This window comes from Myxococcus llanfairpwllgwyngyllgogerychwyrndrobwllllantysiliogogogochensis (assembly GCF_006636215.1).
GTDB lineage: Bacteria > Myxococcota > Myxococcia > Myxococcales > Myxococcaceae > Myxococcus > Myxococcus llanfairpwllgwyngyllgogerychwyrndrobwllllantysiliogogogochensis.
This window is the reverse complement of record NZ_VIFM01000057.1, coordinates 1-50323: the sequence shown is the minus strand read 5'-3', so window position 1 is coordinate 50323 and position 50323 is coordinate 1. Positions and strand designations below refer to the sequence as shown.

General features: G+C 70.0%; 40 protein-coding genes. 21 read left to right on the top strand and 19 right to left on the bottom strand.

What is annotated here, in order from left to right; all coding sequences use genetic code 11:
• On the bottom strand, positions 1-456 hold a 456-nt coding region (gene sbcD, locus FJV41_RS16700), incomplete at its 3' end, for an exonuclease subunit SbcD (protein ID WP_246137243.1).
• Positions 457-692: 236 nt separating this feature from the next.
• On the opposite strand from sbcD, the gene FJV41_RS16695 reads away from it, so the two are divergent.
• On the top strand, positions 693-1328 hold the full coding sequence (locus tag FJV41_RS16695; RefSeq protein WP_141643489.1) for a hypothetical protein: 636 nt from the start codon (positions 693-695) through the stop codon (positions 1326-1328).
• Here the strand turns inward: FJV41_RS16695 and FJV41_RS16690 are convergent.
• The 3 genes from FJV41_RS16690 to FJV41_RS16680 all read right to left on the bottom strand — a co-directional run bounded on the left by FJV41_RS16690 (position 1319) and on the right by FJV41_RS16680 (position 6855).
• Entirely contained in the window at positions 1319-4084 is a 2766-nt protein-coding gene (locus FJV41_RS16690; protein WP_141643488.1) for a PQQ-dependent sugar dehydrogenase, read from the bottom strand. The two genes, FJV41_RS16695 and FJV41_RS16690, sit on opposite strands and share 10 nt — an antisense overlap.
• Positions 4085-4236: 152 nt before the next feature.
• Positions 4237-6120: a hypothetical protein gene (locus tag FJV41_RS16685; RefSeq protein WP_141643487.1), complete on the bottom strand. Its 1884-nt coding sequence runs from the start codon at positions 6118-6120 to the stop codon at positions 4237-4239.
• Positions 6121-6129: 9 nt separating this feature from the next.
• A complete protein-coding gene (locus FJV41_RS16680) occupies positions 6130-6855 on the bottom strand; it encodes a lysophospholipid acyltransferase family protein (RefSeq protein ID WP_141643486.1) in 726 nt (241 codons plus the stop codon).
• Between the two features lie 160 nt (positions 6856-7015).
• Between FJV41_RS16680 and FJV41_RS16675 the strand changes: the two genes are divergently transcribed.
• From FJV41_RS16675 to gnd, 5 genes are all read left to right on the top strand, one after another.
• Positions 7016-8884, top strand: a complete 1869-nt coding sequence (locus FJV41_RS16675; RefSeq protein ID WP_141643485.1) for a hypothetical protein — start codon at positions 7016-7018, stop codon at positions 8882-8884.
• Between the two features lie 134 nt (positions 8885-9018).
• Entirely contained in the window at positions 9019-10014 is a 996-nt protein-coding gene (locus FJV41_RS16670) for a collagen-like domain-containing protein (protein WP_141643484.1), read from the top strand.
• 205 nt (positions 10015-10219) lie between these two features.
• Positions 10220-11761, top strand: a complete 1542-nt coding sequence (zwf, locus tag FJV41_RS16665; RefSeq protein ID WP_141643483.1) for a glucose-6-phosphate dehydrogenase — start codon at positions 10220-10222, stop codon at positions 11759-11761.
• Positions 11758-12429: a 6-phosphogluconolactonase gene (gene pgl, locus FJV41_RS16660; protein ID WP_141643482.1), complete on the top strand. Its 672-nt coding sequence runs from the start codon at positions 11758-11760 to the stop codon at positions 12427-12429. Before zwf ends, pgl begins: the two co-directional genes overlap by 4 nt.
• A gap of 21 nt (positions 12430-12450) precedes the next feature.
• Positions 12451-13887 (top strand): NADP-dependent phosphogluconate dehydrogenase, encoded by a 1437-nt coding sequence (gnd, locus tag FJV41_RS16655; RefSeq protein ID WP_141643481.1) that lies wholly within the window; start codon positions 12451-12453, stop codon positions 13885-13887.
• A 27-nt stretch (positions 13888-13914) separates the two neighbouring features.
• On the opposite strand, the gene FJV41_RS16650 is transcribed toward gnd, so the two are convergent.
• The 4 genes from FJV41_RS16650 to FJV41_RS52265 form a co-directional block, all read right to left on the bottom strand.
• Complete coding sequence (locus FJV41_RS16650) at positions 13915-15561, bottom strand: acetate--CoA ligase (RefSeq protein ID WP_174477341.1); 1647 nt, start codon at positions 15559-15561, stop codon at positions 13915-13917.
• 152 nt (positions 15562-15713) lie between these two features.
• Complete coding sequence (locus tag FJV41_RS16645) at positions 15714-17147, bottom strand: tetratricopeptide repeat protein (protein WP_141643479.1); 1434 nt, start codon at positions 17145-17147, stop codon at positions 15714-15716.
• Positions 17144-17701, bottom strand: coding sequence for an RNA polymerase sigma factor (locus tag FJV41_RS16640; RefSeq protein WP_141643478.1), 558 nt, complete (start codon positions 17699-17701; stop codon positions 17144-17146). The genes FJV41_RS16645 and FJV41_RS16640 overlap by 4 nt, the downstream gene beginning before the upstream one ends.
• A 171-nt stretch (positions 17702-17872) precedes the next feature.
• Positions 17873-18049: a hypothetical protein gene (locus FJV41_RS52265; protein WP_174454481.1), complete on the bottom strand. Its 177-nt coding sequence runs from the start codon at positions 18047-18049 to the stop codon at positions 17873-17875.
• Between the two features lie 147 nt (positions 18050-18196).
• On the opposite strand from FJV41_RS52265, the gene FJV41_RS16635 reads away from it, so the two are divergent.
• Positions 18197-19207 (top strand): cupin-like domain-containing protein, encoded by a 1011-nt coding sequence (locus FJV41_RS16635; protein WP_141643477.1) that lies wholly within the window; start codon positions 18197-18199, stop codon positions 19205-19207.
• A 10-nt stretch (positions 19208-19217) separates the two neighbouring features.
• On the opposite strand, the gene FJV41_RS16630 is transcribed toward FJV41_RS16635, so the two are convergent.
• Positions 19218-21965, bottom strand: a complete 2748-nt coding sequence (locus FJV41_RS16630) for a CHAT domain-containing protein (RefSeq protein WP_141643476.1) — start codon at positions 21963-21965, stop codon at positions 19218-19220.
• A 489-nt stretch (positions 21966-22454) separates the two neighbouring features.
• Here FJV41_RS16630 and FJV41_RS16625 point away from each other — a divergent pair, with 489 nt between their 5' ends.
• Complete coding sequence (locus tag FJV41_RS16625; RefSeq protein ID WP_141643475.1) at positions 22455-23513, top strand: polysaccharide lyase family 20 protein; 1059 nt, start codon at positions 22455-22457, stop codon at positions 23511-23513.
• A 114-nt stretch (positions 23514-23627) separates the two neighbouring features.
• On the opposite strand, the gene FJV41_RS16620 is transcribed toward FJV41_RS16625, so the two are convergent.
• The 3 genes from FJV41_RS16620 to FJV41_RS16610 all read right to left on the bottom strand — a co-directional run bounded on the left by FJV41_RS16620 (position 23628) and on the right by FJV41_RS16610 (position 27051).
• The gene (locus tag FJV41_RS16620) at positions 23628-25169 is read right to left on the bottom strand and encodes a DHA2 family efflux MFS transporter permease subunit (RefSeq protein WP_141643474.1); all 1542 of its coding nucleotides are present in this window, start codon (positions 25167-25169) and stop codon (positions 23628-23630) included.
• A 2-nt stretch (positions 25170-25171) separates the two neighbouring features.
• Positions 25172-26419, bottom strand: coding sequence for an HlyD family secretion protein (locus FJV41_RS16615; RefSeq protein WP_141643473.1), 1248 nt, complete (start codon positions 26417-26419; stop codon positions 25172-25174).
• A 107-nt stretch (positions 26420-26526) separates the two neighbouring features.
• The gene (locus tag FJV41_RS16610) at positions 26527-27051 is read right to left on the bottom strand and encodes a MarR family winged helix-turn-helix transcriptional regulator (protein WP_141643472.1); all 525 of its coding nucleotides are present in this window, start codon (positions 27049-27051) and stop codon (positions 26527-26529) included.
• Between the two features lie 165 nt (positions 27052-27216).
• Between FJV41_RS16610 and FJV41_RS16605 the strand changes: the two genes are divergently transcribed.
• Positions 27217-27450, top strand: coding sequence for a hypothetical protein (locus FJV41_RS16605; protein WP_141643471.1), 234 nt, complete (start codon positions 27217-27219; stop codon positions 27448-27450).
• Positions 27451-27488: 38 nt separating this feature from the next.
• Positions 27489-28055, top strand: coding sequence for a metal-dependent hydrolase (locus FJV41_RS16600; protein ID WP_141643470.1), 567 nt, complete (start codon positions 27489-27491; stop codon positions 28053-28055).
• Here the strand turns inward: FJV41_RS16600 and FJV41_RS16595 are convergent.
• Together FJV41_RS16595 and FJV41_RS16590 are read right to left on the bottom strand one after the other, a co-directional pair.
• Positions 28046-29140, bottom strand: a complete 1095-nt coding sequence (locus tag FJV41_RS16595; RefSeq protein WP_141643469.1) for a tetratricopeptide repeat protein — start codon at positions 29138-29140, stop codon at positions 28046-28048. The genes FJV41_RS16600 and FJV41_RS16595 overlap by 10 nt on opposite strands.
• Positions 29141-29152: 12 nt before the next feature.
• Entirely contained in the window at positions 29153-30346 is a 1194-nt protein-coding gene (locus FJV41_RS16590) for a D-Ala-D-Ala carboxypeptidase family metallohydrolase (RefSeq protein WP_141643468.1), read from the bottom strand.
• A 347-nt stretch (positions 30347-30693) separates the two neighbouring features.
• Here FJV41_RS16590 and cobT point away from each other — a divergent pair, with 347 nt between their 5' ends.
• The 4 genes from cobT to FJV41_RS16570 all read left to right on the top strand — a co-directional run bounded on the left by cobT (position 30694) and on the right by FJV41_RS16570 (position 34589).
• Positions 30694-31755 carry a nicotinate-nucleotide--dimethylbenzimidazole phosphoribosyltransferase gene (gene cobT / locus FJV41_RS16585; RefSeq protein WP_141643467.1) on the top strand — a complete coding sequence of 354 codons (1062 nt, stop codon included), beginning with the start codon at positions 30694-30696 and terminating at the stop codon, positions 31753-31755.
• Between the two features lie 51 nt (positions 31756-31806).
• Positions 31807-32547 (top strand): adenosylcobinamide-GDP ribazoletransferase, encoded by a 741-nt coding sequence (gene cobS, locus FJV41_RS16580; protein WP_141643466.1) that lies wholly within the window; start codon positions 31807-31809, stop codon positions 32545-32547.
• A gap of 30 nt (positions 32548-32577) precedes the next feature.
• The gene (locus FJV41_RS16575) at positions 32578-33198 is read left to right on the top strand and encodes a histidine phosphatase family protein (protein ID WP_141643465.1); all 621 of its coding nucleotides are present in this window, start codon (positions 32578-32580) and stop codon (positions 33196-33198) included.
• Positions 33199-33329: 131 nt separating this feature from the next.
• Complete coding sequence (locus tag FJV41_RS16570) at positions 33330-34589, top strand: cytochrome P450 (protein WP_141643464.1); 1260 nt, start codon at positions 33330-33332, stop codon at positions 34587-34589.
• Positions 34590-34594: 5 nt separating this feature from the next.
• Here the strand turns inward: FJV41_RS16570 and FJV41_RS16565 are convergent, their stop codons facing one another.
• Genes FJV41_RS16565 through FJV41_RS16555 form a run of 3 tightly spaced genes read right to left on the bottom strand, consistent with a single transcriptional unit; the run spans position 34595 to position 37190 of the window.
• Positions 34595-35536, bottom strand: coding sequence for a FecCD family ABC transporter permease (locus FJV41_RS16565; RefSeq protein WP_141643463.1), 942 nt, complete (start codon positions 35534-35536; stop codon positions 34595-34597).
• Positions 35533-36327, bottom strand: coding sequence for an ABC transporter ATP-binding protein (locus FJV41_RS16560; RefSeq protein WP_141643462.1), 795 nt, complete (start codon positions 36325-36327; stop codon positions 35533-35535). Before FJV41_RS16560 ends, FJV41_RS16565 begins: the two co-directional genes overlap by 4 nt.
• The gene (locus tag FJV41_RS16555) at positions 36324-37190 is read right to left on the bottom strand and encodes an ABC transporter substrate-binding protein (RefSeq protein ID WP_141643461.1); all 867 of its coding nucleotides are present in this window, start codon (positions 37188-37190) and stop codon (positions 36324-36326) included. Before FJV41_RS16555 ends, FJV41_RS16560 begins: the two co-directional genes overlap by 4 nt.
• Before the next feature lie 62 nt (positions 37191-37252).
• On the opposite strand from FJV41_RS16555, the gene FJV41_RS16550 reads away from it, so the two are divergent.
• The 7 genes from FJV41_RS16550 (at position 37253) to FJV41_RS16520 (ending at position 48901) form a co-directional block, all read left to right on the top strand.
• Positions 37253-38725: a cobyric acid synthase gene (locus FJV41_RS16550; RefSeq protein ID WP_141643460.1), complete on the top strand. Its 1473-nt coding sequence runs from the start codon at positions 37253-37255 to the stop codon at positions 38723-38725.
• Positions 38726-38790: 65 nt separating this feature from the next.
• A complete protein-coding gene (locus FJV41_RS16545) occupies positions 38791-40059 on the top strand; it encodes a hypothetical protein (RefSeq protein ID WP_141643459.1) in 1269 nt (422 codons plus the stop codon).
• A 9-nt stretch (positions 40060-40068) separates the two neighbouring features.
• On the top strand, positions 40069-42189 hold the full coding sequence (locus FJV41_RS16540; protein WP_141643458.1) for a carbamoyltransferase family protein: 2121 nt from the start codon (positions 40069-40071) through the stop codon (positions 42187-42189).
• Positions 42186-44159, top strand: coding sequence for a TonB-dependent receptor plug domain-containing protein (locus FJV41_RS16535; RefSeq protein ID WP_141643457.1), 1974 nt, complete (start codon positions 42186-42188; stop codon positions 44157-44159). The genes FJV41_RS16540 and FJV41_RS16535 overlap by 4 nt, the downstream gene beginning before the upstream one ends.
• Positions 44156-45775 carry an MXAN_6577-like cysteine-rich protein gene (locus tag FJV41_RS16530; protein ID WP_141643456.1) on the top strand — a complete coding sequence of 540 codons (1620 nt, stop codon included), beginning with the start codon at positions 44156-44158 and terminating at the stop codon, positions 45773-45775. Before FJV41_RS16535 ends, FJV41_RS16530 begins: the two co-directional genes overlap by 4 nt.
• 289 nt (positions 45776-46064) lie before the next feature.
• Entirely contained in the window at positions 46065-47552 is a 1488-nt protein-coding gene (locus FJV41_RS16525) for a sensor histidine kinase (protein WP_141643455.1), read from the top strand.
• The gene (locus FJV41_RS16520) at positions 47534-48901 is read left to right on the top strand and encodes a sigma-54-dependent transcriptional regulator (protein WP_141643454.1); all 1368 of its coding nucleotides are present in this window, start codon (positions 47534-47536) and stop codon (positions 48899-48901) included. The genes FJV41_RS16525 and FJV41_RS16520 overlap by 19 nt, the downstream gene beginning before the upstream one ends.
• Positions 48902-48904: 3 nt before the next feature.
• Here the strand turns inward: FJV41_RS16520 and FJV41_RS16515 are convergent, their stop codons facing one another.
• Together FJV41_RS16515 and FJV41_RS16510 are read right to left on the bottom strand one after the other, a co-directional pair.
• The gene (locus FJV41_RS16515) at positions 48905-49789 is read right to left on the bottom strand and encodes a glutaminyl-peptide cyclotransferase (protein WP_246137242.1); all 885 of its coding nucleotides are present in this window, start codon (positions 49787-49789) and stop codon (positions 48905-48907) included.
• Position 49790: 1 nt separating this feature from the next.
• A partial coding sequence (locus FJV41_RS16510; protein ID WP_141643453.1) for a lysylphosphatidylglycerol synthase domain-containing protein occupies positions 49791-50323 on the bottom strand: 533 nt, incomplete at its 5' end.

The following is a 50323-nucleotide window of genomic DNA, read 5'->3' as shown; positions in this document are numbered from 1 at the left end:
CACGTGAACGGCTTCTGCGTTCCACGTGGAACACGAACCGCTCGCGACAGCGTCATGCAGGACGGCACCGCTGAGCCTCGCTGGGCCAAGGTCCAACACCACGTTGATGAGGTGAACGGCACGCGGCAGCCCGCCCACCACTTTCACGCCCAGCGCCGCGAACAACGGGTCCGGCGCATCCAGCCGCGCGGCGGAGTCGTGGTTGCCACCGATGACGACCACGTCCAGCCGGGGCAGCCGCCGCCGGGCCTTGGCGACGAACTGGTACCAGGCCGCCTGCGCCTCCGCGCTGGGGTTGGAGGTGTCGAAGATGTCGCCGGCCACCAGCAGCGCGTCCACCGCCTGGGCCTCCAGCGTGTCCAGCAGCCACTCCAGGAACGCGCCGTGCTCCGCCTCCCGCGAGACGTCGTACAGCGTGTGTCCCAGGTGCCAGTCCGACGTGTGCAGCAAGCGCATCCCGCGTTCACCCTCCCTCACCCCACGGCACTCAGGCCGCCCGGCAGCCTCCTCCGGGGAAGCCGCCTGCTCCAAGCGCCGGGCGCCTGCTCCCTTACACGCTCCCTCTGACATGCGGGCAAGCCCCTGGAATTTCGCGCCTTTGCGACCCCACCCGGCCCCACGCGTCCTGGGGGCGCGGTGAACCCGACAGGGAGACTGGCCGAGCCCGTCCTCTCGGGGGGATGCTTTCCCGCATGGAATCCACGCTCGTCCCATGGCTCGCGCTCCTGGGCATGGTGCTCTTCGTCGTGCTCGTGCTCGCCCTCGCCGCCAGGGACAAGCGTCGGCAGCGCAAGGCGTGGCTCGTCTTCGCGACGCGGAGAGGCTGGAGCTTCACCCAGTCCAAGGACTTCATGGAAGTGCAGGGGCTCCACCAGGACCGGCAGCTCTCCCTGCTCACCGAGGTCCGCGGCCAGAACCAGGGCTCGTACCACGTGATGGTGCTGCGCCTGGACGTGAGCGACGTGGTGCCCCAGGAGCTGCACCTGGAAACCGAGGGGCTGGGCGACAAGTTCCTGAAGCTGTTCAGCGTGCGCGACGAGGAACTGGGTGACGTGGCGCTGGATTCGGCGCTCAACCTGAAGGGCCTGTCGCCGGAATCGCACGCCCTGCTCACCACGCCCCAGGTGGGCGAGCAGTTGCTGCGCGCCCACCGTCACTACCAGCGCTTCTCCATCGTCGCGGGACTGCTGGAGGCGGAGCACCGGGGCGTCCCCGCATCCACCTCGGCGCTGGAGACCCACATCGCTCCGGCGCTCGCCCTGGCCGACACCCTGATTCAGGCCGCCAGGCGAGCACCGGTGCTCAAGGCACGCAGCCGTCAGGCCTGACGGCGACGTCGGCGCGACATCGCCAGCGCGGCCAGGGCCACCCACGCGAGCGAGCCCACCGGGGCGGCGCCACAGCCGCAGCCGTCATCCTCCCCCGGCGACTGAGGGCTGGGGCCAGCGTCGGGCTGTGAACCCGCATCGGGCTGCGAACCCGCGTCAGGTGACACGCCAGCGTCCGGCTCCGAGCCGGCATCCGGAGGCCCCTGCGGCACCAGCGTGCAGTCACCGTCACCGGCGCACACCTTCACCTCGACCTCGTGCCGCTTCCCCGAGGTGTCCACCACCGCGAACTTCACCAGGTGGCCACCGGGCGCCAGGTCCGTCGTGTCCCAGCGGTTGTGCTCGCCGCCGAAGTGGAAGTGATTGTCCGTGCGCTCGTCGGCGTAGCGCCGCACTCCGTCGACGAAGAACTCCGCGCGCGTGCAGCCGTAGTCGTCGATGCAGTCGCCGTAGAACTCCGAGAACGCACCGGACACGCGCTCCTCCGCCGTGGGACGCGTGAGGACCGCGCGGGGCGCCTCGTCCTCCTTCACGGTGATGGAGAAGGTCTGCGTCGCATCTGGGGACACGGTGTTGGCCACCCGCACCTCGACGGGCACCGTCATGGCCGTGGTGGGCGTCCAGGAGATGAGGCCCGTGGCCGCGTCGATGGACATCCCCGGCGGCGAGGTGGTGAGCGTGTACGTGGGCACCGGCCTCGCGCGCGCCTCCACATCGTAGCGATACGGGTTGCCCACCACCGCGGTGAGGGGAGCCGTGGAGGTGATGACGGGCGCCAGCGGCTCGTCATCCACCTCGGTCACCGTCACGGCGCGCGAATCCAGGCCCGTCGCCGACACGGTGAAGGTGGCGACGCCATCCGCGTTGTCGGCGTCCGAGGCGGCGCTCAGCGTGACAGTCTGCGGCGTGCTCCAGTTGGTCGTCGTGAAGGTGAGCGCGGCCCCGGACTGCACGGTGAGGTCCGTGTCGCCCGCGGTGCGCGCCACCGTGACGCTCACGTTGCTCGCGGGCGCGCGGTTCATCGACACGTCGAACGTCGCCGTCCCGCCCTCGTTGATGCTCACGTTGCTGGACGAGAGCACGAACTGCGCGGAGTTGTCCTCGATGGTGGTCGCGAGCACGGACTCGGAGGTCAGCCCGCTGGACGCCACGGTGAAGGTGGCCGTGTCCACGACCGCGTCCGCGTCCTCCAGCGCCTCAATCGTCACGACGCGCGGAACGCTCCAGTTCCCCGGCGTGAAGGTGAAGGTGGAGACACCTGACAGGCGCAGGTCGGTGCTGCCGCCCGCCGCCCTGAAGGCATCCACCACGACAGGGGCCGTGGGAGCCTCCGCCAGCCGCACGGTGAAGGTGGCCCGGCCGCCCTCCACGACGCGCGGGTAGAGTCCGGTCACCACCAGGCGCTGTCCGGGAGCGTTGGGCACGATGCGGCGCAGACGCCCGTTGGTGACGCCGATGGTGTACAGCGCGCCGTCGGGTCCCACCGTCGCGTCGACATACGAGCTGAACTCCGTCCCCCACAGGTCCACCGTCGCCACGGTGTTGTCCTGCGCCAGCGTGGCGCGCGCGAACTTGCCGGAGACATAGTCACCGAAGAAGTAGTTGCCGCGGTACTCGGCCGGGAAGAGCGTGGAGTCGTAGAAGACGCCGCCGTTCAGGCAGGCCCCCAGGGCCTGGGTCTTCGCGGTGCCACCGCCGCTGCCGACATCGGGCAAGCCCGTCTGCGTCAGCGTGAAGGTCGTCGCGCTGGGGACGCTGGCGACGTAGAAGTCCCCGTTGAACGAGGCATCCGACACGCCCTCGATGGTGAGCTTCTCGCCCTTGCGGAAGCCGTGGTTGCCGGTGGTGGTGAAGGTGGCGATACCGCCCGCGCGCGCGGCGCCCGTCGCGGTGAGGGTGCGCGTGTCGATGTTGTTGGTGCGGTACTTGATGACGGGGGTGATGTAGTCGTTGCCGGCCGGCTGGTTGTTCTCATAGTCGTTGTAGCCCGCGTGGTTGCGCCGGTTCACCACGAAGGTCTGCTCGTAGCCGTCGCCCACCACGTTGACCCAGAGCAGGCCGGTGCTCGGCTGGAAGGTCAGCGTGAACGGATTGCGGACGCCTCGGGCCCAGATGTACTCGTTGTTCGGCCCCACGCCGTCGTTGAACGGGTTGTCGTTGGCGGGCGTGCCGTCGCGGTTGGCCCGGCTCACCTTCGCCGCCATCGACGTCAGGTCCGCATCCACACCCGTGCCGTTGCCCAGGTCGCCCACGGCGAAGTACAGCTTGCCGTCCGGCCCGAAGCCGATGCCACCGCCGTCGTGATTCTCTCCGCGAGTGGGCAGCCGCGAGACAATCACCGTGCGCGCCGTGCCCGTGCCGTTGGAGTCCGTGTAGCGGACAATCTGCTGCTCCGACGCGGAGATGGTGACGAAGATGTAGACGTAGCGGTTGACCGTGAAGTTCGGGTCGAACGCGATGCCGATGACGCCGCACTCGCTGTTGGTGTGGACGACCGGCTCCGTCGCGAACAGGCTCGTCACCAGCGCGGTGCCGCCTGGCGTCGTCGTCTGCGGCAGGCCGTTCTCCGTCGAGACCACCCGGATGGCCCCCGACTTGATGGTGATGAACAGGCGCCCCGAGCCATCAGGGGCCCACGCCATGCCCGTGGCCTGATTCAGGGTGCTCGACTGGAAGACGGTCTCGGTGAAGCCGGTGGGTACGGCGGCCCAGACTGGCGCTGCGAGCAATAGAAGCAGAATCAAGAGTTGGCGCATGGCCCGGAAGATACAGCACGGGGCCCGTGCGCCCCGTCCGTCAACTGAACCGAATGCGTCGTGCGAGTTCGCACGCTCACCGATTTCTTTCAGCGAGGCTGTGGCCTTCACTCCCAGGTGGCGCCACGACACGGAGCTTTCCGCCGAGACACCTACCAGTCCGCGCGGGTGACTCGATACATGACGGCGGAGCTGAGGGGACAATCGAAGAGCCGCTCGAAGGCATGACTCCGTGCGCGCAGCAGATGCTCCGCCGGACTCTCTCGACGCACGCTCACCCAGCGCGGCCGGAGGGCGCGGAGCTTGTCGAGGTACACGCCGTCATTGCCCTCGTGGTTGACGTACTCGACGCGATTGCGCAGGTCGTCCGTCCAGTACTCGCCAAGGAAGGACGTCGCGCTGTCGTACGCCACCACGTCACCGGGGCGCAGCTCCTGCTCGCGCTGACGCATCGCCTCCAGTGGCCACAGCCAGCCAATCTGCAACCGGAGGCGGTCCTCGTCTCGCACGTCCGGGGTGGCGCGCGGCCCCAGCGTGGGCAACACCCGATAACCCACGGAGGCCTTCGCGAAGGACGCCACGCAGAGAAAGGCCGCGAGGGCGGACAGCGGCGCCTGGAGATAGCGCGTGCCCACCTGTCGGTGCAGCACGGCGAACGCGACCAGCCCCGCGGCGGGGAGCCCCAGCGTGAAGCGGCCCCACCACGCCGCGGGCACCAGCACCGCCAGGCCCGCGAGCAGCGGCAGCGACAACCGGAACCAGCGCTCACGACTGAAGAGGGCCGACGCGCTCACCCACAACAGCACGGGCAGGAGCAGGTACGGAAAGAGCCACCCAAAGGCGCGCTCGCGCACGTCGGGCCAGTACATCCCCTCGCGCGCGCTCCAGTTGTCCACCATGCGCGCGAAGGCCCCGGGCGCACCGAAGAACGCCGGCGGTCCGGCGATTTCCTCCGCGCCGATGGGGCCCGCCAGCTCACGCCCCAGCACCCGCATGCGCGCGGGCCAGAACGGGTTGCCGGTGCGCGCCGCGTTCTCCACGTACGTGGGTGCGCCCAGCCAGAGCAGCAGCAGGACCGCGAGCCCCGCCTGTCCCAGCGTCCGCCACCGCGCGCCCTTCGCGCGTCGCAGGACAAGCACTCCTCGCACCAGCAGCAACGGCGACAGGAGCGCGAGGTGGAAGAGGCCCGTCACCTTGGTGCCCGCATACAGGCCCAGCGCCAGCAGCGTCAGCGTGCGCGCGACGGGGCTCCAGTCCCGCTCGGTGAGGAAGTAGAAGGCGGTGATGAACAGCGCGCCGGCCACCACGTCGGCGTGCGAGGTGTGCAGTTGGAGGAACACCGCCGGCAGGGTGAGCCACATCGCGCCCAGCGAGGCGGCCAGCGCGGGGCTCGCGCTCGCCCGGCGACAGAGCGCGGCCACCGCGAGCGCTCCGAGCAGGCCGAAGGGAATCTGCGACAGGTCATCCAGCCGCGTGTGCCGGGGCAGCAGCACGTTCCAGACGGAGAGCAGCTCGGTGAGCTCGGGGTAGCCGTTGACGTACCAGACGGAGGTGTCCACCCAGGTGATGCTGCCCGTCTGCACCGCGTAGTTCGTCTTGGGGACGTGGTACCAGACGACGTCCCAGGCCCAGTTCGGGTAGTACCAGGCGACGACGCAGGAGAGCACGAGCGCGCACGCCGCTGGCAGCAGCGCCCAGGCGGCCAGCTCCTGGCGCCGATGGATGTCGCGCAAGAGGCGCACCGGAGCGCCCAGGTCCGCGCGCAGTCGGGCGAGCAGCTCCGCGCCGCCGACGCGGAGCACGGCCACCGCGAGCATGGCCCCGTGGAGCACGAGCCCCGCGACGGCGAGCTGCACTCGGCCCAACTGCCCCGAGAGGCCCAGCCCCTGGACACAGGTGAGGATGCTCGCGGCGCCGAACAGGAGCGCGGCCATCCAGCGCTCCAGCGTGGACCGCTCACGCAGGAGCGCGGCGGACAGCGCCCACGCACCGGCCACCGCCAGCAAGGTCTCCAAGGTCCAGAGTAGCCAGCCCATGCGCGTGACTCAGCCGCCGACGGCGAGGGTGCGCTCGTACAACGCACGCACCCGCTCCGCCAGCTCCACCGCGTCCTCGCCGAGTGACTCCGGCGGCAGGGCCGGCAGGACTCGCACGCGCATGGACGCCCGCGCGTTCATCCAGGGCCCGTCTCCGTCGAGCAGTTGCGTCGTGCCCTCCACGACGATGGGCACCACCGGAACGTGCTCCTCCAACGCGAGCTGGAAGGCGCCGCGCTTGAAGGGCAGCCGCTGTCCGCCCGTCGCATAGGTGCCCTCCGGAAAGATGAGGACGGGCATGCCCCGACGCAGCCACTTGCGACACGGGTCCAGCAACTGGTGCATGGCGCTGGACGAACCCCGGACGATGGGCACGTAGGCCAGGAGCGTCATCATCCAACCCACCAGCGGCAGGTTGAACAGCGAGGCCTTCGCGACGAACTTGTACGGGTGGTTCAGCCCCATGACGGCGAGGATGTCCATGGCGGACTGGTGGTTGACCACGATGACACACGGGCCCTGGGGCAGGTGCTCACGGCCCTCGAAGCGCGTGCGCCAGCCTGGGGACAGGTGCAGCCACAGCCAGTGGCACCAGCCACATACCAGCCAGTGCAACATCCGGCGGTCCCGGTCGACGGGGAACGTGACGAGCAGCAGCAGCGCCCCCAGCGTGAAGAGCACGGGCGCCGTGAGCAGGAAGACGAGCCAGAACCAGACGGTGACGAGGTACTTCATCGCGGTGCACGGCGCAGCGGAAGGGGACTCTCGCGACAAGCCGGGGAGAGGTCGAGACGGACGCCCGGGCATATCACCTTTTGGCCCCCGCGACGTGCTCGGGACGCCCGCCCGCCTGGCGCTGCTATCATCCCGGCGCCCTGCCCCAAGTCCGGAGTACATGAGCCTCCCCACGCCCAGCAACCCACCGCTCCCTCGCTTCAAGACCGACTGGGAGCTGGCGTTGACCGCCGGCCTTGTCCTGGCCGCGGTGGCGGCGGGGGCGTACCACTGCGGCTACCTCGCCACGCCCGTCGTGGACGACGCCGCCATCTCCATCGCCTACGGCCACAGCTTCTTCGAGGGGGCGGGGCTGCGTGTCACGCCTCACTCGCAGCCCGTGGAGGGCTTCTCGAATCCCCTGTGGACGCTGCTGCTGGGGCTGAGCCAGCCCCTGGGCCTGGCGCCCGACACGTACGCGCACTCGCTGGGCATCATCCTGGGTCTGCTGGCGCTGCCCCTCTTCGCGCTCTGGGGGCCTGTCTCGGCGCGCCGCCGTCCGCGACTGGAGGACGTCGCGGCGCCCTGGGTGGCCGCGACCAGCCCCATCTACATGACGTGGATTTCCAGCGGCATGGAGACCGGACTCCAGGCCCTCCTCCTGGCCACGGCCGGCGTCCTGCTCCTGCGCGAGCTGCGCACGGGCCGGGGCGCGAGCGCGGGCCTGGCGCTGGCGCTGCTGTGCCTCACCCGCCCCGAGGGACTCCTCTACCTGCTGGGCGCCGGCCTCTTGTGGTTGACGCACCGGACCCTGGAGCGGCGCTGGACCGGACGACAGGCGTTGGGCATCGCCTGCTGGCTGCTGGTGCTGGTGGGCGGATGGTACGCGGTGAGGTGGGCCTACTTCGCGGACCTGTTCCCCAACACCTACTACGCCAAGCGCTTCTGGAAGCTCGACGGAAGCAAATACCTGAAGGACTACCTCCACCTCTCCCTCCCGCTGGTTCAGCTCGCCCTGGCAGGCGCCGCGCTGGGGTTGATGGGAGGCGTGGCCTCCGCGAGGAGCGCGGCGCTCGGCGCCCTCTTCCTGGCTGCGGGTGGGTTCTTCGCATGGCGCTCGGGTGACTGGATGCGCGAGTGGCGCTTCATCGCGCCGCTGGTGCCCCTGCTGGGCGTGTGCATGGCGTCAGGTCTGTCGGGCGTGCGTGCGCGCGCGGCGGCGCTGACCACGCGCGGTGAGCGCTGGCGCTGGCCCGCGCGCATCGGCGTGGGCGCCGTGGGAGTGGCGGCCCTCTGGCTGGGTCTTCCCGCCCTGAGAGAAGCGACGCTGCGCGCGCCTCGCATCAAGGCATCCCCGGAGCTGCCCTTCCAATACGTCGCCAGTCACTACGTGGGCGTGAAGCGGCTCGCCGCCGAGCTGGGTCAACTCCGGCCGCTGGTGGCGGCACCGGACCTGGGCGGGCAGGCCATGGTGCTCCGCGAGGCGGAGCTCGTCGACGTGGCGGGACTCGGCGACTATGCCATCGCGCATCACTCGGGCAATCCCCAGGCCCTCTCGGACTACCTCCTGTCGGAAGGGCCCCCCTTCCTTCTCGACTCACACGGCCCGAGCCACTACCTGGCGAGACTGCCCGGACTGATGCCGAACTTCCGGCATATCGGCGGGACGGAGTGGCAGCTCATCGGCCTGTCGGCCACGGAGGACCCTCGCTGTCCGGGAGGAAAAAGCGCGGCGCTGGCGCCGGACCGAGAAGCACTGACACGCCTTCTCGAGCAGGACATCCGGGACGGCGAAGCGGAACGGGGCCTGAAGCGCTGGCGCTGCGTGCTCACGTACAAGCCGTCGAGCGAGTTGCCTTCGCCCGTGGAGCGCGAGCGACTCGCGGACCTGGCCACGGAGCGTGGAGAAGCCCTGGAGGCGGACGAGCAGCGCATGCCCGCGCTTCGGCTCTATTCGCTGGCCACCTTGCTGGACGAGGGCAATGCCCACCGACGCCGGAGAACGGAGTTGCTGCGCGCCCAGGTGTTTCCACCGCCCCCGGGCATCTGAACCCGGGTCGCTTCACCCGGGGTTCCAGAAGGCAGACGCCGTGGATGAGAGGGATTCGGGGGCACGTACTCGCCGTGTCTCGGCCCATGCGATGTATTGCCCCCGGCAGGGCAAGCTGATACCGGGCGCGCCCTATGACGAAGACCCCCTGGCGCGCACTCGCGCCATTGCTGCTGTGCTGCCTGTTCACCACCGCCGCCTGCACCACCGAGGGCCCCACCGGAACCCAGGGTCCGCAAGGTCCCCAGGGCCCCCGAGGTCCCGAGGGCGGTCCGCCGGGTCCTCAGGGAGAGCAGGGGCTCCAGGGCGCCCAGGGGCCCAAGGGCGACACCGGTGAGCGCGGGCCGCAGGGCGTTCAGGGCGCGCAAGGCGTTCGCGGCGAGACAGGCTCCACGGGGGCACAGGGTCCGCAGGGAATGGAAGGGCCTCGCGGCGTGGTGGGTCCCCAGGGAGTCCAGGGCCCCAAGGGCGACACAGGGGCGCAGGGACCGATGGGGCCCATGGGCCAGGCGCCCCAGCTCTGCACGCCGGGCGAGTCCTTCTGCGAAGGGACCTCGCTGTGGTCCTGCACGCGCACCGGCACGGATGCGGTGCTGGGCATGAAGTGCGAGGGAGATGGCACGGCCACCAATCCCATGGGCTGCTTCACGACCGGCTGCAACGGGAACGCCGCCGCATGCTGTCGCACGGTGAAGCCCACCTGCCACTGGAACCTGACCAGCCCCAGCTCCACGGGCGTGTTCTACGAAGCCAGCACCTACTCCACGACGCCCACCACCGGTGAGTGGTTCTGCTCGCCGCCGACGTACTGCGCCACGGACGACGGCTTCGACGTGAGCCTCACCCACTTCACCTCCCGGGCTCCGACGTGCGGAGTCGCCTTCACCGGGGTGAGCTTCCGCATCAAGCGTCCCCTGCCGGCGCCGGGAACCGTCTACACGCTGCCGGACTCCCGGGTGACCAGCATAAGACTCAACAGCCAGCTGCCCACCTCCGCGTGCGGCTCCTGGACGGGGCGCCTCACCTGGAACTCCGAGGTCCCCACCTGGAGCGTGAGCCTCGACCTCACGTGCTCGGAGACGGGCAAGAGCCACATCCGGCTCGTGGGCACCTTCGGCGGCGACCGCTGAGTCCGCGCCAGGGTCGCCACGCACGGTCCTCCCTCGACTGAGCGTGGCGACTCCGGAGGCCCGCCGTTAGAGCAGGCCCCGCGAGGCGCTCTTTCGGACGCTCCAGACGTCACGCGCACATCACTGCGCGCACTCTGGCTTGCCGCGAGGCAACGAGAGCGGCGTAAGGTGGCCCCGCACGAAGGCACTCGGAGGAGGCAGCGGAATGGACGCGCAGGGCCTGCACATCGAGACGCATCCCCGAGAGGGAGACCCGCTGCTGCGCGCCACGCGCCCGGACCCATGCACGGTGGTGCTCTTCGGCGCGACGGGAGACCTGGCGCAGCGCAAGCTGTTCCCCGCCCTCTTCGAGCTGGCGCGCGCCAACCTCCTGCCGGACCACTTCTCCGTCGTCGCCTTCAGTCGCTCGCAGCTCGACGACGAAGCCTTCCGCGACCACGTGAAGGAAGGGCTGCGGAAGTTCGCGCGCACGCAGCCGCTCGACGAGGCGACGTGGCAGAAGTTCGCCCCGCGCCTGGAGGGCATCTCCGGCGGCTATGACGACGCGGAGTCCTTCAAGCGCCTGCGCGAGCGGCTGGAGCAGGTCGCCAAGCGCCAGGGTACCGAGGGCAACCAGCTCTACTATCTGGCCACGCCCGCCTCCACCTTCCCCCAGATTCTGCACAGCCTGGCCGGCGCCGGGCTGCTCAAGCGCGAGGAGCATCCGCAGGCGAAGCCCTGGCGGCGGCTCGTCATCGAGAAGCCCTTCGGTCACGACCTGGAGAGCGCCCGCGAGCTGAACCGCGAGCTGGCGGCGGTGCTGGACGAGAAGCAGATCTTCCGCATCGACCACTACCTGGGCAAGGAGACCGTCCAGAACATCCTGGTCTTCCGCTTCGCCAACGCCATCTTCGAGCCGCTGTGGAACCGCAACCACATCGACCATGTGGAAATCACGGCGGCGGAGGCGATTGGCGTGGAGGGCCGCGGCGGCTTCTACGACGAGACGGGCGTCATCCGGGACATGGTGCAGAACCACCTGCTCCAGGTGCTCGCGCTGTGCGCCATGGAGCCGCCGGTGTCCTTCGGCGCGGAGGACATCCGCGACGAGAAGAACAAGGTGTTCCGCGCGCTGCGCCCCGTGGAGGGCAAGGAGGTGGCGCGCGCCGTGGTGGCCGGTCAGTACGAGGGCTACCTCAAGGAGAAGGGCGTCAAGCCCGACTCGCGCACGCCCACGTACGTGGCCATGAAGCTCAGCGTGGACTCGTGGCGCTGGGAGGGCGTGCCCTTCTACCTGCGCGCGGGCAAGGGCCTGAAGAAGCGGATGACGGAGGTGTCCATCCACTTCAAGTCGGTGCCCATCGGCCTGTTCTCCGGCGAGGGCGCCACCTGCCAGCGGCTGCAGCCCAACGTGCTCACGCTGCGGATTCAGCCCCAGGAGGGCATCGCCCTCTCCTTCGAGTCCAAGGTGCCCGGCGAGGACGTCAACATCGCGGGCGTCACCATGGACTTCAACTACGAGGAGAGCTTCCAGAAGCCCGTGCCGGAGGCGTACGAGCGGCTGCTCCTGGACTGCATGCGCGGCAACGCCACCCTCTTCGCGCGGCAGGACAGCGTGGAGCAGGCGTGGGCCTACGTGACGCCCATCCTCCAGGCCCTGGAGTCCGGAGAGGGAGGCACGGTGCACTCCTACGCGGTCGGCAGCACCGGTCCCCAGGCCGCCTCCGCGCTGCTGGCCCGCGACGGGCGGCGGTGGACGCAGCTATGAGCGCGCTGCCTCCACGCATCGTCCCGCCGGAGAACCTGGCGCGCGCGGCCGCCGAGTGGATGGCGCGGTCGCTCCAGACGTCGCTCGCGATGAACCGGCGGGTGAGCCTGGCCCTGTCGGGTGGAGGCACGCCGGGCCCCGCGTACCGGGAGCTGTCCCGGCTGACGCTGCCGTGGGAGCGGGTGGACCTCTACTTCGTGGACGAGCGCTTCGTTCCGCCGGACCACCCGGACAGCAACTACCGCATGGTGGAGGAGACGCTGGTGGCTCCGCTGCGGCTGTCGCCGTCGCAGGTGTTCCGCATGGAGGGCGAGCGCGGGGACCGCGAAGTCGCCGCGCGCGAGTACGAGGCGAAGCTGCCGCCGGTGCTGAACGTGGTGTTGCTGGGGATGGGAGAGGACGGGCATACGGCCAGCCTCTTCCCTGGCCACCCGGCGCTGGAGGAGCAGAGCCGGCGCGTGCTGTCCGTGGTGGGCCCCAAGCCGCCGCCCTGGCGGATGACGCTCACGATGCCGACGCTGCTGTCAGCGAGCGCGGTGCTAATGCTGGTGGCGGGCGCGGGCAAGCGGGAGACGGTGCACCGGGCGCTCGCGGGCGACCCGGCGCTTCCGGCGGCCCGGGTGACGAATGCGCAGTGGATGTTGGACTCCGCCGCCGCGGGACGGTGAGCGGGCCTTCTCGGAGGATGCATGAGTGCGGCAGCGAGCGCCCAGGCGGGCGCGCAGTTCGGCGTGGCGGGAATGGGCGTCATGGGCGCGGCCCTGGCCCTGAACATCGCGGACCACGGCTTCCGGGTGACGGCGTGGGACCGGCATCCGGAGCGCATCGACGAGATGCACCAGAAGCACGGGCATCCGGAGCTGAAGGGCACCGCGTCGATGGAGGAGTTCGTCTCGCGGCTGGAGCGCCCCCGGCGCATCCTGCTGATGGTGACGGCGGGCGCGGCGGTGGACCAGATGCTGGAGCGGCTCTTCCCGCTTCTGTCGCCGGGCGACGTCATCATGGACGCGGGCAACTCCTGGTTCCTGGACACGCGCCGGCGCGAGGAGCTGTGCAAGTCCAAGGGACTGCACTTCCTGGGCGTGGGCGTGTCCGGCGGCGAGGAGGGCGCGCGTCACGGCCCGTCCATCATGCCCGGCGGCCCGACGGAGGCGTACGCGCTGGTGCGTCCGGTGCTGGAGGCCATCGCCGCGCGCACCGATGAGGGCCTGTGTGTCACGCACGTGGGGCCGGATGGCGCGGGCCACTTCGTGAAGATGGTGCACAACGGCATCGAATACGCGGACATGCAGCTGCTCGCGGAGACGTACGACGTGCTGCGCCGGGGCCTGGGCCTGTCGGCGGAGGGCGTGGCGGACCTCTTCGCGCAGTGGAACCAGGGCATCGCCGAGTCCTTCCTCTTGGAGACCAGCATCAAGGTGCTGCGCAAGAAGGACGCGGAGACGGGCAAGCCGCTGGTGGACCTGGTGCTGGACAAGGCCGGTCAGAAGGGCACGGGCAAGTGGACGGTGCAGGTGGCGTTGGATTTGGGCGTGCCGGTGCCCTCCATCGCCTCCGCGCTGGATGCGCGCAACCTTTCCTCGATGAAGGACCAGCGCGTGGCCGCGAGCCACAAGCTCAAGGGCCCCTCGGAGGCGCTGTCCTCCGAGGAGAAGGCGCAGCTGGCGGCGTGGGCCCATGACGCGCTGTACGCGGCGCGGGTGGTGACGTACGCGCAGGGCATGCGGCTCATCCAGGCGGCGTCAGACGAGTACAAGTGGAACATCTCCCTGGCGGAGATGGCGCGCATCTGGCGAGGCGGCTGCATCATCCGCGCGAAGCTGCTCACCCCGCTGCGGGAGGCCTTCACGCGCCAGCCGGAGCTGCCCAACCTCCTCGTCTCGGACGCCTTCGCGCCGGTGCTCGAGAAGCTGTCGCCGTCCTGGCGCAAGCTGGTGGGCGCGGCGACGAAGCTGGGCATCCCCGTGCCCGTGTTCAGCTCGTCACTGGCGTACCTGGACAGCTACCGCAGCCCGGAGCTGCCGCAGAACCTCACCCAGGCCCAGCGTGACGCCTTCGGCGCGCACACGTACCAGCGCCGGGACAAGCCCGACGCCGGCTTCGTGCACTCGGACTGGAACAGCTGACAGCGCTTCGGAGCCGGGGTGACGTCCTCACCCCGGTTTCGGCGGCGTGGCGCGCAGCTCCGCGCGGCGAATCTTGCCGCTCACCGTCTTGGGCAGCTCGGAGACGAACTCCACCTCGCGCGGGTATTTGTACGGCGCCGTCGTCCGCTTCACGTGCTCCTGGAGCTCCTTCGCCAGCTCCTGTGACGGCGTGAAGCCCGGTGCCAGCACCACGTACGCCTTCACGCGCTGGCCAATCTTCTCGTCCGGCACGCCAATCACCGCCGACTCCGCCACCGCCGCGTGCTCCAGCAGCGCGGACTCCACCTCGAACGGGCCCACTCGGTAGCCGGACGTCTTGATGACGTCGTCCGCGCGGCCCACGAACCAGAAGTAGCCCTCCGCGTCCCGCACCGCCCTGTCCCCGGTGACGTACCAGTCCCCCCGGCGGCAGGCCGCGTTGGCCGAGTCGTCCCCCACGTACTCCTGGAACAACCCCACCGGCCGCTCCGGAGCCACGCGCACCGCGATGTCGCCCTCCTGTCCGTCCTTCACTTCCTGCCCCGTGTCGTCGATGACGCCCACGGTGAAGCCCGGGGACGGCTTGCCCATGGAGCCCACGCGCGGCTCCACCGAGGGGAACATGCCCACCACCACCACCGTCTCCGTCTGCCCGTAACCCTCGCGGATGTGCAGCCCCGTGGCCGCCTTCCACGAGTCGATGACCTCCGGGTTCAGCGGCTCGCCCGCGCTCACCGTGTGGCGCAGGGACGACAAGTCGAAGGCCTTCAGGTCCTGGAGCACCAACGAGCGCCACGCGGTGGGCGGCGCGCAGAAGGTGGTGACGCGCTGGGACTCCAGCAGCTTGAGAATCCTCCCCGCGTCGAAGCGGCCCCGGAAGTCGTAGACGACGTTGCACGCGCCCTGACTCCACGGGCCAAAGAGCTTGCCCCAAGCACACTTGGCCCAGCCCGTGTCACTCAGCGTCAGGTGGCGGTCCTCCGGCGTCAAATCCAGCCAGTACCGCCCGGTAATCACGTGGCCCAGGCCGTAGCTCGCGTGCGTGTGCAACACCAGCTTCGGCATGCCGGTGGTGCCGGACGTGAAGTAGATGAGCAGCGGGTCCTCCGCCCGCGTGGGCGCGAAGGACTGGCCATGCGCGCCGGTGCCCACCGTGCCCGCCTTGTAGGAGACCCATGGCTCGGGGGCGCCGTCGCCCACCGCCACCCAGGTCTCCACGCGGCCGGTGCCCGCGAGTCCCTCGAAGCGGTCCAGACAGCTCACGTCGGCGATGACCGCGTTGGCGTCCGCCGCCACCAGTCGGTAGCGGATGTCCTTGACGGTGAGCATGGGCGTGCCGGGCATGAAGACGATGCCCACGCGGATGCAGCCCAGCACCAGGAACCACCACTCCGGCACCCGGGGCATCATGATGAAGACCCGGTCGCCCTTCTTCAGCCCCAGTCCCGCGAGGAACTGCGCGGCGTGAATCGAGCGCTGCCGCACGCCCTGCCACGTGAAGCGCTGCTCGCGGCCGGACTCGTCGGACCACAGGAGCGCCAGCGACTCCGGACGCTCGGTGGCGTGCCGGTCCACCACGTCGGTGGAGAAGTTGAAGTGCTCGGGCCGCTCCCATCGGAAATCACGGTGGGTGGCCGCGTAATCGCTCATGTTGCGGGGCGCGAACTCAGGCATGCGGGCGAGCCTGCCACGCACCCCAAGGACACCGCGCTCACACCGTGCGGCGTTCGCACGGTGGACAACAGCGCGACGCGCCCTACAAAGACGAAGGGGCCGGCCCTGATGGACCGACCCCTCGACACCTCAGCGCGGACGCCGCGTCGTCCTCAGTTCAGCTCCATGCACGGGACGATGTTGCCCAGCCCGTTGCACGTCAGCATCGCGTCCATCAGCTGCTTCTCCGCCAGCGCCGTGTGGCCGGCGGCCAGCTCGCGGCGGATGCTCTCACGCTCGGCCAGGAGGTGCAGCCACGGGTCCGGCGTGCCCTCGGCGAAGCCGCGCAGCGCGCTCAGCGCCGTGCCGTCCACCACCGCGCTCCCCGTATGCACCAGCGCCCCGAAGTAGATGTCCCGCTCCCCCGAGCGGCGCAGCGACTCCAACAGCGCCGTGGCGTCCTTCTTCGTCTCGCGCTCCCTCAGGAGCCCCGCATAACCCTGCGCCAGCGGCGCCCTCGCGGCGAAGTCCCGCGTCGCCACCTGCCGCACGTAGTCCTGCAGCACCGAGCCGCCCCCCAGCGTGTCCAGCTCCTTCGCGAGCGGAAACAGCGCCTCCACGCCCTCCTTCGAAGTCACCGTGCGGACCGCCTCGTACAGCGCCGCGCGCGCCACCACCGGCCGCTGCGCCAGCTGCTTCGCGTCCCAGGGCGCCTCCCCCGTCAGCGTCAGCCACGCGTCCGTCACCTGCCGCCGCCACCGCACCCGCTCCTCCGCCAGTTGCGTGCGCAGCTCCGCCGCCATCCGACGCGCCTCCGCGCTCCAGCCCTCCTCACCCAGCGAGGCCACGGTGTCGAACGACGCCGCCGCGCGGTCCAGCAAGTCGCGCTCCCGCAGCACCAGCGCGCGGTTCCACAGCGCCTGCGCATGGTTCGGGTTCTGGCGAAGCGCGCTCGTCAACAGCCCCAGCGCCTCCTCGTACCGCTGCCGGCTCAGCGCCACGACCGCCTGGTCGTTCGCCTTGTCCGCCGACTCCGGCTCGCGCCCGAGGAACGCCTCCGCCTGCTGCCAGTCTCCGCGCAGCGCATACGCCGCGGCGATGCCCCGGAAGTCGTGCCGCTCCTCCAGCTCCGCCAGAGGCCGAAGCGGCAACATCTCCGACGCGTGACTGGTGCCGCGCATCGGGCTGTAGGGAAGGAAGCGGTCCGCCTTCGGGTGGCTCAGCCGCGCCTCGAACGTGCGGGAGTCCGCGCTCGCCAGCCATACCGCGTCCGGAATCTGGGGCGGCTCCTGAAAGCGGAACACCCCCACCGCGGCCAGGCCCGCCGCCAGCGCCAGCGGCACCGCGGTGCGGTAGACCTTCTGGAGCCTGGCCCGCAGCGGCACCACCTTCGCGGACACCGGCTCGGCCACCTCCACGGGCTCGGCCACCGGAGCAGCGCCCCCCAGCGCCCGCGCCGCGAGCAGCTCCAGTTGCAGCAAGTCCCTCAGTCCCGATTCGCACTCAGCGCACCGCGTCAGGTGCTGCCGGAAGGCCTCACCCTCCGTGGCGGAAAGCTCTCCGTCGACGAAGAGGTGCAGTCGGTTGTTGGTGCATGGCGTCGTCATGAGCTCGTTGCCCCCCGCTCCCGGGCCACCGCTACCTGTGGCAGCAGCAAGTCCTTCAGGTCCCTGCGTGCCAGGGTGAGCCAACTGCCCACCGTGCCCACGGGAACGTTGAAATGCTCGGCGATGGCGTTGTAGCGCTTGCCCTCCGCATGCAGCCGGTAGGCGTCGCGCAGGTGCGGCTTCAGCCGCTCCACCGCTTTCTGGAACTCCTCGGTGCTCACCAGCTCCCAGTTCTCCTGGGCCTCCCCCTGCGCCACCCCCTCCTGCACCAGGGCAAGGTGTGGCATCCCCCGCGACTCCGTGCGCTGCCTGCGGCAGTAATCCAGGAAGCGGTTGGTCATCGTCGTACACAACCACGCCGCCGCCGCCGCGTCCGTCCGGTCCTTCAACGCCTCGAAGTCCTGCATCGCCCGCTCGAAGGCCTCCTGGACCAGGTCCTCCGCCTCCAGGCTCGAACGGGCGGACAACCGGCGCGCCAGGCCCAGAAGACTGGGCCGGTGCTGTCGGATGAACGCCTCAAAGCGCCTCCGCTCCCGGTTGAAGAGGTTTGCCATGTTGTCCTACATGCTCGCGCGGCAGGTTTCCCAGTCAAAGACGCGAAGGCGCCTGTTCCTTGAGAAAAAAGTGCAAGGGCACAGACAAGGAAATGCCCGGAGGGGGGTCATTCCCGTCCGGGCATTGGATCTCAGCGGGGGTGCGGGCCCGCCGCTGGTCGGGGAAGCGGCCTAGCGGAGCTCCGGAGCGGAGGCCAGGGCGGGGGTGGACGGCATCGGTAGGGGCTTGCGCTCGCGCTGCACCCCCACCTCGGTGGCGCAGTCCACGTAGTTGTTCTTCACGTGGGCGTCCGCGGCACTCGACTCGACGACCTTCGCACTCGGGGACTGCTTGGAACCGGGCGTCATGCCTCGCTCCTCGTGCTGGGATACAGGCAGCACGTACAAGTTGCTGGTGGATGAAACTTTGAAACTGTCGCCGTCCTTACCATGCTCCGGTGCGGTTCCGTGAGAGGCAGGGGGGTGGATTGAGTCGTGAAATCCAAGGATTTCCAAATGAGCGCGGATACGTCCCGGTTGGCATTGGAGTGGCAAGTCTGGCTGGTGGAGAACCTCGCGCTGGGGGTGACGCGGGAGGAGGCCTGTCGCGCGTTGATGGGTGTTGGGGTGGGTGAGGACGTGGCGCGGGAGGAAGTGGCGCGCGTGGAGGCGCATCCCTTCTTCCAGGCGTGTCAGCGGTTGGGGCGCCGCTACGGCTGGCTGGAGTCCGTCATGGATGTCTACAGCACGCTGCACCGGCAGTCGGGCGGGCACGCGGCGCTGGAGCGGCGGGAGGGCCTGTCCGCGGACGAGTTCTTCACGCGCTACTACTTCGGCCACCGGCCGGTGGTGCTGACCGGGTTGATGAAGGGCTGGCCCGCGCTGGAGCGCTGGACGCTGCCATACCTGGCGGAGCGGGTGGGCGACGCGGAGGTGGAGGTGATGACGCGGCGGGAGTCGAACCCGGACCACGCGCCCGAGCCGGAGAAGCACCGCGAGGCGATGCGCTTTCGCGACTACGTGCACCGCGTGGCGACGGGGGGCACGACGAACGACTACTACATGGTGCCGCGCAACGAGAACTGGCAGCGCGACGGCTTCAAGCCCCTGCGCGACGACGTGCGCGCGCCCCAGGGCATCATCGACGCGGAGCTCCGCCCGGACATGATGACGCTGCTCTTGGGCCCGGCGGGCACCGTCACCCCGCTGCACCACGACAACATGAACGTGATGCTGGCGCAGGTGATGGGGCGCAAGCACATCAAGCTCATCCCCTCCTTCCAGCGCCACCTGATGTACCCGCGCTATGGGACGTTCAGCCACGTGGACGCGGCGCGCCCGGACGCCGAGCGCTTCCCGCTGTTCTCGGAAGCGCACGTGGTGGAGGCCGTGCTGGAGCCCGGGGAGCTGGTCTTCATCCCCGTGGGCTGGTGGCACTGGGTGCACGCGCTCGACGTGAGCGCGTCCGTCACGTTCCACCACTTCCTCGTGCCCCAGGGGAACACGTACCTGCCCACGCCGCTCTAGCGGCGCGTGCTCAGTCGGACGTCTCCACCAGCAGCACGTGGTGCGTCCAGCCGTTGCGGGCATCGCGCGCGAGCCACTTCTGCCGCTCGTCGCGCAAGGCCACGGCGGGCGCGGTGCCGCCGCGGATGCGCTGGCGCACGCCGTCGAAGAAGCGGCCCGCGGCGTCGGGGATGTCCACGGTGGAGGCGAGCACCGCGCGCGCGCCCGCCTCGATGAACGCGGCCGGCAGGCTGAAGGGCTCGTGGGTGGTGGTGGAGGCCAGCCGCCCCGCGCTGCACGCCGCGAGGAAGACGAGCGGCGCGCCCGCCAGCTTCTGCTGCCGGACGATGTCCGCCGTCAGCGCATAGCGGCCGTTGCCCTCGGGCGTCAGCACCACCAACGCGGCGTCGGAGAGGACCGGGTCGCTGATGCCGTGCGCGTGAATCTCGATTTCCGTCGCATCCGACATGCCGGAGAGCACGCGCGAGGGCGTGGCGTCCGGGCCCGACAGCAGCTCCAGCGCCGTGGACTCTGTCTCGGTCGACGGCGTCCACGGGGGCAGCCGGGGCAGTTGCAGGAGCGCGGGCGCCTCCACGCTGGAGACCACCAGCCGCCGGGACGAGGGCGCGCCGCCGGGAGGCGGGACGGTGCGGCCCATGCGGAAGCTCCAGGGCTGGTCCGAGGGCAGCAGGTCCGTGCGCCCGAAGACAGGGGCCCAGGCCAGCACGTCCACCTGGGGGCAGCCTCGCAGCGCCTGCCGCACCCGCTCGGGAATGAGCTGCGCGCTGGGGCTCTCGGCGAAGGGCGCCTTGCGGTCTCCCTGGTAGTCGCCCACCAGCTCGCCGTCCGGTCCGCGCGCGACGGCCACGGAGCGCTCGCTGTGCACCGCTGCGGCCAGCGCGCACTTCGCGGGCACCTGCGTCTCCAACTGCGCGGCCATCAACTCCAGCACCCGCGCCCAGTCGCCGGTGCGCCCCGCATCGGTGACGAGCGAGGAGTAGCTCAGCGTCCACGACTCGCGCGCCAGCACGTCGGTGGACGGCAGCTTCCGCGCGTCCTCGATGGCGCGCGTGAGCAACTCCACGCCCCGCTCATGCTCCCGGTCCAGCGCGAAGCGGCCCTCGATGTAGCGCGCGTACACGGCGTCGCCGGGCATCGGGTTGTTGACCCGCGCGACGTCGAACACATGGCGCAGCCGCTCCGCGTCCTTCGGGTCCGGACGCGCGCGCGCCATCTCCGCGAACGTCGCGCCGAACATCAGGTCCAACGGCGCCTGGGGGCACGCGGCGGCGGCGGCCAGCGCGTCACGCGCGGCCTCCGGACGCAGCGCCAGGTAGGACGTGTGGGCCCGATTGATGTTCGGCCAGTAGCAGGGGTCGATGCGACCGCCGCGCGCGGACCACTCCTCCACATAGGCGAGCGCGCTGGAGAAATCGCCGCGGTCCCTCGCGATGTGGTTGAGGTTCTCCAGCGCCGTCAGCTCCAGGTCCCACTCCTGGAGCTGGCGCGCCCAGGACCAGGCGGTGCGCGTGTGCTGCTCGGCCTCCGTCAGCCGCCGCAGGTCCGCGTAGAGGATGCCCAGGCGGCCCTCCAGCTCCACGCAGCGCACGGAGAAGGCGCCCTCGCGGCAGCGCTGGAGCGCGTTGAACAGGCGCTGCTCGGCCTTCCACCACTCCCCGTCCGCCACCTCCTTGCGGGCCCGCTCGCGCTCCAGATAGAGGCTGAACCAGGAGTCCTGGTCGCGCTGGGTTCGCGACTCCAGGTCCGGCAGGTAGCGCAGCGCGGCCTTGTTGTGCAGCGCCAGCCCGACGAAGAGGTCGTCCTCACTGGAGGCGCGCACCATCTCCACCAGCGACTCCGGCGCGGCGGCGCGCTTGCGCACCGCCTCCGCGTAACTCCGCGACAGCTCACCCCGGCGGGCGAAGTCGCGGGACGACACGCGCGTCACATAGTCCCCGAGCGAGGAGCCGCCCTGGATGCGGTCCAACTCCCGCGCCAGCGGCATCAGCGCCAGCACGCGCTCCTTCGACGGCGCCGCGCGGACCACGTCGTAGAAGTGCTGCCGGACGACCCCCGGACTCTGACGCGCTTCCTGGAGGGGCAGCGGCGCCTTCGCGTCGTCCATCAGCGCCAGCGTCGCGTCGCGCGCGCCGCGCCACTTCCTCGCCCGCTCCAGCGTCTCCTCGCGCAGCGTCAGCGCGTGCGCCTTCGCCTCGCGGCTCCACCCCTGCTCACCGAGCGCGGCCACCTTCTCGAAGGTCTCCGCCGCCTTCATGGTGAGCCCCATGTCGCGGAGCACCAGCGCGCGGTTCCACAGCGCCTGCGGGTGCTGGGGCTTCGTCGCCAGCACGCCATCCAGCAACCTCAGCGCCTGCTCGTGGGCTCCCTTCGCCAGGTGCACGGCGGCCAGGTCGCTGTCGCGGTCCGGGGATGACGTCATCCGCTCCAGGAAGGAGCCGGACTGGTTCCACTCGCCCTGCAGGCCGTACGCGGCGGCAATGCCCGCCCAGTCGCCCTCCTCCTCCAGCCGGGCCAGCTCTTTCAACGGAATGGGCTCGGGAGGAATGAGACAGCCACCCGCGGAGACTCGCGGACGGTAACGGTCGGCTTCCGGGTAGGTGAGTCGGGCCTCGATGCGCGCGGACGCCCGGCGCTCGGCCCAGAATCGCGTCTCCACTCCGTTCCCCCCGGACGGTGTGCGCGCGAGCAGGAAGGTGACAACGAGCACGGGCGCGGCCAACGCCAGGACCAGGGCCTTGTCGTACGTCGACTTCAACATGCTGCCCCCTCGGGCGCCTCCCCCAAGCAGCCGCCCACGCGTTGGGTTCTACACCAACCCTCCTGCCTCCGCCGACTTTCGACGGAAAGCAGACACCCCTCCCCCAGGGTGCGGACGTTCGGGAGTCCACGTCCGTCTCGTACGAACGGACATGCCGCCGAATCCTCGGCACCGGTGACGCAGGTCCGGATTTCCCATGCAACGGCGGACGTGCGGGACGACGGCGCGTCCCAAGGCCGTGGAGCATGCGAGCACGACACGACGCGAGGTGGCTCGCGCACCCACCCGCGACGCGGCGCTCCATCCCCCCAGAATCACTGCGCGATGCGGCAACCGGCGAGCGAGCACGAAAGCGCCGTGCCGCTTTGCTCCCCACCGGGCGAACGGACGAGGGCGCGCACCCCTGGGGGTTGGCAGCCAGTCATGAGCGGGAAGTAGCACGCCCGGCCGGGTGTCCCCATGCGCCAACCCGGAATGAAAGGACCTCGTTTGACCGCATTCCTTCGACTCGCCGCCCTGGTGTTGCTGGTTCCCTCACTCGCCTCCGCGGAGGTGGTGTGGAAGGGCGACTTCGAGACCGGAAACATTTCGCAGTGGACGCGCTCGCAGAGCGTCTCCAACAGCCGTCTTCAAGTGGTGACGGACATGGTGCGCGAAGGCCGCTATGCCCTGAAGGCCACCGTGCGCCAGGGCGATGACCCCATCGGCGCCAGCGGCAATCGCAACGAGTTGCTCTACATCAGTGAGGAGAAGGCGGGCTCCACGTACTTCTACAAGTGGAGCACGCTGTTCCCGAAGGACTACCCCCTGTCGGACGGGTGGCAGGTCTTCGCGCAGTGGCACCAGGAGGGCTGCTGTGGCTCGCCCCCGCTGGAGTTCTTCGTGAAGGGCGACCAGATGTTCCTGCGCGTGGGCGGCTCCGAAGGTCCCATCCCCTGGCAGGGCCCGCTCTCCCGGGGCTCGTGGCACGACTTCGTGCTCCAGGTGAAGTGGTCTTCCAACGCGAAGGTCGGCTTCGTGCAGCTCTGGCACAACGGCAAGCTGGCGCTGCCGAAGACGATGGGCGCCACGCAGTTCGGCAGCGAGATGAACTACCTGAAGCTCGGCCTGTACCGCGAGGACACCATCCAGCCCGAGGCGAGCGTGTACCACGATGGTTTCACCATGAGCACCGCGCTCGAGGACGTGATTCCCCCCGCGCCGGTGCCCGAGCCCGTGCCGGAGCCGACTCCCACGCCGACGCCCGTTCCGGAGCCGACTCCCACGCCGACGCCGGACCCCTCGCCCACGCCCACGCCCACCCCGACGCCTACCCCGCCTCCGGTCATCACCGTGCCCACGCTGCCTGGCACCGGCACGCCGAACGTCGGCGTGGTGAACAATCCTGGCGATGGCACCAACAACCCGATGTCCGACAGCGGCGCGCAGGGCTGTGGCGCGTCGGCCACGGGCGGCGCTCCGTTCGTCGCCGCCACCGCGCTCCTGGCCATGGCCACGCTGCTGAGCCGTCGTCGCAAGCCCGCGCCAGTCCGCGCCCCCCGGCGCTGAGATGAACCGGCGGACCTCTTCTCCGCCGCCTGGAAACACGAAAGCGGGTCCGTTCCTCGAGAGCGGACCCGCTTTTGTGTTTCCAGCGCGTGCGCGGCGCGAGCCGCCCGGACGTCAGTGAGCGCCCTCCACCTTCACGCCGGGATTGGCGCGCTGGAGGAGGAACACCAGCACCAGTGAGCACGCGAAGATGGCGGTGAGCACGGTGAAGTTGGCGTTGAAGGCCCGCACCAGCGCCTGCATGTTGATGCGCTGGCTGAACAGGCCATAGGCGGCGGCCAGGGGGTCCGTCACCCGCGCGGCCACCGTGGCCTTGAGGGCGGCGAGCTGCTCCTGGGTCACCTGGCTGTACGGGTCCACGTGCGACGCGAGCGCCGTGGTGTTCACCTTCGTCAGCCGGTTGAGCGCGCTGCTCATCCACGCGGTGCCGATGGAGCCTCCCAATTCGCGCGTCAGGTTGAAGAGCCCCGCCGCGTTGCCGCGCTGGTCCGGCCGCAGATTGCTGAGCGCCATCACCGACAGCGGCACGAAGATGAAGCCCATGGAGCAGGCGCGGATGAAGACGGGTGTAATCAGCGCCGCCTCGTCCGCCGTGCTGCTCAAGTGGCCATTGGTCCACAGCGAGAAGCACATGCCGACGATGCCCAGGCCCACCAGCCACCGCCCGTCCAGTTTGCCGCCGAACTTGCCGATGAGCGGCATCAACAACACCTGGATGAAGCTGCCCTTGAGGAACACCAGGCCGATGTCGAGCGCCGAGTAGTGCATCACCGTGCCGCAGAAGAGGCTGAAGAGGAACGAGCCTCCGAACAGCGCCGTCCCGACGAGGAAGTTCACTCCCGTGGCCGCCGCATAGGAGCGATTGGCGAAGACCCTCAAATCCACCACCGGCTCGGGTGTCTCCAACTGGTGGACGATGAAGGTGATGAGCGCCACGCCCGCCACCACGGCGAGCACGGTGATTTTCATGCTGTCGAACCAGTCCTCGCGCGTGCCCTCCTCCAGCACGAACTGGAGCGCCGCCATGCCCACCGCGAGCAGGGCGATTCCCCACCGGTCCACGCGGGCCGTGGAGGGCGCGAAGTCCTCCTGCTTGATGTGACGCCACGCCATGAACGCGGCGAACAGGCCCACCGGCAGGTTGATGAGGAATATCCAGTGCCAGCTCGCCACCTCGATGAGCATGCCGCCCACCGTGGGCCCCAGGAGCGGCCCCGTCACCGCGCCCAGGCCGAAGAGCGCGCCGGCCATGCCGTGCTCCTTCTGTGGATAGCGCGCGAAGAGGATGGCCTGCGACGTGGGGATGATGGCGCCACCCCCCATGCCCTGGAGGATGCGGAAGGCCACCAGCGACGGCAGGTCCCACGCGAGGCCACACAGCACGCTGGCCGCGGTGAAGATGAGGATGGACGCGGTGAAGTAGCGCCGGAAACCAAAGCGCCGCTGGAGCCAGCCCGTCATCGGGATGACCACCACGTTCGCCATCATGTAGCCGGTGGACACCCAGGCAATCTGGTCCAACGGCGTGCCGAAGCTCGCGCGGATGTCGCTGAGCGCGACGTTGACGATGGAGATGTCCAGCACGGACATCAGCGCCGCGGCCATGGCGGCGATGGTGATGCCGGCCTTGGAGCCGGTGATGACGTCGCCCTTCACGACTAGTTGCTCCTCGTGTCCACGGTGACGACGGCGCTCATGCCCGGCTTGAGCGCCACCTGCGACTCACCGTCGAAGCGGATGAGCACGGGGATGCGCTGCACCACCTTCACGAAGTTGCCGGACGCGTTGTCCGGAGGCAGCAGCGCGAAGCGCGCTCCGCTGGCGCCGGCCAGGCTGTCCACATGGCCCTTGAAGGCGTGGCTCCCAAAGGCATCCACCTCCACCTCCACCGGCTGGCCCGCCTTCATTTCGCCCACCTGGTCCTCCTTGAAGTTGGCCACCACCCACACGTCGTCCTGCGGCACCACCGCCATCAGCGGACGCTCCGGGCCCACCATCTGCCCCACCTCCACCGTGCGACGGCTCACCACGCCGTCCACCGGCGCGCGCACCTTCGTGTAGGAGACGGCCAGCTCCGCCAGGTGCAGCGCCGCCTGGGCCTGCTTGAGCTTCGCGTCGGACAGCTTCACCGCCGCCTGCGCCGCCTGCACCTGCACCGGCCCCGTCTCCGCGGCGGCCAGCTTCCCCTGCGCCGTCTCCAGCCCACCGGAGGAGCCCTGCACCCCCGCCTGCGTGGAGGTCAGCCGCGCGCGCGCCACGTCCAGCAGCGCCTTCGCCTGGTCATACGCGGACTGCCGCGCGTCCAGGTCCGCCTGCGTCACCGCGCCCTCCGCCTTCAGCGTCTTCACGCGCGTCATGTCCGCGTCCGCCAGCTTGAAGCGGGCCTCGGCCGCCGCCACGTCCGCGTGCGACTGGTCCAGCGCCGCCTTGGACGAGCTGATGCCGCTGTTCGCCTGCACCACGCCACCGCGCGCCTGGCGCAGGTTGGCGCCGGCGTTGACCTCCGTGAGCGCCAGCTGCGACTGGGCGTTGGACGCCTGGGCCTCCGCGCTCAGCACGTCCGCGCGGGCCACCTCCAGCTTCGCGTCCAGGTCCGTGGAGTCCAGCTCGACGAGGACGTCACCGGCCTTCACCGCCTGGTTGTCGCTCACCCGCACCTTGGCGACCATGCCGGAGACGCGCGGCGACACGTTGGCGATGCGGCCTTCCACTTGCGCGTCATCCGTGGACTCGTGGCCTCGCGTCAGCACCCAGCGGGCGCCACCTCCCACCAGCGCCAGCGCGACGAGGGCGGGCAACACCTTCTTCGCTCGCGAGCGCGGCGCGGCGGGCTCCTTCACGACGGAGGGGAGGTTCTTCGGAACATCGTTGTCCTGCACATCCAGGGAGGGGGAAGCAGTGCTCATGGTGGTTCTCAAAGGTTCAGCGGGTCGATGATTTGGTGGCTAACCATCTGGACGCAGCGGCTCATCCGCCGAATCGGCAAAGGGGAATCAAGGGTTCAGGGGGTGGCTCACGGCTCCCGGAAGGCCGGGATGCCGGTGGAGACCTTGGCCAGCAGCTCGCGCAGGGTGACGCGTTCCTGCTCGTTCAACGGAGACATGAGCGCGGCGACGCGGCGGTAGTGCTCGGGGAGCATCCCTTCGAGCAGTTGCCGGGCCTTCGGCGTGAGGTGCACGGTGTACATGCGGCGGTCTTCCGGGTGGTCCTCCCGGGAGATGAGGCCGTCCTTCTCCAGCGTGTCGAGCAGGCCCGTCATGGTGGCGCGGCTCACACACGAGTTCTCCGCCAGCTCCGCCGGCGTGAGCCCTCGGCCGTCCTCCGCCTCGCTGGTGGAGAACAGCCGGACGAGCACGGTGAAGCGCCCCTTCGACAGCCCGTGTCGCGCCAGGCTGGCGTCGTAGGCGTCGGATAAATCGTTCGACAGGCGCAGCAGGGTGATGCACGTCTCCAGGCCGCTCGTGTCGAGCTGCGGGAAGCGCCGCGCCAGTCGCTGCAACCGCTCGAAGCGGGTGATGGGAGGAGGACTCACGCTCATCTCGATGCGCGGCGAAAAGATGCCGCCCCCAACTCGTAAGGCCCCTAACTAGTGGGCGCAATAGAAATCTGCGGGAGGGCGCCAGAAAGAGACAGGCAGGGCTGCTCGCCTGCCCGGGGAGTGAAGGCGAATCCCCAAGGGCCACGCGCACCGTTATGAAGGGGTGTGCTCGACGTGAAGGACCCCACCGTGCAGGAGGCGCTGCGCCGTGCTTCCGAGGAGGCCGGGCTGCCGGACTACCTGCGCAGTTGCGTGTATGGCCTGCTCAGGGACCCGGAGGGGGACTGGTCCCCCTGCTGCGGTGGAGGCTGCCAGCCGTGCTCGGCCACGCTGGCGGACGTGGCGGTGCGGACGCTGGAGCTGTTGGGCACACCCCGTCGCTCGCCCGTGCCCACGTGAGCGCGGGGACGCGCCGCTGACGTAGGCTCCGGGGCTTCATGAATCCCCTCGTCCATGCGGAGTTCTCGTGGCTGGCGGCGCAGGGGCTGCGCGAGCGAAGAGACCGCATCCTGGTCACCTGCGCGGGCCTGGCCCCGGACCTGGATGGGCTCACGCTGCTGGGGGGCGAGGAGCTGTACGTGCGCTATCACCACGTGCTGTTCCACGGCTACGTGGGGGCGCTCCTCACCGCCGCGGTGTGCATGGGGCTGGCGCGACAACGGCTGCGCGTGGGGCTGCTCGCGTTGGGGACCTTCCACCTGCACCTGCTCTGCGACCTCGCGGGCAGCGGGCCGGGGTGGCCCATCTACTACTACTGGCCCACCAGCTTCCGGGAGTGGTTCTGGCAGGGGCAGTGGAACCTCTCCTCGTGGCAGAACGCGGTCATCGGCCTCATCACCACGCTGGCGTGTTTCGCGTGCGCGCTGCGCTGGCGGCGGACCTTCGTCGAGCTGCTGTCCCCGCGCTGGGACGCGGAGGTGACGAAGACCTTGCGGCGGCGCTTCCTCGGGGAGCGCGAGGCGCCCGCACCCGGGAGCGCCGAGCGAAGTGGACCTCACGGCTGATGGCAGTCGCGCCGCAGCGCCTCCACCTGGTCCTGCGGCATGGCCCGCACGGTGGTGGGCGCGAGCTCGCGGAAGCGCTCGCACTTCTCCTTCGCATCGGGCTCCTGCTCCAGGGTCTGCGTGGCCACCTGCGCGGCCTGTGCCGGCTCGCCCTTGCTCTGATAGAGGCGCTCCAGCATGACGTGGGTCGCCTCGGGCTTCGGGTTCTCTTCCAGTTGTCGCTTCGCGGCGACAATCGCCTCGTCGACCCGCCCCTGGCGCTCCAGCTCCGCCGCCTGCTCGAGTGACGCGGTCTCCGTGCAGTAGGGGAGCAGCTCCTTCACCTTCTTCGACAGCTCCGCCTTCTGCGCGTACAGCTTCGGGTCCGCGGACCGCCAGACCTCGCAGCGCGTGGCACGACGCTCGCCTTGCATGAGCGTCGACACCCGCTCGGTCACCTGGGCCGCGTCCTTCGGGCGTCCCGCGCCCTCCAACTGCTTCGCGAAGTCCAGGTGCGCGAGCGCATCACTCGAGTCGCGATAGGGGCTCACCTCCAGGTGCTTCTGGTAGCTGCGCACCGCCGCGTCCACCTCCCCCACCGACAGCTCCGTGCGCGCCAGCTCCCGGTTGGCCTGCGGATGGACCGGGTTGAGCTCCACCGTGCGTCGCAACAGCGGCAGTCGCTGCGCCTCGTCCTTCTGTCGAAGGCTCAGCTCCCAGTAGGGCCTGGCATCCTTCGAGCCCAGCTCCACCTGCCGCTGGTAGATGTCCAGCGAGCGCTGCCGCAAGTCCCCCCGGGAGCGCCCCTGCGGTGACTCGCGAAACGACGTGTTCCAGTACGCCTGCGCCAACGCGAGCTGCACGTCCTGCTGGTTCGGGTTCTCGTTCGCCGCTTCCTCCAGCAGGGCGATGGCCCTCGCGCAGCGCGCCTTGTCGAAGCCATCCGAGGGACAGTCCCGCTGCGCCAACCGGATGCCCTCCTTCGCCGTGGGTGACAGCGTGGCGGGCGTCGCCACCGAGGGCTTGGGCGCCGCGGACGACGGGACTTGTGCCAACACGGGCGTGAGCACCCCCCACACCGCGACGAGTAGAACCTTCGCGCTCATCTGCCCTCCTTGCTACCGCTGGATGTGGACGTGGTCCGCCGCCGGGTCATTGCAGTCGAGGAACGTCACCGGCCCGTTCTCCGTGAAGCTGTCTTCCTCGCCCACCACCCGGATGCCCGCGAGTTCCACCAGACACATGAGCTGCCGCGCATCCCTGCCGGGCACCACCATGGAGCGCGGGTCGATGTCGAGCGCGCGTCCCCGGGTGTGACGGCTGTTGATGGAGCCCGAGCCGATGAACCGGTTGCGCTGCGGATTGCGGAACGCGCTGGTGATGAAGGGCTCCACGCTCACCGTCGCGACGCGGTTGTTCGCGGTGGTGTCGGCCCGCCGGTTCGGCCCGGCGAGGATGGGCCCCGCGCACAGGCCGCCCACCCGGAGTCCCGCGCACACGTCATCGCCGCTCGGCGTGGTGTCTCCCAGGGGCCCGAGCATCAGCACCGACCCCCCGGCCGATACGACCACCGTCGCGGGGCTCCTCGTCACCGTGCCCACCGGCACCACCTGCACATCATCCTTGAGGAGCTTGTTCAGCTCGGTGTCCACGTCCTGGAGCAGCTTGTCCAGGTCGCCCGGCGTCTCCTCGGCGACGAGCGTGTAGTTGCCCCGGTTGAGCGTCGTGTTGCCCGGCACGCGGATGTTGGCCAGCGTCGGCTGGAAGTCCGTGTCGTAATCCACGTACTCCTGTCTCAGCGTGTCCGTCTCGTCCTGGCGGAGGAACGAGGACGGAGGCAGCTTCACCTCCAGCCCGCGGCCATCCTCCAGGTCGAGCACGCCCAACACCTCGTACTCGAGCGGAGGGTTGGGGTCCCGACTGCCCGCCACCGACTGCGCGGACTTGCCTCGGAACGTCAGCTCGGCGCCTGTCGCCGTGGCGGGCTCCGCGGGCCCGGTGCGCGTGCCCACCGGCGTCACCGTCCACTTGATGCGGTCCACCAACCCCGCCTCGCCGCCCGTGACGCGCGCGCGGACCACCAGCTCCTCGCTCGTCACGAACGACGTGCGCGGAGGCGTTTCCTCGCGGCGCGTGAAGGCCTCGATGATGGCCAGCGACACCGGCTCACCCCCTTCCGGCGTGGTGACTTCCACCAGGGGCGGAGGCTCTCCACTGCCCCCCGTGCCCGTCGGGTCCGACTCGCTCCCGCACTTGCAGCTCGCGACGAACGCCACCAGCGCCAGCCCCCACCACCGTGCCTTCCTGTTCATGAGCGCCTCCCCCCGCCGCCCTGAGCTCGGGACAGCCGTACAGCGGCCCGCGCACTTTCACCCGCGCCGCGCCGCGTGCCAGGGACACACGCCTCGGCGCTGTCACTGACCCGACGCGCCGGAATCCAATCCCTCACTGCTCGACGATGCGCCCGCCTTGAAGGGCACCCCTCGTCGCACGGTCTCCCAGCCCTCGAAGGCACACCGCCCGTGGCCTCCACGACAGGACGCGCGTGCGGGGTTGTGTCCACCACCATGCAGCACCGCGCCCTCGGACCGGCCCGCGGCCATTGCCTCGCGGCACCGCGCACGCCTAGCTTGAAGGGGTTTCCCTCGAAGGGGGCCCCATGCCTGCGTACCGTGACGTGCTCGCCAGGATTCCCGAACCTGACGCCGAGGCAGGGAGCCAGTGCCAGGGCCTGCTGGACATGAAGACGAAGCCCCAGGGCAGCCTGGGCCGCTTGGAGGAGCTGGCGTGTCAGTGGGCCACGCTGCGCGGTGAGCCCGCGCCCGCGATGCCGCGCAAGGGGCTGGTGGTGATGGCGGCGGACCACGGCGTGACGGAGGAAGGCGTGAGCGCCTACCCCGCGGAGGTCACCGCGCAGATGGTGGCCAACTTCGCCCGAGGCGGCGCCGCCATCAACGTGCTGGCCCGACAGCACGGCGTGCGCGTGGAGGTCGTCGACATGGGCGTGCGCGTGCCCGTGGAGGGACTGGAGGGCGTGCGCATGCACAGCCAGGGCCCCGGTACGGCCAACCTGGCCCGAGGGCCGGCCATGTCGCGCAAGACGGCCGAGGAGGCCCTGAGCGTGGGCGCGCTCCTGGCGTTGGAGTTGGCGGACTCGGGCGTGACGCTGCTGGGCCTGGGCGACATGGGCATTGGCAACACCACCGCGTCGGCGGCGCTCACGTGCGTGCTCGCGGGCGTGTCACCGGACATGGCCACCGGGCGAGGCACGGGCGTGGACGACGCGGGCCTCACGCGCAAGGTGGAGGTGGTGCGCCGGGCACTCACGGTGAACAAGCCGGACGCGGCGGACCCGCTGGACGTGCTCGCCAAGGTGGGCGGCTTTGAAATCGCGGGACTGGCCGGCGCGGCGCTGGGCGCGGCCTCGCGGCGGGTGCCCGTCATGCTGGATGGCTTCATCTCCTCGGTCGCCGGGCTGGTGGCCGCACGGCTGTGTCCCAAGGTGATGCCCTTCCTGCTCGCCAGTCACATGTCGCGCGAGGCGGGCCACCGCCGGGTGCTGGAGGCCCTGCGCCTGCGGCCCCTGCTCGACCTGGGCCTGCGCCTGGGCGAGGGCACGGGCGCCGTGCTCGCGATGGGGCTGATGGACAGCAGCATGCACATCCTGCACGAGATGGCGACGTTCGCCTCGGCGGGCGTCGCGGAGAAGAGCCGGCGCTGAGGCTCGCTCCTCCGGCCAAAACGTGGCAGGAGTCGCGACACCCGAGCCCCCATGAAGCGACTCCTCGCCGGCATCGCCTTCCTCAGTCGCATCCCCGTCCCCGGGGCGGCCACCTTCGACGCCGCCGACGTGGGCCGCGCGACGCTGTGCTTCCCCCTGGTGGGCGCCCTGCTCGCCGCACTGCTCGTCGGCGTGCGCTTCGCGCTCTACCCCCTGCTGCCGTCGATGGTGACGGCGTATCTGCTGCTCGCCGTCTACGCGCTGCTCACCGGCGCTCTGCACCTGGACGGGCTGGCGGACATGGCGGACGGCTTCGGCGGCGGGCGCACCAAGGAGGACGTGCTGCGCATCATGAGAGACCACGTCATTGGCGCGTATGGAGGTGTCGCGCTGTTGCTGACCGTGGGCCTCAAGGCCAGCGCCCTGGCGGCGCTGCTGGAGCGCGGGCAGGCGGACGCCGCGCTGGTCGTGGCGCTGGCGCTGGGCCGCTGGGGCTCCGTCCCTCAAGGCTGGCTGCTTCCCTATGCGCGGCGAAGCGGGGGCATCGGCATGGCCATCACCGACTATGTGGGCCGCGTCGAAGTCATTGGCGCCACGGTGCTGGCGCTCGGCTTCGCGCTGGGCCTGATGGGCTGGCGAGGGGGCGTGGCCCTGGTGATGGTGGCCGTCGTATCCGCGCTCCAGGGCCTCTGGTGCCGGAAGAAAATCGATGGCATCACCGGCGATACCATGGGAGCCAACACCGAGGTCTGCGAGGCGCTGGTGCTCGTGCTCGCGCTGGCACTCGGTTGAAGTGAAGCGAGCATAGGGAACGGACGCGGCATGGACTGGCGAATACCGAGCGGCGTGACGCGCATGATTCTGCTGCGGCACGGCAAGCCCTCCGAGGAGATGAAGGGCCGTTGCTACGGACGGCTCGACGTGGGCCTCGCGCCGGAGGGGCATGCCCAGGCGGAGCGCGCCGCGAGCCTGCTGGCCAGCGCGGACCTCCAGGGCCTCTATTCGAGCCCTCGCCGCCGAGCCCTCGATACGGCGAAGCGCGTGGCGGAGGGACGCGGCCTGGACATCCGCGTGGAGGAGGCCTTCCGCGAAATCGACTTCGGACTCTTCGAGGGCCTCACCTACGAGGAGGCCGAGCGCCAGTTTCCGGAGGTGTACGCGGAATGGATGGCGCACCCCGAGCGGGTGCGATTTCCAGAAGGAGAGACCTTCTCGGAGATGCGCGAGCGCGTCCGTGCGGGGGGCCGAGTCCTGCGCGCGCGGCATGTCGGACAGTGCTTCGCCCTGGTGTCGCATGGAGGCGTCAACCGCACCCTCCTCGCCGAGTCGCTGGGCATGGCGGACAAACATCTGTTCCGCCTGGACCAGGTCCACGCCGCCGTGAATGTCATCGACTTCTATGGCGATGAGCCCGTGGTGAAGTTGACGAACGCGGCGCCGTGACACAGCGGGCCAGCCCCCGGGGGCCCTCGGCTTGACCGGTTTTGTCCGCGAGGCGTAGCCTTTACAATTCACGGCGCGGCGCTGTGTCTGTCTTTCTCACATCGTCCATCCGCCGCACGGGGGACCGTCCCATGGAGAGCGACCCGCGAGGCGAAGCCGACAGGCCTCCCAGCGCCCCCGGGGCCCGTGAGACGCACTGCCTCAATCCCTTCTCAGCCGAGTCACGGGGCAATCCCTACGCCGTCTATGAGCAACTCCTCCAGCGGCCCGCCTGCTGGAACCCCGAGCTCCGGTTGTGGCTGTTCTCCCGCCACGCGGACTGCGTGGAGGTGCTCTCCCATCCGCGCTTCAGCCGGAACATCACGGGCGCCAGGGAGAGCCGCCCCGAGGACTTCCCTTCGCCTCCGGAGGCGCTCGCGGCGCTGTCCGCCATGCACCGTCAGTGGTTTCTGTTGATGGACCCGCCGGACCACACGCGCCTGCGCGCCGTGACGAAGCGCGCGCTGGGTCCGCGCATGAAGGAGCTGTCCCTGCACGTCCAGGCCACGGTGGAGGCGCTCCTCTTCCGGGCGCGCCAGAAAGGAGAGCTGGACATCATCGCGGACCTGGCCGCGCCCCTGGCCCGGACGACGCTGCGCTGGCTCGTGGGCGCCGATGAGCTGGACTCGGACCTGTACCAGCGGTGGGCGCTCGCGCTCGCGCGCTGTGGAGACGCCTCCGCGCCGCTGGCCGTGAGAGAGGCCGCCAGCGCCGCCACCCGCGAGGTGAGCCAGAGCCTCCAGGCTTCCGTCACCCGGCGCAGGCAGTCGCGTCGCGGCGATGTCCTCGGGCTGCTGGTGGCCGCGCAGGAGGACGAGCAGGCGCTGAGCGAGGAGGAGCTGCTGCCCACCTGCATGCTCCTGCTCTTCGGAGGCTACGACACGTCCGTCAATCTCATCGGCAACGGAGTGCTCGCGCTGATGGAGCACCGCGCGCAGTGGGAGGCGCTGTGTGCCCAGCCCTCGCGCCTCAAGGGAGCCGTGGAGGAACTGCTGCGCTTCGACACGCCCCTGCAACTCTGCTCCCGCATGGCGCAGGAGGACGTGGAGGTGGGCGGCGCCACCGTGCGCGCGGGTGAGTGGGCCTGGGTGTTGCTGGGCGCGGCCAATCGGGACCCGAGGCGCTTCGAGCAACCCGACACGCTCGATATCCAACGCCCGGACCTCCAGCACATCGCCTTCGGCCACGGCATCCACCAGTGCGTCGGGGCGGCGCTCGCGCGCATGGAGGCCCAGGGCGTGCTGGGCATGCTGGCCAGGGACCTGCCTGGACTGCGACTGGTGCCCGGCGCGTGGAAGCGGCGCGACACCGCCGTGTTCCGGGGCCTCACCTCACTGCCCTGCCAGGGCTGAGCGACTCAGGACGACTTGCGCGCCACCAGGTAGATGAGGAGCGGCGTGCCCAGGGCCGCCGTCACCAGGCCCACGGGAGTCTCCCTGCCTGGAAGGATGATGCGGGCCACCGCGTCGCAGAGCACGAGGAAGCTGGCGCCCACCACCACCGAGCACGGCAGCAGCACGCGCCGACTCACCCCCAGTACCCGCCGGACGATGTGGGGGACGATGAGCTCCACGAAGGCGATGGGACCGCACCACGCGACACAGCCCGCCACGCCCAGCGCCCCCAGGCCGATGGAGGCCATGCGGACCGCGCGCACGTTGACGCCCTGCGATTCGGCGTGCTCCTCACCGGAGATGAACACCTCCAGCGCCCGCGTGAGCGTCAGCAGGCCCACCACCGACACCGCGGCGATGGGCAGCAACATCACGATGTTCTGATAGCCCACCTGCGGCAGGTGGCCCATGGTCCACCGCATGGCCGTGAGCAGCTCGGCGGAGTCCGCGGAGAACTGCACGCCGGTGGAGATGGCGCCCGCCGCCATGGAGAAGGCGATGCCCGCGAGGACCAGGTCATTCATCCGCACGTTGCGCCCCGCCGCGATGGCGGCCACCAGCAGGCTGACCCCCAGCGCGCCCGCGAAGGCGGCGCCGGTGATGAGCGGCAGGCCCCACAGCGCGGTGCGCGCGCCCAGGACGATGGCCACCAGCGCGCCCAGCGTGGCGCCGGCCGTGGTGCCAATGGTGCTCGGCGCGGCGAGCGGGTTGGAGAAGAGGGACTGGTACACCGCGCCCACCAGCGACAGCGTGCCTCCCACCACCAGCGCCATCAACGTCCGGGGGATGCGCAACTGCCAGAGGATGAAGTCGCGCGCGTCCGGCGGCATGGGCGGACCGACGAAGGGCGCCACGGCGACCACGAGCGCGCACACCGCCAACATCACCACCAGTCGCGTCCTCATTCCCCACGCTCCAGGGACATGCCCACGAAGACCCGGCGGTTCTCGACTTCGACGCCTCGCATCCGCACGGAGAACACCCGGCCCAGGTGCTCCCCCAGGTCCGGGGCGTCGTAGTGCGACTCGAAGGCGACGCGGCCCTTCGACAAACCCAGCACCCGAATCCGTCCCTCGCTGCCCGCGCGCATCGCATGGGCGAGCACGTTGATGTCGTGGGTGATGCACAGCACGCCCAGCCCCGAGCGCCACATCTGCCCCACGAGCGCATACAGCTCCAACTGCTGGGCCGGGTCCAGGAAGTTGGCGGGTTCGTCCAGCAGCACCAGGGGCGCTTCCTGCGCGAGCAGCGCCGCCACCGCGACGCGCTGCTGCTCGCCGCCGGACAGCTCGGTGATGGGCCGCGAGGCGAGGGCTTCCGCCTGCACGCGGGCGAGCGCCACGAGCGCGGATTCCTCCGAGCGACGGTGGGACTCCTTGAAGCGGTAGCGCGCGGCGGCCACGTGCTCCAGCGCGGTGATGGGCTCGGACACCTGGACGCGCTGGGGCAGCCACGCGAGGAACGCGGCGCGCTCCCGGGGGGAGAGGGCTCCCACGTCGCGGCCATTCACGGTGACTCGGCCCGCGTCGGGGCGCTGAAGGCCGAGCGCCACGCGCATCAGCGTCGTCTTGCCCGCGCCATTGGGTCCCACCACGGCGACGAAATCTCCCGGTGCGACGCGGAGGGACACATCCTCCAGCAACGCCCGCTCGCCCTTGCGCACCGTCGCCCCGGAGACCTCCAGAAGAGACGTCATGGGGTCTTCGTGTCGAAGCGCAGCGCGGCCTGGAGCTGCTCCACGACGTCGAGGATGCGCGGGCCGGTGGACTGCACGCCCGGGCCCGCGACCAGCTTCACCCGCCCCTGCTTCACCGCGCGCAGCACCGTCAGTTGCTTCCACGGGGCGAGCTGTCGCGCCTCCTCTTCCGGCGTCAGGCGGGGACCCTCCACCAGCACCAGGATGATGTCCGGGTCCAACGTCATGAGCTGCTCGACGGAGACGTTGGGCGGGCCCGCGGGGTCCTCGGCGACGGCGTTGCGCGCGCCCGCCGCTTCCAGGGCCGCACCGTGAAGCGAGCCCTTGCGGATGTACCAGATGCTGGTGAGCGCGGCCTCCGGGTCGCCAATCACCAGGAGCACCCGGGGCGCGTCCGGCGGGGGCTTGCGCTTCAGCGTCGTCTCCACCTTCTGGGCGAGCTTCGTGGCCGCGTCCTCGCGCCCCGTCTGGCGGCCCAGCTCGCGAATCCCGTTCGCCACATCGTCGACGGAGAGCCAGGGCAGCACCTTCACCGGGGCGAGCGCGGACAGCGAGCCCGCGGGTGCCTGCTTCACCTGCTCATCGATGATGAGGGTGGGCTTGAGGCGGGCAATGGCCTCGTAGTTGGGCGACAGCGTGGAGCCCACCTTGGGCACGGATGCCGTCTCGGAGGGCCAGGAGGCCCAGTCGGAGAGGCCCACCACCTGCTCACCCGCACCCAGCGCGTAGAGCGTCTCCGTGATTCCGGGAGACAGCGAGACGATTCGCCGCGTCCCCGCCTCCGGAGCCGGCGCGGAGCGCTGGCAGCCGACCAGGAGCGAGAGGGAGACGACGAGCAGGGAGAGGGAGCGCGCGACGGACATGAGCAGCAGGGAACCCGTGAGAGGTTGACGCCTTATAGTGCACGCGCGCCAGGAGGCCCGCCATGCCGAAGCACCCTCACCTCATGATTCAAGGCACGGGCTCCCACGTGGGGAAGACCACGCTGGTCGCTGGCCTATGCCGTCTGTACGCCAACAAGGGGCTGCGCGTGGCCCCCTTCAAGTCGCAGAACATGTCCCTCAACTCCTTCGTCACGGAGGAGAACGAGGAAATCGCCCGGGCCACGGCGGTGCAGTCCTTCGCGGCGAGGCAGCGGCCCATCGTCCACATGAACCCGCTGCTGCTCAAGCCCAAGTCGGACAGCGTCAGCCAGCTCATCATCCACGGCCGGCCGCACCAGGACGTCGACGCGCGCGAGTACTTCCTCTCCGACACGCACCGCGCGCTCAAGCTGTCCGCCATCCAGGAGTCCATCGATCACCTGACGCGCCACTACGACCTGGTCATCGCGGAAGGCGCGGGGAGCTGCGCGGAGCCCAACCTGCGTCCGTTCGACGTGGTGAACATGGAGGTGGCCCATCGGCTGGACGCGCGCGTGTACCTGGCGGTGGACATCGACAAGGGCGGCATCGCGGCGGAGCTGCTCGGCACGTTGCGGGTGCTGGAGCTGGTGGCGCCCGAGGACTGCGAGCGCATCGCCGGCTTCATCATCAACAAGTTCCGAGGAGACCGGCAGGTCCTCCAGCCCGCCATCGACTTCATCGAGCACCACGCGAAGCGGCCCGTCGTCGGGGTGATGCCCTACCTGTCCCTGGCGCTGGAGGAAGAGGACCGCGTCCAGCCCCGGATGCACGGGGCGCCTGAAATCGACGTGGCGGTGCTCTACCTGCCGCACATCTCCAACAGCACCGACTTCGACTATCTCCAGGAGGAGCCCCACGTGCGCGTGCGCTTCGTGCGCTCCGTGGACCAGCTCGGTGCGCCGGACGCCATCATCGTTCCCGGCACCAAGAACACGGTGGGAGACCTGCTCCACCTGCGGCGCATCGGCTTCGAGCGGGTGCTCCAGGACTTGAGCACCACCACGCCCATCGTCGGCATCTGCGGGGGCTTTCAGATGCTGGGGCGCGAGCTGCTCGACGAGGGCCGCCGCGAGTCCGAGCACGGCAGCACCACGGGGCTGGGGTTGTTGGACATCGACGTGGAGTTCCTCCCTGGCAAGACGGTCTTCAATCGTCACTACACGCCGACGCCCGACAATCCCTTCGCGAGCGCGGGCGAGGTGTCAGGGTATGAGATTCACTCCGGACTCGTCAGGTATGCGAGCGCGAGGCCGCTGTACGCCCATGCGGGCGGAGTCGATGGCGCCGTGCATGAGCGACTGCCCATCTTTGGCACGTTCATCCATGACCTGTTCAAGAATCCCCGACTCAGTCGGGCATTCATCAACACGTTGCGCCAGCGCAAGGGATTGCCAGTCCTGACAGCGCCCCTGAGCAACCATGACACCCGTCGGGAGGAAAGTTATAATCGCCTCGCAGCCGCCTTGGCCGAGCACATGACAACATTTGCCTGACTCCATCCTGCCGAGGGGGGCGCTTGGGGATTCCCGACTGAAGCGCATGTAGGAGGAGGCTCAACATGAAGCTCGATGGATTCGTTCGCGTCCTGCCACGACTGGTGCTGCTGTTTGTCATGGCCTGTCAGCACGATGCCCATGCCCAGGAACAGGCCCAGGCCGGCACCGCCGACAGCAACCTCGCCGCCCAGGTGCTCACACCCGTTGGCACCACGTATCCCTACACCCAGCAGTTGCAGTGGTTGGACTCGGGCCGATTCATCGTCGGACGTCTGGATGGCTCCATGACGTTCTTCCGCCCTCCGGGCCCCACCGAGTGGGGACCCATGCTCACCGATGTGCTGCGCACCCCCGCCAACCGGGGCGTGGAGATGATGGCCGTCCGCGACGAGCGGACCTTCGTCACCTCCAATGACAGCACCACCATCACCCTCTGGCGCGAGCGGGACACCGCGCTGCAAGAGGACGCGGAGCCCGCGCACCTGGACAGGCTTCCTCGCGCGTTCCGCTTCGAGAACTTCGCCTACGACGCGGACGTGGGCACCGCCAACAGCGGCGTCTTCGTCGTCCACGCGAGTCGCGAGTACCTGGTGACGGGCCACGAGAATGGCTTCGTCCTCATCTGGAGCGTCTCGCGCAACGGCCGCCAGCTCGCGGTGCTGAAGAAGCTCAACGTCCGCTCTCCCGACCCCATCCCCAGCCCCTTCCAGCTCTGGAACGTGCGCGACATCGTCGCGTGGCGCGACGGCATCGTCATCACCGGCGCCGAGGACGGAGACCTGGTGATGCTCCAGCTCCCCCAGGGCAACGTGCTCGCCCGCAAGCGCTACAACCCGGCCGCCCAGCGCGGCATCAACGGCCTGGCCATCCTCGATGACCACCTGGTCGCCGTGGCCTGCTCCGTGGGCCCCGCGGACAAGAACACGTGGCTCTTCCGCGTGCGCCCCGCTGAATTCCAGTCCCAGGGCTCCGTGGACCTGAAGCAGAATCTGGCCCTGCCCCAGTCCTTCGCGTTCCGCGCCGCCATGGCCCGCGTCGGCGGCCAGCCGTACGTCTTCGCCACCACGCAGGAGGGCCTCTTGTGGACCGTCCTCGTCACCCCCGACGGCCAGCTCCAGGTCCAGGCCTCCAGCTCCGTGGACTTCCCCATCGGCGAGGCCATTGACTACAACCCGACCACGTCCCAGCTCGCGGCCGTGGGCGTGCTCGTCAACCTCTTCAACGTCGCCGCGCCCGCGCCCGCCGCTCCCGCGCCTCGCAAGCAGGCGGTCCCCAAGGTGGCTCCGCCCCAGGCTCCTTCCTTGAGGCCCGAGCCCGCCCCGGCGAACTGAGGTACCGCCATGTCAGGCCACAGCGCTCCGTGGGTGCTGGGCATTGGCGCGTCGAACCACAACGGCGCCGCGTGTCTGCTGCGCGGCGACGAGCTGGTCGTGGCCATCCAGGAAGAACGCCTGCTGCGACGCAAGCGGGCGTGGATTCCTGGCGGCCTCGCGTCACTGTCGGTGCGCTACTGCCTGGAGCACGCGGGAATCCAACCCGAGGACTTGAGCCTCGTCGCGTGCTGCTCGCTGATGGGGCCTCGCGGGCCCCTCTTCGACGTGCGGGCCAACCCCGACCTCGCCCTCGCCAGGACGGGGGTGCCCACGCTCACCCTCTCGCATCACCTGGGACACGCCGTCGGCGCCTTCGCCACGTCCGGCTTCGATGAGGCCCTCGTACTCGTCGCCGACGGCTTCGGCTCCAACGTCCAGGACCTGTCCGAAACGGAGCTGGCGGCGGTCGTCTCCGAGCGGCGAGGAGAAGAGACGCTCTCCGTCTACCGCGCGTCGCGCGACGGCTTCGTCCCGCTGGAGAAGCACCTGGGGACCTTCCTGGAGGTCACCGCCTCCGCGGAGCTGGAGCGCTTCCAGGGGATGCCGCGCTTCGGCAGTCTCGGCGGCCTGTACTCCGCCGTCGGGCGACAGCTCTTCTCCGATGTGCTCGAAGGTCCGGGCAAGGTCATGGGGCTGGCGCCCTACGGCGTTCCCGACATTCCCATCACCGACTTCTTCACCATCGTCGATGGACGGTTTGTCTTCTCCGACGCCGTGCCTCGGCGCTTCCCACACAACGAGCGATGGCCCGCGCGCCAGGAGGAGTATCGGAACCTGGCGGCCTCCGCCCAGGCGGCGCTGGAAGCCGGGCTGCTGCAAATCGTCCGACGCCTTCGCGCGAGCACATCCTGCGAAAGGCTCTGCTACGCGGGCGGTGTCGCGCTCAACAGCGTGGCGAACGAGCGGCTCTTCACGGAGGCGGGCTTCCGCGACGTCTACGTCATGCCCGCCGCCGAGGACAGCGGCACGGCCCTGGGCGCGGCGTATCACGGGCTCTGGCACCTGACAGGGCGAAAGTCGACTCGACGGCTCCAGCAGGACAGCGTGGGCAGGACCTACCCCTCCGCATGGGTGGACCGCGCCATCCAGGCGACTCCCGCTGTCGTGTCACGTCGGCTGCCCTCGGTGGTGCCCGCCGTCGCCGACCTGCTGGTGGAAGGAAAGATGCTCGGGTGGTTCCAGGGAGGCTCGGAGCTGGGCCCTCGCGCGCTCGGGCAGCGGAGCATTCTCTGCGACCCACGTCCCGGCGACATGAAGGACGTCCTCAACAGCCGGGTGAAGTTCCGCGAGGCCTTCCGTCCCTTCGCGCCCGCCATCCTCGCGGAGCATGCACGCGAGTGGTTCGACCTCGACGACACAGCCTCCGACGACAGTCCCTTCATGCTCCGGGTGTGGCGCTTTCGCGAGGCCCAGCGTCATCGCGTCCCCGCCGTCGCCCACGTCAACGGCACGGGCCGCGTCCAGACGGTCCGCGCGGAGCACATCCCGCTGTTGCACGCGCTGCTCACGGCGTTCCACGCGCGCACCGGCGTGCCCATCCTGCTCAACACCTCCTTCAACGTCGCGGGAGAGCCCATCGTCGAGACACCCGAGGACGCCCTCTGGTGTCTGCTGTCCACGGGGCTCGACGGCTGCGTGCTCGGTGAGCACCTGGTGCTGAAGCAGGCGGCCTACGCTTCACTGCTGGACCTGGAGTTGCTCGTGCTCGGAGAGCGACTGGCGCCCGAGCCCTCCGGATTCACGGGTGAAACGGACCTGCGGCACCTGTTGAAGGAGCCCCTGGGCTTCGCTCTGGACGCGGAAGGTCGCGCCCTGGAGGATGCGCGCCAGATGACCGGCGGGTGGAGACATTGTGGTGCGTTCCGCGTGCGGACACCGTGGGGCACGGTGCTCCAGCTCGTCTCCCTCACGCTCTTGGAGCTGGTGACGAAGGTCGAGCCCGGCATGACGGGCTGGAAGTTGCTGGAGCGCGCCTCGCGAGAGGACTCCACGCTGGACGAAGCGCGGCTGCTGCGGATGCTCGGCTCGTTGCGCCGCGCCTCCATCCTCGGCTTCGGTCCGAGACTCGCTCCCGGTACAGGAGCGTGAAGACGGCACTCACGAGGTGGCTCTTGAGTCTGGCGCTGCTGGCGTGCGCGCCGGCATGGGCCCAATCCACCGAGGACGCGGGAACACCTCCCATGTCCGAGGTCATCGACGTGGTGGGCAAGGTGCCCGACCCCGAGCCGATGGACCGCGCGTCGCAACGAGACCCCAGCAGCGTCGTCACCGTCATCTCCGTGGAGGAGCGCGGCGGCACGGCCCGCGATACCGCCGAGGTGCTCGCCACCTCACCGGGTGTCGCCATCCAGGAGTCTGGCGGGTACGGACAGAGCAAGAGCCTGGTCGTCCGGGGAGCCTCGTCGAACGGGACGCTGGTGCTGCTCGACGGCATTCCCCTCAACGGCGCGGGGGGCAGCGCGGACCTGTCGCGCATCCCCCTGGCGCTCGCACGCGAGTTCGAGGTGCTGCGCGGAAGCGCGGGCGCGCGCTACGGCAGCGGTGGACTCGGCGGCGTGGTGAACATCGTCACCCGAAGTCCCGGCGACACGCTGAGCCTGTCCGGCGAAGTGAGCTACGGGAGCTGGGACACCGCGACGGGCTGGCTCGCCGCCACCGGCCCGCTGCTGGACAGTGAGCTGCTCCTGCTCGTGCACGGAGGCACCTCCTCCGGCGGCTTCTCCTACCCCTTCGACACCACGCCCACGCTGCCGGGAGACGCGCCCGAGACGCGGCGACGTGACAACAACGATGCACGCGGCGCGGGGGCATTGCTGCGCGTGCGGCACCGACTGGCCCCAGGCGTGGTGGTGGACGCGATGGGCGAGGGCTCGCTGGAAGGACGCGGGCTCGCGGGCACGGCGCAGAACCCCGTCGCGGATGCGCGGCAGTCCAGCCGCCGGGGCGTGCTGAGCCTGCGCGTGCTCGGCTCACTCGCGAACCGCGTCGATGTGTCGGCGCGCGCGCACTTCCGGCAGGAGCGCCTGGAGCTGTCGGGTGGCCCGGTGTCACAACAGGGCGTGCAGGTGCTACGAGCGGGCGGAGGTGAGTTCGAGGGACGGCTGCCCCTGGGTGACTGGCACGTCGTTTCCGCGCTGGCGAGCGTGGGCGGAGAGGGCCTGTCCACGAACGGAGTCGCCACGCCGACGGAAGAGCGGACCTCCTGGCTGCGCGCCAGCGTCATGGCGATGGATGACGTCGCACTCCTCTCGGGGCGCCTTCACGTGACACCTTCGCTGCGACTGGAGCGCGTGGGCCCGTACACGCTGTGGTCACCCAAGCTGGGCGCACGGGTAGCCCTGCCCGCGCGCCTGGAGCTGCGCGCCAACGTGGGCCAGGCCCACCGCGCGCCTTCGTTGCTGGAGCTGTACGTGCGCCAGGGCACGCTGCTGCCGAACGCGGACCTGCGCGCCGAGCGGGCCGTGTCCGCGGACGTGGCCCTGGCGCACCGCACGGAGCGCTCACTCGTGTCCGTGGGAGGGTTCCACAGCCTCTACGAAGACCTCATCGCCTACGAGGCGTATCCCCCGTTCGCCGCCAAGCCCTTCAACTTCGCCTCGGCGCGAGTCTCGGGACTGGAAGTGGACGCGGAGGCGCGGCCCACCTCGTTCCTGTCCGGCTCCCTGGCGTACACGCTGCTCGTCTCCCGCAACCTCCGGGATGACCCGCGCTACTACCTCAAGGAGATACCGCTCCGCCCGCGCCACACGCTGTCCGCGCGCGTGGCCGCGGGCCCCTCGTGGCTGACGGGACGCGTGGAGCTGCGGGCCCAGTCCTCGCAACTGCGCAACCGCACCGGAGAGCTGATGCTGCCAGCGCGTGCGCTGCTGCATGCGGGGGTGTCCAGCACGGTGGGGCGCCGGCCCGCGCTGACGTTCTCCCTCGATTTCAAGAACGTCTTCGACACCTTCGTCGAGGACTTCGACGGCTATCCCCTGCCGGGCCGCGCCGTGCTCGCCTCCGTGGCGATGGCGCTCGACGTTTCTCCCTCTTCGCATCGAAAGGCGGACACCCCATGAATGCCGCGTCACTTCCTCCCGGGCGACACCTCGCTGCCCTGGTCTCATTGTTGTCGTGCCTGCTGCTGACGGGCTGCCCCGACGAAGGCGTCGTCTGTAGCGAGGGACTCTCCCGCTGCGGGGACACCTGCGTGGACCTCACCAGCGAGTCCGCGAACTGCGGCGAGTGTGGCAACACCTGCGGCACCGGACAGCTCTGCGCGCAGAGCGCGTGCCGCTGTCAGCAGGGCGCCACGGCCTGCGGCGGCGCCTGTGTCGATACCCAGTCCTCGCCCCAGCATTGCGGCGGCTGCGCGGGTGAAGGCGGCAAGGTTTGCCAACCCTTCGAGGTGTGCATGAACGGCGACTGCCAGGGGAGCTGCGCCGGGGGCATGCTTCAGTGCGGCAACGCGTGCATCAACGGGGAGGCCGACCCCAACAACTGTGGCGCCTGCGGCAACGTCTGCGGAGACGCCCGCAGTTGCCGGGGCAGCGTGTGCACCTATGACGTGGTGGCCACGTGCTTCAACACCGGGCAGGTGGTGGGCATCCAGTCCGGCTCGGACTTCAAGGGCCCGAACACCCTGGTGGCCTCGTCTCCGCAGAGCGCGGCGCGGATGTTGGACGTGCTGCTGGTGCTCGACTCCACGCGCAAGCTTGTCCAAGCGCGACTGAGCGACTACGGCGTGTTGCCCGCGAGCAACGACACGGGCCGCGCTCCCAACCAGGTCCTGGTCCAGGACCCGTACCTCTACATCCTCAACTCGTCCGACAACACGCTCCAGGTGCTCCGTCGCGAAGGAGACCCCTTGCCTCCCGGCCCCCCGGGCTCCCGCTTCCCCAACGGCATCACCTTCACCAACGTCGCGAGCGTGAGCTTCGGCGCCAACACCAATCCCTTCGCCATGACGAGGACGGGCACCCACGACCTCTGGGTCACGCTCTACGGCAACCTGTTGGGAGACCCGTCCGCCGGGGGCCGTGTGGTGCGCGTCTCGCTGGCCAACAACGAACCCGCCGTGGTGGACACCATCGTGCTGCCCTCGGGGGCCGCGCTGAAGCCCTTCCCCGACAACACGACGCTGTCCACGCCCACCGGCATCACCGAACACCACGGCAAGCTGTACGTCACCCTCAACAACCTGAACCCCGTCACGTACAGCCCCGGCGGGCCTGGCCTGCTCGCACGCATCGACCCGACGAGCCGCGCGGTGGACCTCATCGACCTGGGCGACGGCTGCCTCAACCCGGGCTCCGTGGCTCCCGTGGGAGAGCAGCTCCTCGTGAGCTGCGGCGGCAAGGCCGTCTATGACACCAACTTCAAGCTGCTGTCCGTGGAGCGCTCGGCGCTGGTGCTCCTCGACGCGCAGGACCGCGTGGTGTCCACCGCGCCCATCCAGTGCTCGCCGGGCATCGGCTCCTGTCCGATTCCGGCCGCCGGCCGCTTCGCCGTGGTGGGCAATCGCACCTACCTGGGCGACACCAACGGCGGGCGCATCTTCGTCCACGAGGTCGTGGGCAGCACGCTCGTCGAGCGCAGGGGACTCCTGGACACGTCGGAGCCCGCCATCGCCGCCTGCCCCGCGAGTGGCTTCTCGCTGGTCAGCGACGTGGTGGCCCTGCCCAAGGGGTTCTGAGGCGGGGGCACTTCGCCCCCACGGGGCAATGTGCCCCGGTCTCGGCGGGTCATCCCGCCCCGCCGAGACACCCTCCTCCGAGGCAAGCCGCTCCGAGCACCGCCCTGGCATGGCGGATGCTCTAGGCCTCCGTGTGACGCACGAAGGTCGCTCCCACTCCCTCCAAGGACTCCGGCACGACGCACTGCTCTCTTCTCGCGGCACTCGCGGTACGTTGTGAGTACTTCCTTCCGGTCCATGCGTATTCGACCCCTCCAAGGTGCATGGACCGGAATAGCCTCGACCTCCCGTGAAACTCGCTCGCAAGTTCACCCTCGCCCTCGTCCTGCTCGCCGTGGCTGTCATCGCCGGGCTGCAGGTCATCCAGGTTCGCCGTGAGCTGGAGCGCTCGGCGCTGGACATGCAACACGACCACCAGTTGCTCGGTCACACGCTCGCCGGAGCCATCGGCAAGGCGTGGCAGCTCGCCGGTGAGCGTGAAGCCCTCACCATCCTGAACCAGTCCAACAGCTACCAGGGGCAGGTCCACCTGCGCTGGGTCTGGCTGGATGGTGGCCCGGGGACTCCGTCGCTCGTCGGTTTCCCGCCGCGCCTGCTGGCCACGCTGCGCCAGGGGAAGGACGGCTCCATGGTGGACCCGAGCCCGGACCCTGGCCTGCTGCACTCCTACACGCCGGTCTTCATCGGCCGGGGCCAGCGCTTTGGCGCCATCGAAATCACCGAGTCGCTGGGCGAGGAGCGCCAGCACGTCTTCGTCACGGTGGTGGGCACCATCGTCGCCACCGGCACCATCACCTTCGCCTTCTTCATCGCCGCCATGGCCATGGGCCGCAAGCTCGTCGGCGAGCCCGTGGACGAGCTGGTCCAACTGGCGAACCGCTTCGGCCAGGGCGACTTGACGGCCCGCGTGCGGCTGCCGACCCGGCGCCGGGGCGATGAAATCACCATGCTGGCCAACGCGATGAACCGCATGGGCGAGCAGTTGGAGGAGACGCGCTCCCGCCTGTCCTCGGAGACTGTCGCGCGCCTGTCCGCGGTGGAGCACCTGCGCCACGCGGACCGGCTCACCACCGTGGGCAAGCTCGCCTCCGGCGTGGCGCACGAGCTGGGCACGCCACTCAACGTGGTGATGGGCCGCTCGAAGATGATTTCCTCGGGCGAAGCGGAGGGCGAGGAGGTGGGCGAGTGCGCTCGCATCATCAGCCAGCAGGCCCAGCACATGACGGGCATCATCCGGCAACTGCTCGACTTCGCGCGGCGTCGCGCGCCCCACCGGGCCCCGGAGGACGTGCGGGAGCTGGTGGACCGCTCGCTGTCGCTGCTCAAGCCCATGGCCTCCAAGAAGAGCATCACCCTGGTGGACGACGTGCCCCCGGGTGTCATGCTGGAGGCCGATGGAGGACAGGTGCAGCAGGTGCTGACCAACCTGGTGATGAACGCGCTGCAGGCGATGAACAAGCCCGGAACGGTGCGCATCCACGCGACGCGCACCCGCGCCACGCCGCCCACTGACGTGGGGGGCGCGGAGAGCAGCTACGTGCGGGTGGACGTGGAGGATGAGGGCGGCGGAATCCCCCCGGACGTGCTGGGCCATGTCTTCGAGCCCTTCTTCACCACGAAGGACGTGGGCGAGGGCACGGGGCTGGGGCTGTCCGTCTCGTATGGTCTTGTCAGAGACCATGGCGGCTGGATTGCCGTGCGCAGCGAGCTGGGACGCGGTAGCTGCTTCTCCATCTACCTGCCGAGCGGAGGGGACACATGCCAGGCCGCGTCCTGATGGTCGAGGACGAGCGCGAGATGCGCGCCATGTTGGAGAAGGGGTTGACCCGTCGGGGCTACACGCCCGTGGCGCTCGGGTCCGCCGACGAGGCGCTGGCGCGACTGTCCGGCGAGGACTTCGACGTGGTGTTGACGGACCTGCGCATGCCCGGGATGGATGGGCTGGCGCTGTGTGAGCGCATCGTCCTCAACCGGCCGGACATCCCCGTCATCGTGTTGACGGCGTTCGGGAGCCTGGAGACGGCCGTCGCCGCCATCCGCGCGGGGGCGTACGACTTCGTCACCAAGCCCATCGACCTGGACGCGCTGGTGCTGGTGTTGGAGCGCGCGGTGCAGCACCGGGCCCTGCGCGACGAGGTGCGCCGGCTGCGGCAGGAGCTGGGACGGCAGCAGGACAGCGGCGCGGTGGTGGGCGAGAGCCCCGCCATGCAGCAGGCCTATGCGCTCATCGACCGGGTGGCGGACCTGGACTCCACGGTGCTGATTACCGGCGAGAGCGGCACGGGCAAGGAAGTGGCCGCGCGCGCGGTGCACACGCGGGGGCGTCGCGCGCCGGGGCCGTTCGTGGCGCTCAACTGCGCGGCGATGCCGGAGGCGCTGCTGGAGAGCGAGCTGTTCGGCCACGCCAAGGGCGCCTTCACGGACGCCAAGGCGACGCGCACGGGCCTCTTCGTCCAGGCCAATGGCGGCACACTGTTCCTGGATGAAGTGGGCGAATTGCCGCTCACGCTCCAGCCCAAGCTCTTGCGCGCGCTCCAGGAGCGCGTGGTGCGGCCGGTGGGTGGGGACACGGAGGTGCCGTTCGACGCGCGCATCGTGGCGGCGACGAATCGGGACTTGGAGCTGGCGGTGGAGGAGGGCCGGTTCCGCGAGGACCTGTACTACCGGCTCAACGTCATCGGAGTGGAGCTGCCTCCGCTGCGGGCGCGGGGCAATGATGTGCTGCTTTTGTCACAGCGTTTCATCGAGCAGTTCGCGGTACGCAACAACAAGCGCGTGGTGGGACTGTCACCGGCGGCGGCGCAGCGACTGTTGGCCTATGGGTGGCCGGGGAATGTGCGCGAGCTGCAGAACTGCATGGAGCGCGCGGTGGCGCTCACGTCGTTCGAGCAGCTCACGGTGGATGACCTGCCCGAGCGCATCCGGAACTACAGCCAGCCGAAGGTGGTGCCGGAGAACACGGACCCGTCGGAGCTGGTGACGCTGGAGGAGCTGGAGCGGCGCTACATCCACCGCGTGCTGGAGGCGGTGGGTGGCAGTCGGACGCTGGCGGCGCGCATCCTCGGCGTGGACCGGAAGACGCTGTACCGGAAGCTGGAGCGCGACGACGAGGCGAAGAAGCCCTGAGCGTCAGTCGACGGTTTCCAGGCGCACTTCGAAGAGCTTCGGCCAGAGCTTGCCGGTCATCAGAATGCGGCCGGTGCCGGGCTCCACGGCGATGCCGTTGAGGACGGCCTCGCGGCTGTTCAGCTGGGGGGACACGGCGCGCGTCAGGGCGGAGGCGTCGATGATGGCGGTGACGTGGCCCGTGGTGGGGTCTATTTCGAGCACGCTCGAGGAGTGCCAGACGTTGGCGTAGATGACGCCGTTGGCGCACTCGAGTTCGTTGAGCTGGTCCTGGGGGAGGCCTTGCAGGGTGACTTCCACGGAGCCCACGGGCTCGAAGGTGTCGGGTGCGTGGAAGGTCAGCATGGAGGTGCCGTCGCTGCGGACCAGGCGGCCCTGCCAGTAGCACAGGCCCCAGCCGTCCCCGGAGTAACGCGTGGTGCGCTCGCGCGTGGGGGGCAGGCCGCTCCAGGTGTAGAGCAGACCCTCGGTCCAGGTGAGCTGGTAGAGGCGCTCGCCGTCACTGGCGAGGCCCTCCGTGAAGATGTTGCCCAGCGGCTCCATCCACAGCGGCGTGGCGGACTCCAGGGAGAGTTCGCGCAGCGTGCCCTGGTTGCCGGTGCTTTCGAACAAGCGGCCCTGGTGGAAGACGAGGCCCTGCGTGAAGGCGTCCGTCGAGTGCGGATACTCCTGGACGATGTGCGCGACCTTCCGCGTCGGCGCGCCCTCGGGGGTGATGCGCCGCTGCGCGGGGCCACAGCTACAGCCGTTGCCCAGCCCCATGCCCAGGACACAGAGCGCCGACACCCACGCTGTTTGATGGACTCGCATCGAGTGGGCCACGGAAGCAGGAAACGAAGGCCGGCACAACACGCGCGAGGTCCGCTCCGTCCCGAACCGGGCAGGCACCTCACCCCTCCTGTCGTCGCCGTCCCAGCCGCGCCCGCAGCTCCGACAGGTCGCCGCGATGCTGCGAAAGCTCGTGCCCCAGCAGCATCACCGCCGCCACCGCGAAGGGCAGCAGGTAGTAGACGATGCGGTACACCACGAGCGTGCCGAGCAGCATCGACGCCGGCACCTCCGGCGTCAGCGCCGCCAGGATGATGGAGTCGAACACGCCCAGCCCTCCGGGCACCTGACTCGCGATGCCCACGAGCTGCGCGACCGCGAACAACGCCACCATGCTCGGCGGCGAAATCCCCACCCCTGACGGCAACAACACCCACAACACCATCGCCGCCAGCGACCAGTCCAGGCACGACACCACGAGCTGCTCCAACGCCTGCCTCAGCGTGGGCAACGACACCTTCAGATGCAGGCGCTCCACCTTCAGCGTCCGCCGCATCCGCGCGCACAGCACCAGGTAGCCCAGCAACACCCCGAGCAGGGAGAAGCCCAGCCCCCGCGCCACCCCGGGCGAGAGCGACAGCGACGCCATGGCCC

Excerpts from the sequence above, each read along its gene's own strand:
- FJV41_RS16570 (WP_141643464.1), top strand. The coding sequence starts at position 33,330 with ATGGAGAGCGACCCGCGAGGCGAAGCCGACAGGCCTCCCAGCGCCCCC.
- FJV41_RS16550 (WP_141643460.1), top strand. The coding sequence starts at position 37,253 with ATGCCGAAGCACCCTCACCTCATGATTCAAGGCACGGGCTCCCACGTG.
- FJV41_RS16690 (WP_141643488.1), bottom strand. The coding sequence starts at position 4,084 with ATGCGCCAACTCTTGATTCTGCTTCTATTGCTCGCAGCGCCAGTCTGG.
- pgl (WP_141643482.1), top strand. The coding sequence starts at position 11,758 with ATGAGCGCGCTGCCTCCACGCATCGTCCCGCCGGAGAACCTGGCGCGC.
- FJV41_RS16630 (WP_141643476.1), bottom strand. The coding sequence starts at position 21,965 with ATGTTGAAGTCGACGTACGACAAGGCCCTGGTCCTGGCGTTGGCCGCG.
- FJV41_RS16545 (WP_141643459.1), top strand. The coding sequence starts at position 38,791 with ATGAAGCTCGATGGATTCGTTCGCGTCCTGCCACGACTGGTGCTGCTG.
- FJV41_RS16645 (WP_141643479.1), bottom strand. The coding sequence starts at position 17,147 with ATGACGACGCCATGCACCAACAACCGACTGCACCTCTTCGTCGACGGA.
- FJV41_RS16565 (WP_141643463.1), bottom strand. The coding sequence starts at position 35,536 with ATGAGGACGCGACTGGTGGTGATGTTGGCGGTGTGCGCGCTCGTGGTC.
- FJV41_RS16650 (WP_174477341.1), bottom strand. The coding sequence starts at position 15,561 with ATGCCTGAGTTCGCGCCCCGCAACATGAGCGATTACGCGGCCACCCAC.
- FJV41_RS16600 (WP_141643470.1), top strand. The coding sequence starts at position 27,489 with ATGAATCCCCTCGTCCATGCGGAGTTCTCGTGGCTGGCGGCGCAGGGG.
- FJV41_RS16680 (WP_141643486.1), bottom strand. The coding sequence starts at position 6,855 with ATGAAGTACCTCGTCACCGTCTGGTTCTGGCTCGTCTTCCTGCTCACG.
- FJV41_RS16555 (WP_141643461.1), bottom strand. The coding sequence starts at position 37,190 with ATGTCCGTCGCGCGCTCCCTCTCCCTGCTCGTCGTCTCCCTCTCGCTC.
- FJV41_RS16540 (WP_141643458.1), top strand. The coding sequence starts at position 40,069 with ATGTCAGGCCACAGCGCTCCGTGGGTGCTGGGCATTGGCGCGTCGAAC.
- FJV41_RS16590 (WP_141643468.1), bottom strand. The coding sequence starts at position 30,346 with ATGAACAGGAAGGCACGGTGGTGGGGGCTGGCGCTGGTGGCGTTCGTC.
- FJV41_RS16610 (WP_141643472.1), bottom strand. The coding sequence starts at position 27,051 with ATGAGCGTGAGTCCTCCTCCCATCACCCGCTTCGAGCGGTTGCAGCGA.
- FJV41_RS16615 (WP_141643473.1), bottom strand. The coding sequence starts at position 26,419 with ATGAGCACTGCTTCCCCCTCCCTGGATGTGCAGGACAACGATGTTCCG.
- FJV41_RS16560 (WP_141643462.1), bottom strand. The coding sequence starts at position 36,327 with ATGACGTCTCTTCTGGAGGTCTCCGGGGCGACGGTGCGCAAGGGCGAG.
- FJV41_RS16635 (WP_141643477.1), top strand. The coding sequence starts at position 18,197 with ATGAGCGCGGATACGTCCCGGTTGGCATTGGAGTGGCAAGTCTGGCTG.
- FJV41_RS16695 (WP_141643489.1), top strand. The coding sequence starts at position 693 with ATGGAATCCACGCTCGTCCCATGGCTCGCGCTCCTGGGCATGGTGCTC.
- FJV41_RS16640 (WP_141643478.1), bottom strand. The coding sequence starts at position 17,701 with ATGGCAAACCTCTTCAACCGGGAGCGGAGGCGCTTTGAGGCGTTCATC.
- FJV41_RS16675 (WP_141643485.1), top strand. The coding sequence starts at position 7,016 with ATGAGCCTCCCCACGCCCAGCAACCCACCGCTCCCTCGCTTCAAGACC.
- FJV41_RS16685 (WP_141643487.1), bottom strand. The coding sequence starts at position 6,120 with ATGGGCTGGCTACTCTGGACCTTGGAGACCTTGCTGGCGGTGGCCGGT.
- FJV41_RS16670 (WP_141643484.1), top strand. The coding sequence starts at position 9,019 with ATGACGAAGACCCCCTGGCGCGCACTCGCGCCATTGCTGCTGTGCTGC.
- cobT (WP_141643467.1), top strand. The coding sequence starts at position 30,694 with ATGCCTGCGTACCGTGACGTGCTCGCCAGGATTCCCGAACCTGACGCC.
- FJV41_RS16575 (WP_141643465.1), top strand. The coding sequence starts at position 32,578 with ATGGACTGGCGAATACCGAGCGGCGTGACGCGCATGATTCTGCTGCGG.
- FJV41_RS16530 (WP_141643456.1), top strand. The coding sequence starts at position 44,156 with ATGAATGCCGCGTCACTTCCTCCCGGGCGACACCTCGCTGCCCTGGTC.
- FJV41_RS16595 (WP_141643469.1), bottom strand. The coding sequence starts at position 29,140 with ATGAGCGCGAAGGTTCTACTCGTCGCGGTGTGGGGGGTGCTCACGCCC.
- FJV41_RS52265 (WP_174454481.1), bottom strand. The coding sequence starts at position 18,049 with ATGACGCCCGGTTCCAAGCAGTCCCCGAGTGCGAAGGTCGTCGAGTCG.
- zwf (WP_141643483.1), top strand. The coding sequence starts at position 10,220 with ATGGACGCGCAGGGCCTGCACATCGAGACGCATCCCCGAGAGGGAGAC.
- gnd (WP_141643481.1), top strand. The coding sequence starts at position 12,451 with ATGAGTGCGGCAGCGAGCGCCCAGGCGGGCGCGCAGTTCGGCGTGGCG.
- FJV41_RS16520 (WP_141643454.1), top strand. The coding sequence starts at position 47,534 with ATGCCAGGCCGCGTCCTGATGGTCGAGGACGAGCGCGAGATGCGCGCC.
- cobS (WP_141643466.1), top strand. The coding sequence starts at position 31,807 with ATGAAGCGACTCCTCGCCGGCATCGCCTTCCTCAGTCGCATCCCCGTC.